Source organism: Carboxylicivirga sp. (genome assembly GCF_982718395.1).
This window is the reverse complement of record NZ_CEXQWX010000029.1, coordinates 1-46,992: the sequence shown is the minus strand read 5'-3', so window position 1 is coordinate 46,992 and position 46,992 is coordinate 1. Positions and strand designations below refer to the sequence as shown.

The window sequence follows — 46,992 nt, the reverse complement described above, 5'->3', positions numbered from 1 at the left end:
GATCGGCTGGGAGCAACCCGTTGTTGAACCAGAAATTCAATATCAGTTGGTTCAATGGTTAGTTTACCAGTCTTTTGTGGAAAAACAAGTTTTTGGTCAAAAGTGGCAACATTATAATTGCGACCATTAACATTTTCCATGGTCCATGAAATACCCTTATTTTTATCTCGTAAGGACTGTACAATAAAGTCAGAAAGTTTTGGCTGTTTGATATCAGAGATATCTTCCAACTGTACTTGCGTGTAAATTTTAGTTGTCAGCACCAAAGGTTCGCCCTGAAATACATTTTTCTTGGATGGTTTTACCGTGATGAACAATTCATCATCGCTGGGTGCTCTGCCAGTTGCAGTATTATTCTGTTGGTTATTCTGTGGTTTACTGCCCGCTTTGAGAACTTTGATTTTAACGGCATTCGATGAAATTTTCTCGTCATCCACTTTAATAGTAGCTGGTGGAATGGTGAAATCACCTTCTTTTAGCGCTTTCAGTATATAGGTAAAGGTATAGGTGGTTTCACGCGTTACCTTACCGTTAATAATAGAAGTACTATTTGAATATGAGGTACTTGGACCCATTAGGATCTGGAAATCCTGAAGGGCAGGCAGGCGTATATCACTACCTTCTTTATTTACGGTATATACCAATTGAAACTTATCACCCGCCACAACAGCTGACTGAGTGCGAGCTGTGAAGCTAACTTCCTGAGCATTTACAGAAGCAATACTTGTGGCTATGAGTAATATGGTTAGTAAGATTAGTCGCATATTTAAAATAAATGTTTTTGCAAAAATAATAATCTACCAGTTTTTTTCTGTCTTTGTTCTTTGAGCAGGCTTCGCTTTTCTTAATTCTTTTTGCAACTCGCTTTCGTCTTGTTGAATAGCATTTAGCAAGCGTTGAGCATCCTCTTTTGACATTTGTCCGGGAGGTGTTTGCTGATTTTGTTGATTCTGACGAGGAGGTTGTTCCTGCTTCTCATCTTTATCAGGCGTACCATCATTATCAGAATCTAAATCACGATAATCTGGAGTGCCGTCATTATCAGTGTCTTTCGGATTGGAAGGATCATCTCCTGCTTCCTGGCTATCAGGGCGACCATCATTGTCTGAATCCTGATCCTGATAGTCGGGTGTACCATCCTGGTCTGTATCCTGGTTTGGATCTTGCTGACCTTGTTCGTTTTCCTTCTCTTTTTCATCAGGTATGCCATCTTTATCAGAGTCTTGCGCCTGGTTATTCTGATCCTGATTTTGCTGTTGGTCCTGATTCTGATCTTGGTTTTGATCCTGATTCTGGTCCTGCTGGTTTTGTTGTTGCTCCAACATCTTCTGAACAGCAATCAGGTTGTATCGTGTACTATGATCCTCAGGGTTATTGCGCAAGGCATTTTTGTAGGCTTCCAGACTTTCTGGCAGTTTTTGCATGGCAAAATAACTGTTACCAATGTTGTGATAAACTTGTCCCAATCGCTCAGGATCAGTTTCTGTTCCTGCGAGTATCTGAAACTGGTCCAAAGCTTCATTAAAACGTTCTTGTTTATACAGAGCATCGGCCAGGTTAAATTTAGCTTCGAAAGAATCGCCTGACTTTTCTATAGCTTTTCGATATTCAATTTCAGATTCAAGGTAGGCCGAGTCAGCAAAATGACTATTACCACTTCTGATAAATTTACGTTCATCTTGTGCCTTTATATACAGCGAACTGAATAATATTGTTGAGAAAAGAAATATGTATTTTAACTTCATCATAATCGTTTAAAACATTATTCTTTGTTATTCTTCACCTCGAAGATGTTAATGTGTTTGAGTCTTCGGTTTTTGCGTTCCAGGATTAAAAATTCAAGAATTATCAGTAACAAAGCAAAGGCTGCAAAATACTGAAATTGATCATCGTAATCCGTATATACTTTAGCTTCGAGTTCAGATTTTTCCAACTGACTTAATTCATCAACCAGATTGTTTATACCATTGCGAATATTGTTGGCAGGAATATAAGCACCATTCCCCGTTATGGCTATTTTCTGCAGCGTAGCTTCATCAAGTTTTGATATCACTACATTGCCATCCCGGTCTTTCATAAAATCATTGCTTCGACCTCCTTTAACAGGGATAGGAGCTCCTTTAGGAAGTCCCATTCCCACTGTATAAACCTTTATCCCTTTTTCAGTTGCTGCTGCAGCTACTGCAACCGGATCGTCCTCGTGGTTTTCGCCATCTGTTATTACTATGACAGCCCGGTTGACATCTTCCTGACTTGTGAAACTGCTGATTCCTTTTTGGATAGCTGAACCGATAGCCGTTCCTTGTGTAGTAACAATATCTGTATCAATCGAATTAAGGAACATTTTCGCAGATGGATAATCTGTAGTAATAGGTAACTGAACAAAAGCTTCACCGGCAAAAACAATCAGTCCAATACGGTCATTTTGTAATTTGTCGATTAATCGGGCAATGGCTTGTTTAGCTCTTTCAAGCCGGTTAGGTTCAATGTCCTGTGCCATCATACTATTTGAGACATCAAGCGCAACTATAATTTCAATACCTTTTCGCTTAATGGTTTCCAGTTTAGTTCCATATTGCGGTCCTGCAATTGTAATGATCAACACAATAAATGCCCAAAGTAGAATGTAAAATTTAATGGTTGGTCGCTTAAATGATACATTGGGCATCAGATCATTTAATAATTCGGTATTGCCAAATTTTTCCAATGCTTTCTTTCTTCTTTTTGCCAGATACAAATGTATAAATGCTAAAAGAGGTATTAATAGCAACAGGTAAAGTGCATTAGGATGTTCAAACCTGAATATATTCATATTGCTTAAATTCTTGTTCTTAAAGTTGTGCGATGATATTAAGGTAAATTCCTGAATACCGTACTTCGCAAAAATATTTCCAATAAAAGGAATAAACCAGCTAAAGCAGCAAACCACCAGTATTCTTCTTTTCGCTTGGTGTATTCGCGAACTTCAATGCGCGTTTTTTCCATTTCATCAATTTCTTTATATATCTCTTCCAGTTTCTGGTTGTCAGTTGCCCTGAAATACTGGCCTCCTGTCATATCGGCGATGCTCTGTAAAAGTTCTTCATCAATCTTCACTTCCATTTGCTGATACTCTTTACCTCTGACAGTCTGAATTGGCATCGGTGCCATGCCATTGGTTCCGACTCCAATGGTATAAACTGTCACGTCAAAGGTTTGGGCTATTTCGGCAGCCGTCAAAGGAGCAATCTCACCAGCGTTATTTTCTCCATCAGTCAGGAGGATAATCACTTTACTTTTCGCATCACTATCTTTTATACGCTGCACGGCTGTTGCCAGACCCATACCAATGGCTGTACCCGTATTATCCAGTTCTATTTGATCCAAATCACGGAATAGGTTTGTCAGAACATTATAATCGGTTGTAAGTGGGCATTGAGTAAATGCATTTGCTCCGTAAATCACTAAACCAATTTTATCGCTTGTACGTCCGTTAATAAAATCAATTGCTACCTGTTTAGCTGCTTCCAAGCGATTTGGTTTAAAGTCTTCAGCCAACATACTACCGGAAATATCCAGCGACATCATAATGTCAATACCCTCTGTTTTTTCATCCCGGAAACTATTGCTGGATTGCGGTCTGGCCAAAACAGTAATTAAAAGCATAATGCTTAAAACCCTGAAAACAAACAAAAGGTGGCGGAGGTAAACTTTTTTTGATACAGGTGCTTTTTCAAATCCTTTCAGTGTTGATATCTGCAAAGAAGCTTGCATCCCTTTTTGTTTCCAGATATACCAAGCAATATAGGCTGGTAAAATAAGTAGTAGCCAGAAAAAATACGGTTGCGTAAATGTTATATCGTTCATCATTATTAACTACCTTTTTTACTCGTTTACAGTCAGGTCTTCTTCTTTTTTAAGCATAGCTTCCTTTTCTTCTTCAAGCGATTTTAGTTCTTCTTCTTTTGTTTGGTTGACAAAGAAGTAAGCATTGATCATGCTTAAGTCGTTTTCGTCAGGAAGTGGTTCATGCTTAGCAAATTTTACCAGGTCGGCTGTAATTAGTATCTGCCTTAAATTATCAATTGATTTGCCATCTCTAATATCAACACCAGTAAACGAATCCATAATTTCGTCAGTGGTTTGCTCCATGGCTCGTATTTTGAAACGCTCTTCTATATAGTGGCGTAGTGTATCTGTAACACCCGAATAGTACTCTTTAATTCGGTTATGCTGCCATAACTTTTCCCCTTTGATTTTGTCGAGCGATTCTAATGCTTTTATATGTGCCGGAATAACAGGTTCTTCCTTCTTGAATATTTTAACCGGAACTTCTCGTCCTAAAAATTTTAAAAGAATAAATGTGATGATACCAGCTGCTAATATGAAGCCTAACACCCAAGGCACATACTTGTACAGTTCTGAAAGGTGAAATGGGGTATTGACAGGCTGTTTGATATCAAAAATACCTTTTTGAGGATCAACTTCTTCAAAAGGATTGGCAACCATTAAGGCCATTGCATCGGTTTGAATTCGTTTACCTAATTTTTCGCTGGCCTCTTCAAAAACAATTGGCGGTATATAATGTAATCCACTATCGAAAGAAGTAATTCGATAACTTTGCTCAATTAGCAAGCGGTTATTTTCACGGCTTAAAGTGTCAGGCTCATTAAAGCGAACAATTTCAATGTTCTTAGTAATGGTGTCTGTAAGCTGTGGTAAAGCCAATTCCATATTATCAGGGTGACTTAATTGAAGTTTTAAGTCAATTTGCCCACCTATAAAAATAACCGTTGAATCCAATGTGGCAGATGCCGTTACATTTTGTGCCTTAACCATCGGATTGATACAAAAGTAAGCCAGCAAAAGAAGCGAAAGGATTTTGTATGGTGATTTTAGTAATTTCATTTAAATACGTTTTTTAAACAAAGAAATCAGCGCTTTAACATAGTCTTCATCTGTACGAACAGAAACATTATCAACTCCACATTTACTAAATAACCTGCGAGTCGCGTCCTCAGTTTCTCGCCACCATCTATTATATGCCTGACGAACTGCTTTGTTAGAAGTGTCAGCCCATTGGTATTGCCCGGTTTCAGCATCTTTCAGCTTAATCATTCCAATGGATGGAATTTCGGTTTCCCGTTTGTCATAAACCTTTAAAGCTACTACATCGTGCTTTTGATTGGCAATTTTAAGGGCGTCTTCAAAATCATTGTCAATAAAGTCAGAGATTACGAAAGTAGTACACCTCTTTTTGATGGCATTGGTCAAATATTTAAGCGCCTCAGAAATATTGGTTTGACGATGTTCAGGCGTAAAAGTGATAAATTCACGGATAATGTGAAGAATATGCTTACGGCCTTTCTTGGGTGGAATGAATTTCTCGATTCGATCACTAAAAAAAATCACACCAATTTTATCGTTATTTTGAATGGCCGAAAAGGCCAATACGGCGGCAATCTCAGTAATAACGTTTTTCTTGTACTTAAACCCTGAACCAAACTCCCTTGAGCCAGATACATCGATCATAAGTAACACGGTTAATTCACGTTCTTCCTCAAATACTTTGATATATGGGTGATTAAATCGCGCTGTTACATTCCAGTCAATGTTTCGTATATCGTCGCCATATTGATATTCGCGTACTTCACTAAAAGTCATACCACGGCCTTTAAATGCCGAATGGTATTCGCCGGCAAAAATATTTGCCGACAAACCACGCGTTTTAATTTCGATCTGGCGTACTTTTTTTAATAAATCAGTTGCTTCCAATTTTTGTGTTTTAGCTACCAGCCCCTGGCAAATTGCCCATAACCGGTTGGATTGTTGAAAGTGCTAATAAACTGCAATAAAGTTTGAAAGCTAGTAGCAGGTGGCTAATAGCTAACAGCTTTATTTAAGGTACTTCAACCTGATTTAATATTTCGCTAATGATCTCTTCCGAAGTTAAATTATTAGCTTCAGCTTCATAAGATAGACCAATACGGTGGCGTAATACATCATGGCAAATAGCTCTGACATCTTCAGGAATCACATAGCCACGTCGCTTGATAAATGCAAATGCCTTGGCTGCCATCGATAAACTGATACTGGCACGAGGTGATGCTCCGTAAGAAATCATGTCTTTGAATCTTTCAAGACCATATTGTTCAGGGAAACGTGTAGCAAAAGTAATGTCTACAATGTATTTCTCAATCTTTTCATCCATATAAACGTCTTTCACCACCTGACGTGCGCGAACGATATCTTCAGGCTTTAGTATAGTTGATGCTTTTGGGAATGTTTTCGCCAGGTTATGACGGATGATTAACTGCTCTTCATCCTTTTTTGGATAGTCCAATACAAGCTTTAGCATAAAACGGTCAACCTGTGCTTCAGGTAGCGGATAGGTTCCTTCTTGTTCAATCGGGTTTTGCGTGGCCATTACCAGGAATGGTTCCTCAAGTGGATAAGTAGTTTCACCAATCGTTACTTGTCTTTCCTGCATAGCTTCCAGTAAGGCACTCTGCACTTTTGCCGGAGCCCGGTTAATCTCATCAGCTAATACAAAATTAGTGAAGATTGGACCTTGCTTGACAATGAATTCCTCTTTTTTCTGGCTATAAATCATTGTGCCTAAAAGGTCGGCAGGTAGCAAGTCTGGTGTAAACTGAATACGTGAAAATTTTGCATCTACAATCGTTGCCAGAGTGTTAATGGCAAGTGTTTTTGCTAATCCGGGAACACCTTCAAGAAGAATGTGGCCATCTGATAAAAGACCGATTAAGAGACCTTCAACCAAATGTTTTTGACCAACAATTACCTTATTCATCTCCATTGTCAACAAATCAACAAAAGAGCTTTCTTCTTTAATGCGTTCGTTTATTGCTTTAATATCTACGGATTGTTCCATGATTTGTATTTTATCTATTTATTATATTTTTTAAAACAATTCTCTCATTCATTCAAATAAACACAAAGTTCGCCTGATCAATTATTTCAGCTTCGTTAATTTTTGTTAAGTCGAAGCAATTTTAACTATCCTTTAACGTATACCATTTTACCCCATCTGCAATGATATAATACTTCATTGAATTAGGCTAATCGCAAAAATAATAGGATTTTTATGACTATCCATATAAAAATTTAGCTCAGATAAAAAGGTTTTGGAAGAGGTTTGAAAATCATTGTTGCTTTAAGGAAATATTAACATTTTTGTCGCGCAACTAATATGGTGTCAATAATGCAATATTTTAGTTTTCATACCCACTCTGATTTTTGTGATGGAAAAGCTGGCATTGATCAGGTATGTCAGAGTGCAATAGAGCAGAATTTAAAAGCTGTTGGTTTTTCGAGTCATGCACCTGTAGCCTTTGAAACAGCATGGGCCATGCATTTCCATAATTTGGAATCGTATGTCGGTGAAATAGATAAATGCAAGGAAAAGTACAAAGGGCAGTTGGCCGTTTACCGTTCACTTGAAACGGATTTTATTTCTCATGAGCACAGTATCCCATTCGATACCTACCGAAAACTTGGGCAACTGGACTATATCATCGGATCAGTTCATTTGGTGCATAATCCTGAGGAGAAATCAAAACTTTGGTTCCTGGATGGTCCGGTTGAGAACTATGAACGTGGTTTAAACGAATGTTTTAAAGGAGATATCAGGAAGGCCGTTAAGCAATATTATCGGCAAATACAGGAAATGGTGCTGACCCAGAAGCCTGATGTAATTGCCCATATGGATAAAGTGGTGATGAACAACAAAGGACGATTCTTTACCGAATCAGAAAGTTGGTATCAGGAGGTTCTTGAAGAGACTTTGCAGGTAATTGCTAAAGCCGGTGTTATTATTGAGGTAAATACGAGAGGTATCTATCGAAGAAAGTATCACACCTGGTTTCCGAATGAACAAGTGGTAAGACGATGTGTCGAACTGGATATTCCTTTAACCGTTTCGGTTGATGCTCATCATCCTGATGAACTAACGGCAGGGTTTGAGGAGGCTGTTTCAATGCTTAAGAATGCTGGATGTGAAGCTGTCAGTTATTTTGAAGGCAATCAATGGAAACAAATTCCAATCGGGGATGTTCTTTATTCAGAACGATAGGTGGTATGTTTTTCTGCAGACTACTGCCTGAAAAACTTAAAAGCTAATAAAATATGTTTGACGATAATGATTTTGTTTGTCGGCACATGCAAATGACAAAAGCCGATATTATAAAAGTAATACGAGAGAAGAATATTACCTCCTTTGAAGATTTACAGGACGAAACGGATGTTGCTACCATCTGCGGTAGTTGTATGGCTGATATCGAAGAGATATTGGAGGATGAAATTGCCAAGAGAGAGGTTTAATTATTAAATAGTGCACTGTGCATAGTGCGCAGTTCATGAAATTTCATCCAATAATTTTATAAGGTTAAAAAAACGTAATTTAATATTATTTCGGTCAATAATTCGACAATACAATTAGTCAGTAGTTTTCAGACAGAATGCAGTTGCAGAAAGTGAAAACGGGCAAGGGCAGGAAGACTGATAACAGAAGTATTTCCGGACACTTTGCACTGAGCACCTTTATCAAATCCACAGATCCACAATTTAACCCTATTCTATCATCAACAGCGAACTGTCGCCATAACTCAAGAACCGAAAATCGTTATCAAGGGCATAACTATAAATATCTTTCCATTTATCTCCTACAATAGCTCCTATAAGTAATAGCAAGGTGCTCTGAGGCTGATGAAAATTTGTAACCAGTCCGTTAATCATTTTAAACCTGTAACCTGGCACAATAATAATAGCTGTTTTTCCAGCCAAGTGACTCTGTTTGTGTTGATCCATAAAGGTCAATAGGGCTTGCAGAGCCTCCCGGGTTGAATAGTAATCTGGTAAATTATATGGATCCCATTGTTCAATGCCTTTATCTATGCTTTCTCCCGATAAGAGTCGAACACCATACCAATAAAGACTCTCAAGTGTACGCACCGAGGTTGTTCCAACGGCGATTAGTGCATTGTTATTACGAATGAGTGATTCCAGAGAAGTTCGTTCAATTACAAAATGCTCCGTGTGCATCTCATGACCTGCTACCTCTTCTGATTTAACTGGCTTGAACGTACCAGCGCCTACATGCAAGGTCACATTTAAGAGCTGATGACCGCTGCTTAGTAATTTTCCCAGTATATTATCGGTAAAGTGGAGTCCGGCTGTTGGTGCCGCCACTGATCCCTGATGTTGAGAGTAGACAGTCTGATAACGATCCTTGTCGATATTTTCTGTTTCACGATTCAAATAGGGAGGAATAGGAGTCAGACCAATCACTTCAATAATCTCTGCAAAGGAGAAATTATTATTATTCCAGTTGAATTCAATTGAATATGCATCACCAAGGCGTTCACCTTTCTTAATAGTCAACTCAAAGCTGCTTCCCTCTATTTCGAGAGTTTTAACTAATGGCGTATCTTTCCACTTACGGGCATTGCCAACAATACATTTCCAAGTCGTTGTAGTACGACTGTCAAAGGCCATCTGAACTTCTGCCGGAGCAAGTGGCTCAAGACAAAAAATCTCAATCTCAGCACCAGTTGGCTTCTGTAATTTTAATCGCGCCCTTATTACTTTGGTATTATTGAAAGCCAGCATTGCATTGGGCGGTAGCTCATTTATAATATCAGGAAAAATACCTTCCTTGATGGTGTTATTTTTATAGATAAGCAGTTTCGAAGCATCCCTCTCGTTTAGCGGATACTTGGCGATGCGCTCATCCGGTAATTGATAAGTATAATTGCTAATTGATATCTGTGGCTTAATCATGATTCGCATTTTTGGCGCGACAAATTTAATTAACTTTGCTCATCTGCACCAATTGGTGTGTTAAAGTTAGTTTTATCGAATAATAAAAATTCAGAATAATGAGTGTTAAGGCAGGAGATACAGTTAGATTTTTAGATAGCAACGGAGGTGGTGTTGTAGTGCGTGTGGATGGTAAACTGGCCTACGTAGAGGATGAAGATGGCTTTGAAGTGCCTGTGATGATCAATGAGTGTGTGGTGATTAAAAATGAACAACCTCAAAAAAATGCAGGTTCTGGTAATGTGGTGGAAGAAGAAGTGGAAGAGGATGATTATGAATTTGCCGAAGAAATAGGTGATGATTCGTCGCCGCAGTTTTATATTGCCTTCTTATCTGGCGATAATCCCGGTCAGGCTTCTGGCAATCTACGCGTACAGGCAATTAATGATAGTAATTACTTTGTGTTTTATACCATAAGTAACCTTCGGAAGGATGGTGACCTTGATCTTTTCTACCATGGCACGGTTGAACCTAATACCAAGGTTGCCTTGGATAAACTGGCGGTTAATCAACTTGACGACCGTCAATGGCAAGTGAACCTGACTTTATTCAAGAAGAGTAAAACATACACTAATCTTGCACCGGTATCAGAAGTGATAAAGATCAAGGCATCTCGCTTTTTGAAGGATAATGTTTTTGCTAATAACGATTATTACCACGAGAAAGCTGTTTTGTTACCCGCTATTAAGGGTGAATTTGAACGAAAGCTGGAGGAGTTATCAGATAAGGAAATTAAAAAGGTTATTAAAGATAAGGAAAGCCAGCCAAAACGGAAGAAATATGCCAGGCGTGATGAACCTGCATTGCTGGAGGTGGATTTACACATTGATGAATTAATTGATTCAACGGCTGGCTTAAGTAAGGGGGAGATTATTACAATTCAGTTAGATAAGTTTAAGCAGGTGATGAGCGAAAATACTAAAAACAAAGGACGTAAGGTTGTATTTATTCATGGAGTAGGTAATGGTAAGCTTAAAACTGAAGTCCGAAAGTTATTAGACAGGCAATATCGAAATAATGTCTATCAGGATGCTTCATTTCAGGAATATGGTTATGGTGCTACCATGGTGATAATGTAAGTTATACAGTTGTAGATAATATAGCCGTTTGGGATGTTCTCAAGCGGCTTTTTTGTCATTAAAAGCTACTAAAATTGCAATGGAAGACAAACCTCAGTTGTTGGAATCTCTTGGTTTATACGTTAAAAGTTAGTGAGAAGCTTATTGTAAATTAAGTTTTTCAATCATATAAAGAAGCCTGTGTTCAGAAAAGTGCACAGGCTTTTTTAGTCTAAAAAACATTACCAATTTTACTACACCTGCCAGTTCTGTTTAATTCACTAAAGAAACCCTGAGCGTTTGCCATAAAATAAAACTAGTCATGCGACTAATATTGAATGGATGTCAATTAGGCGGACATAACTCACAACATTTCTACTAATCTGGTAAACCTAAAATTATAGCGTTAAGAATACTATCAATAATATGTGATGAAAGGATCGAATCTTTATTGGCATTTTGGTTATAAAGATTCGATCCATACAAATTAACGTATTCGTAATGTCTTCCTGGATGCCTTCTGATTCAATGGATTTTCTCAATTCTTGAATGAGGTAATTCTTATTTCAACTTTATCTCTTTTTAATAAATACTACTTCATTAAATAATTTATTAGCATTCTTTATTAGAAATGTATATACCTATAAATTATTAGTTATATTCTTTCGTATGGATATAAATATCGTTAATAAATTTATATATACCTTAATTATAATTGTATATTTCTTGCGTAAATTTATTTATCTACATATTTAAAATAGAAAAGATCAAATATTAAAAAGATTTAAAATTATTTGCAAAATAAAAAAATAATTTAAAACCTTTATAAGACTAATTGTATTCTTATAATTAGAAATTTAAAAATTACTAATACTGAATAAATTAAGAATGCACTATACAAAGAATAGCATAGTTTCATATCAATCAGGTGTAGAGTTATTGCTCAGGAATAGCTTGCATGAAGACTCAATTAAGCGTACGGTGAACCAGTACGGTTATAATGAGAAGGAATTGAACTATATCTATGGTCTGAATAAGGAATTGACCGAGTTGGTTGATGCCAGTGAGGCTGCGAAGAATCGAAAGCGTTTGGTGTATCGCGATAAGAGTAATTTGCTGACCCGGATCAAGAAGGAGTATATGCGCTATTTGAAGTTAGCGCGTATTGTGCTGGCCGAAGACCTTAAGGCAGGGGAGGCGTTGATGCTGAACGGAGCCAGAGCTCGTACCATTAATGAATTTATATTTCAGATGAACGCATTTGTTTCGAACCTTCTTAAAAATGAAGATTGGTTAAATGCTCTAAAGGTGTATAATATCCAGACGGAGAATATACAAGCACTTGAAGAACAGCTGAAAGAATTAGGCCATCTTTCAGATAAGTGTCTGGAGGCGCAGGGTGAGGTTCGTCGAATAACGAATTTGAAGAAGAAGATGTTGGTGAATATACAAGGCTATGTAAGTGACTACGTTAAGGTGGTTCGCATTGCTTTTGAAGAAAAACCGGGGCTTTTGGTGAGTCTTGGAATTAAAGCCAAGGATTAACTGTTGAATATAATTTGAAACTTTAAAAAAATATGAAGGATTTAAGAAAGCCTGAGATGGTGTAACATCTATACAGTATTAACGTACAAAATCTAATTAGTCAGGAAAGAGCGTTTTCTGTTAACTACAATACGGTGTAACTATATGTCCATTATAGAGTTGTTTGTCAGTAAATATGGGCTGTTGATAAAAATCTGAAAAGAATTGGGGGTACCCGTTCCGTAGTTAAGTAATGAAATTATATTTTTAGTGCTGTGTAGTGGGTTTGTGAAGTTGGGGACAGAAATAAACTCAAAGTTTATGAAGAGAGAACAATTTGTTAAGGTTTTATTTATTGCAGTCATCATGATTAGTTTTGGTGGTGCAATAAATGCGTTTGGTCAAAGTAATGAGCAGCATTTACCTTGCCTAAAAAAAGTTTATTTAGCCAGTGATGGTCAGGTAGAATTGAATTGTAAGCCGGAAGAGAGCAAATATATTGCTTATAATCGTTTTGAATGGACTGTAAACGAGATTAAGGGCAAAGGACGGATTGGTAATGAAATTAAGGAGGGTGTTACCAAAAAAGGTGGCAAATACTATCTGTTGCCAAGTGAAATTTATGAGGTAGTTGGGGATAAAGAAGTCGTTGTAGTGTACTCACAAAAATCTGATAATATTGAGACACTTATACTTACTTATCGCATTAAAGTGAGTGGAGGACAATAAAGCCTAAACCTTAAAAGATACACGATGAAAAGACATTTACTAATTTCAGTATTGCTAACAACACTATTCACCTGGAGTGCGCAGTATGCCTCCGGGCAATCGTGTGTTGAAGGTAATCATTGTGATAGCGAAGTAGACATATTATTGGATTGCCCGGATGTACCAACTTGGACTGAATATTTTTGGGATGTTCGAGAAATTGGTCACGTGGATGATCCGTCAAGGTCAGTGTCAAGCTTGATTCGACAGGATGGAAGTGATTATTATTTTACTCCAAGTGCAGTGGATGCGTCATGGTTAGGACGCGAAGTAAATGTGGTACTAATTCAAGGTTCACCAGGTGATGAAAGAGGTTGGGTGCCAGCACGAGCTCGTGTAATGCCATCACCTGCATCTTATAATCTTGTTGGTCCGAACGAGGTTTGCGTTGGTGAACCATTCACGTTATCATTGGAGAATTCAGAAGGTTTAACAACAAGTTATCGATTATATATACACGGTTCAGGTAGTAATGTTGGCGTTTCGCCTGGTCTAAACGGACAAATTGATTTTGATGTTACTAATGGTGTTGTTGGTGATTATATCTATTACGTAATTGCTGATAATGGTATCTGCCAAACAACAATGCCTGACTCAGATCCTAGCAATGGTTGGGCTGTTAAAGTAAACGCGGCACCTTCTGTTACTTTGGAAACAGATGATCCGGCCAATGAATTTTGCGACGGTGACTTAATTACGTTCACTGCCTTGGGTGCAGATGAATATGCTTTTTATTTAGGATCAATTAATCCTGGCAATGAATTACAAGCCAGGAGTACTGATAATACATATGATACGAATACTCTTTCAGATGGAGATGTTGTTGTTGTTGAGGGATTTGATACAAGTACATCAGGAGTAACCGAATGTTCGGCCAGCACCAGTGTTACTGTAGTAATTCAGGAAGTACCAACAGGTGTAATAAGTGGAGATAATACCATTTGTGAGGGGGAGTCAACTAATCTGACATTTACATTAACAGGTACAGGACCTTGGGATATTGTTTATACAGATGGTACCACTGATTTTAATGTTACGGCAAATGCATCTCCTCATGTAGTTGCTATAACACCGGCAGTTGGAACCATTACTTATACACTTAAATCATTATCGGATAGCGGCGGTTGTCCTGCGGGTGCACCAGACCTGACTGGTAGTGCAACTGTCATTGTTAATGAATTACCAACAGGTGATATTTCTGGAACAGCAACCATCTGTAATGGAGAAAGTACAGATCTCACCTTTACTTTTACAGGTACTGCGCCATGGAATCTTGTTTATACAGATGGAACAACTGATTTTCCTGTAAATAATATTGCAACCAGTCCGCATGTTATTTCTGTGTCGCCAATTGTTAATACGTCATATACTATAAAGTCATTAACAGATGCGAATATACCTGCATGTTCTGCTGCAACCTTAACGGGAGTAGCTGATATTACAGTAAATAGCAGACCTACATCATTAATGAGTGGTGATGCTTCGATCTGTGAAGGAGAAACAACAAATATTACAATTGATTTAACTGGTACCGCTGATTGGGATATAGAGTATACTGATGGATTTTCTACGTTCAATGCAACGGCAAGCGCAAGTCCGTTTGTTATTCCAGTAACGCCAGTTACGAATCCTGCTGGTAGTCAAACGGTGTACAATTATCAGGTAACGGCATTGAGTGATGCAAATTGTACTGCTCAACCTACCGATATAACAGGTACGCCTGCAGTAACCGTTAATCCAATTCCATCAGTAACATTAAATAGTGATCAGCCAGGAGACGAATTTTGTGCGGGTACGGATGTTGAGTTTACTGCAGGTAATGCAGATGAATATGAGTTTTATAGAAATGCCATTAATCCCGGTAATATAGTTCAGGCACGTAGTACGGATAATACTTTTAATACAACTGGTTTAGCAGATGGTGACGTTATTTATGTAGTCGGTTATGATACAAATTATGCTACAGATTGTAATGCAAACGCAAGTGTTACTGTAGTTGTAAACGAGGTGGTTGCCAGCATTAGTATAAGCGCTCCGGTGCCTGGAGGTACAGAGATATGTGCAGGTACACCAGTTACATTTAATGCCAGTGCAATAAAGACACCGGTTGATCCAACTGCTAGTTTCATTTATGATTTCAGAAGGATAAGGGGAGTAAGTGATCAGTCAGTTCAAAATGGTGCTTCATCTACCTATACAGATAATGCACTAATTGACGGAGATGTCATTTATGTCGTTATATCAGAAGCTAATTCAGGTTGTAGTGATAACTCCTTGATGATTACCATAACTGTCAATCCTAATCCTGCAGTAACATTATTAGCAAGTCCAAATCCTGTTTGTGAAGATGAAGATGTAACGTTTACTGCTACACCTGGTTTCGCTAATTATGAGTTCTTTGTTAATTCAGGTAGTGAACAAAGTAGTGCGTTAAATACGTATACGACAAACACTTTAGTCAATGGAGATGAAGTTTATGTGTCTGCAACATCAGATAAAGGATGTTCTGCCAGCTCTGCTCCACCAGTTAGTATAGTCGTTAATCCTTTACCTGTACCTTCCATAAGTGGTAATTTATCACCTTGTAATGGTGATGTTGAACGTTATACAACAGATGCTGGTAACTCAAATTATGTGTGGACCTTTACTGGTGGCGCGTTTGTTGGCGGAGGTAATGGTTTTGATTATATTGATATCCAGTGGAATAGTACGGGCAGTCAGACTGTAACAGTTTCTTATCGTAATTCTGATGGATGTGATCCTGCAGCACCAAGTTCTCAAAACGTAACAGTTAATTCTTTACCTGTTATATCAATAGCTGGAAATGAAGATGTCTGTTTAAATAGTACAGAAACCTATAGCACACAAACCGGCATGACAAATTACAGCTGGAATGTGGTGGGAGGTAGCATACAGTCAGACGATGGTAACGGAACCATTACTGTACTTTGGAATACCATAGGAAACGGAACTGTTAGTGTTAACTATGAAAATGCTGCTGGCTGTGATGCGGCTACCGACGAACAATTAGCAATTAATGTACATCCATTACCAACTCCTACCATTTCAGGTAATGATCCGGTATGTTTAAATGCTATTGAAACATATACTACTCAAAATGGATATAGTAATTACGATTGGGTTGTTGTTGGAGGTACAATTATTCCAACGGCTAATCCGCATATAGTTGATGTACAGTGGACCTCACTTGGTTCTCAAAGTATTAGTGTTAACTATGAGGCGACTGCTGGTAACTGTAAAGCGGCAACTCCTTTTGTTTTACCGGTCGAAGTTAATGCACTTCCGGTACCAACGATAGGCGGACCAACCGATGTATGTCTGAATTCCACGGGGAATACATATACAACAGAAACAGGTATGTCCGGTTATTCCTGGACAATAAGTGGAGGTATTATTGACTCGGGTAATGGATCAAATACTGTTTCGGTTACATGGAATACAGCTGGAACAGGTACCATTAGTGTTTCATATACAGATGCTAATGGTTGTGAACCTACTAACCCAACCGATTACGTTGTAAACGTTAATAGTTTACCAGTACCATCAATCACAGGCGCTAGCACTGTGTGTCTTATGACAACAGAAGCATATACAACTGATCCGGGTATGAGTAATTATTTCTGGACAGTAAGTGCAGGTGGTACAATTGTCGGAGGACAAAATACACAATCGATAGATGTAGAATGGACAACCAATGGTACAAAAAGCATTACAGTTACATATACAGATACAAATAACTGTGATCCGGATTCTCCAAGTTCGACAAATGTAACAGTGGTCGACTTGCCTAATCCAACAATATCAGGAAGTGATAATGTTTGTGAAGGACATACAGTTACATATACAACCCAGGCAGGTGGAACAAATTACGATTGGCAGATTGTGGGTGGAGTTATTACTCCGTCTGCTGATGAGCATATTGTTGATGTAGTCTGGACACTTGGAGCAGGTAGACAAATCAGTGTTAATTATGAATTGGCATCATGTCCGGCAAGTACACCTTTTGTGTTGCCAGTTACTGTTAATCCAATACCAACTGTTGCCTTAACTGGTGCGAATGAAGCCTGTTTAAATTCAACTGGACATGTATATACCACTGATGCTGGGCAAAATAACTATACTTGGACTGTTACCGGAGGTACATTTGGTCCTGGTGCTAGTCCTGAAGAAATAATAGTTACGTGGGATACTCAAGGAGCCGGTTCTGTAGAGGTTAATTATGATAACTCTAGTGGGTGTTCTGCTGTTAACCCATCACGTATTGATGTAACAGTTCATGCCTTGCCAGTTGTTACAATTACCGGTAACGATGTGGTTTGTAATACTTACCGTGAAGTATACACAACTGAACCAGGTATGAGTTCATATAATTGGTTAGTTACAGGTGGAGTGATAGATGTTGACGATAATAACGGACGTATTGAAGTAATCTGGAATACCGTTGGTTCTCAAACAATTAGTGTAAGTTATGAAGATGCTAACAATTGTAGTCCGGCGGCACCTCAGGTGTTAAATGTAACAGTAAACGATACACCTGTACCAAACATCATTGGTGATACCGACGCTTGTGTAGATAATGTTAAAACTTATAGCACTCAAACAGGATTCAATAACTATAACTGGATTGTTCCGGCTGAAGGAACAATAATATCAGGTACAGGTACAGAGAGTATTGATGTGCTGTGGACTGCCATCGGTACACATACGATCTCTGTCAATTACGAAAACACAAGTAATTGCTCTGGATTAACACCTGCTACTCTTGATGTTACTGTTAATCCACTGGCAGGTGTAGCTCTGAATGTTGTTCCTGGTACGAGTGTAATTATAGGCACTGAAGTAACATTTACTGCAAGCGGAACAGATGTTGTTAATTATGATTATAAAGTAAATGGTAATTTGCAAACCGGACATGATGGTTCAGAGACCTTCAGATGGACACCAGCCGATATAGGTGATGACAATACTGTTGTACGAGTTATTGCTGAAACCAGCAATGGTTGTAAGGATAGTACCGAAATAACAATCAGTGTATTCGAGGGCTTATTCCCATCAAATGTTGAACCAAGTACTCAGACATATTGTGAGGGAAGTCCTGAGACAATATCGATTTACTTGGTTCCACCAATATTGGCAAATGTTACCTATGAACTGATACGTACTGATGATGCACAGTCCATTGGGACGGTATTGGTAACAGATGCTGCAGATGAAGTGCGCTGGACTCATGGTGTTAACGGTGTTGATCTCGAATACAACGGAACGGCAACTTATAAGATTGAAGCATACTGGCCAGCTGTTCCTGGTGATAAGATTGATATGAGTAATACTGTTCAGGTTACTGAGATACCGCTTCCAAACAATACATTCTCAATACAGCCTACGGGAGACGTAACCGGATGTAATGGTGGCATAGGGTATGAAGTAACACTTGATGGTTCTGAGCCTGATGTTGATTATTATCTACTTGTAGGCAGTACACCTGTTGCTGGCCCAGTAAGCGGTACCGGTGGTACCATATCGTTTGGCAATCAACTAACAACTGGTATCTATACTGTTTCTGGTGAAAGAAATGGTTGTCCGGAAGTTATGGCAGGTACCTTTGAGATTAAGTCGGACTGGAGTGGTACTAGCCAGGATGTTGTGGGTGACCCAACTCATGGAAGATTCTGTACAGGTGGTTTAGGCATCGAAGTGATACTGCAAAGTTCTGAAGTTGGTGTTAATTATATTGTTAGTCACAATGGATCTGAAATAACAGGATCTGACTGGACTGGTGATGGTAACTCTCATACATTCGGACCGTACGATCAGGTAGGTGATTATACTGTAAGTGTTAAAACCGTTAGCGGTTGTTATTATCCAATGAATGGTTTAGTTACAGTTATTGAAGAAAGCTTACCAACTGCATTTAACCTGCTTGCATTGAATAATATACCAAGCTACTGTCCTGGTGAAGCAGGCGTTCAGTTACTGCTTGACAATAAGGAAGTAGGTGTAAGGTATACTTTATACCAGGATAACAATCCTGTTGAAGATATTTTAGCAACGAGTGATGGTGGACAATTAGTGTTCACCGGAATATATCCAGAAGGTAATTATACCGTTAGGGCTAATGTAGAGGGCATCACTTGTGAAGAAGATATGGCCAATGATCTTGACGTTGTGATAGATCCTGAACCAATAGTACTTGATTTAATGGGTGAGACCAGTTTCTGCGAAGGAGGAGGATCAGTGGGTCTGTATATTAATAATCCTGAAAATGATGTCACTTACGAGTTGTATCTGGATGGTAATCCGACTGGCAATAATGGAACTGTCAGTGGAGGTCAGATAGTCTGGGATGTTGCAATTGAAGCGGAGTATACTGTTCAGGCAGTTAAGAATAATGCTCAGACCGATTGTGGTCCGGTTGCAATGAACAATGCAATTAATGTTGTAATGACATTATTACCTGAAGATCGTGTGCTAAATGTGGTTGATGGAACTGATTGTTCTAATGGAACAATTATTACCATTCCAAATACTCAAAATAATATTAGGTACGTAGTTGTCAGTATGTCAACAGATTTGCCTGTACCTGGTTACGAGATTATTGGTAATGGTAGCGACGCTTCATTTGCTCCAATATTTGACTCAGACGGATATTATAGGGTTGAAGCATATAATAACACTTGTTTAACCACAATTGATGATACATATAATAATCCAATTCATGTTCAGATAGCTGGAGTGGTTGGTAAGAGGGACATTACCTATATACCTTCAGGACCTATTTGTGTTGGTTCTGGTAATATTACCATCCAGGTAAATATTCCTGAAACAAATATTGATTACGTCTTGTATCGTATTGATGCGATGAACAATGATATACCAGTAGATACTATATTGTCATCACATGCAACAGATCCAATTGAGTTTGATGCATTGTTTGCAGAAGGAACCTATAAGGTAATTGGTTATGCAGATATTATTAACGATCCTTCTGGTTGTAGTAATGAAATGCTGAATCAGGTAACACTTACTTACAATCCATTACCTAAGTCATTTAGATTATATGGCGCGGATAAGTATTGTTCTACTGATCCTGCAATACTGACTCTTGATGGTTCAGAAGGTAACTATGAATATACCTTATTACGCGATGATGGAAGTGGTAATGTATTGGTTGATACGAAAATTGGAGATGGCGGAGAACTGCAGTTTATTCCAGTTAATCAAGATGGTGCTTATACCGTGTACAGTATTTCGCCTGATGGTTGTACTTCCAGCATGAGAGATACAGTTACTGTGAGCGCTGGAACAGATATTGATATGCAGATTGCCAGTTCTAATACCTTGGAATATTGTTCAGCTGATGGCAGTGTTGAAATTAGTTTGCAGAATCAACAGGATGGTGTTCTGTATCAAGTGCTTGATGCATCTTCTGTAGTTGTTGCCGAAGCAACAGGTGATAATAGCGCTACACATCTTGTATTAGGTAGTGTATCAGATGGTTCGTATACAATCTGGGGTTCATATAACGGTATGGGCTGTATTACACAAATGAATAATGGTGACCCGGTTGATGTTACCGAGTTATCCAGCCCACTTACGTTTGGCGTAAGTTCAAATGTGAATAGCGTTTGTGGTAATGTTGGCGCACAGGTAATTCTGAGTGGCAGTGAAGATGGACGCGTTTATAGCATTTTAGCGGATGGATTTGACCTTGGTGATTCACAGACAGGTGATGTAGCAGGAAATTCGATCATATGGAATGTTACCGAGAGTGTTGGCGGTACTGTGATATATGAAGTTATAGCACTTAGTAGTGGTACCTGTGATTTATCCATGGGAACAGTTAGCATCGATTATAAAGAAGCTCCAGAGAAACCAGTTGCTGTATCAACTGATATTCAATATTGTTTTGGAGAAGAAGGGGCAACTGTTAGTTTACTTAATACGCAAGTAGGGTTTGATTACTATATTGTGAACAGCGTAACGAGTGAACGCATTGGATGGTTAACAGGTACTGGTAATCCTGAAGCATTTAATGAATATATTGGAGCTGGAACTTACTATATTATTGCCAAGTCATTTGATAATGGTTGTGAGAATCGGACTGACACGGATATTATTATTATCGAATATTCTGAAATTCCTGAATTCAATATTACAGTTGGTAAGCCTAGCAAGGGAATGACTACTATTGAAGAAGATGAAATAGGAGTTGGTTCTGTAAATGTTGATTCAATTGGATTAAACAACTCAACTTTAGATATTACTTATACTCTTTTGAAAGATGGTAATCCATATGCAATTGAGTATGTAGTGAGTGGCAATGGTAGTCCATTTGTATACGATAACTCACCATCTGACGGAGGTATTTATACTATCCGAGCTGAGGAAAACGGATGTTTACGAGACATGTTAGGTTCTGTCAGGTTGGAGGTGAAACCTTTAATTGCTAATGATACACTTGTTTCTGTCAAAAAAGGTGAAAACGAAAAATTAGTAGTTGTTCACGAAAACGATGATCTTGAAACAACAGTTCTTGATATTATAGGAGCTAATATTAAATTTAGTTTAATTGATCCGAATGTGAATCCAACTCCAGATCCTAATGAGGATGGATTTACTCCACTATTGGCTTATGAGTCGATTCCAAGGAATAAGTTTACGATTGATGCTAATACGGGACAATTACAGTTAATTAAGACTCCAAGCTTCTATGGTCGTGATTCTGTAAGTTATTTAATCTACAATACGGAACATACGCATCGATTTGATCACGCTACAGTTCATTTCTTTATTGGAAATGCTGATGTTGATGAGGAGAATAACCTGTTGATTCCAAATGCATTTTCTCCAAATGGTGATAAATACAATGAGAAGTTTGTAATTAGTGGAAGCTATGGTGAGGGACCAGAATCAGTATCTGAGTCAAAACTCGAGGTATTTAATAGATGGGGTACGGTTATTTATCGTTCTAAAGGCAACAGGTATGGCGAAGACGATTCTTGGTGGGATGGAACGTCTAACGCAGGAGCGATGGTTTCTCTTGGTGAGAAATTGCCGAGTGGTACATACTTCTATGTTTATACTATAACAATTAATGATTCAGAATCTGGTACGAAAACTAAAGAGTTTTCTGGATACATTGAATTAAGGAGATAAAAGATTTTACTATGAGGAATCTGTTAACCATACTGTGTCTGATGATGTTGGTTCTGAGTCTTAAAGCACAAGACCAGGCCCAATACAATCATTATATATCTAACCAAGGGGTATTAAATCCAGCTTATAATGGAACACGCGACGTAATTAGTGGTTTAATTATTCATCGCAGTCAGTGGGTTGGTATGGATGATTCCCCCATGAATCAGGCCATAAATGTTCACGGACCAATTGAGGATACAAATTTAGGAGTAGGAGTGGTACTTGAAAATGATAGAATTGGATTTTCAAATAACTTCAATTTTATGGCTGCCGGTTCCTATAAATTGGAGATGGGGCGAACAAACTTTCTCTCTTTAGGATTGCAAGTCGGGGTAACTTCCAATGTTTATGATGGAACGAAGGCTATAACGGATGACTTCGGAGATCCTTTATTCGAAAGAAAGGAGTCTATTTTAGGATTCAATTTTGGTGTTGGAGCATATTATTATGGAGAAAATTATTTTGGAGGATTTTCTATTCCGCGGTTTTTTAATCCTTCATACGATGAAGCTCAGGAAAATAATGGTCAGTACAAAAATACAGTCAGTTTTGAAAATTTGCACTCTTATTGGTATGGTGGGTACATTTTCGATTGGGATCAAGTAAAAGTTAAACCAACGGCCTTGATCAGAACCGTAGTTGGCGCACCATTAACCTTTGATGTATCTTGTAATGTATTACTAAATGAGCGAATTTGGTTAGGTGCTTCTTATCGAAGTATCTCTGAAGTTGTTTTCCTGAGTGAATATATAATTAACAGACAATGGACGGTCCGTTATTCCTTTGATTATTCATTATCGAAGCTAGGACGTTTTGGACAATATGGATCACATGAGATAGGATTACAATTTGATTTCTCTTTTAATAAGAGAGCAGGTATGCGTTCTATCAGGTATTTCTAAAAATAACTGATGGGCGATTATGAAAAGAAATTTGGACAAAAAATATAACCGATGAAACCTAATTCTCGATTAACACTTCTTCTACTGATGCTTCTGGCTATATCTTCTGTATATGGACAGCGTTCAGAATTGAAGAAAGCACAGGAATATCTAGCCAACGAGGAATACTACAGGGCATTGGAGTATTATGATGCTGCTGAAGAGAAAGGTGCTCAGTTTAATACACAAACGAAAATTGAAATTGCCCGTTGTTACTTTTATCAAAAGAATCAAAACGAAGCATTAACTCGTTATGATGAATTGCAGGACCATTTAACAGGTGAGGACATCGTAAACTTTGCCATATGTTGGCATAGGGGAAATGGTTATGATTTAGCAATAGAATGGTATAATAAAGCCAAAAAGCAAGGTGCTAACCCAATTGATATGGATAACCTGATTAAATCCTGTGAATGGGCTAAGGAAAATGGTGATTATAATCCGGATGTAGTTGTTAATCCGGCTAGTCTGTTAGTTGGGGGGCAGTCTTTTGGTATTCAATATTTTAAGAATGGCGTAGTTTATTCTGCAGAAAAGGAAGGTAGAAGTAAAGAAGTGGACCGCTCTGGTAAAGGCATGTTAAACTTGTTTTTCTCAGAAATGGTTGATGGAGAAATTCAGGAAGAGAGTCGTTCTTTTTCCAAAAATCTGGAATCTGACTATCATGTTGGGGCAACTGCGTTTACCAGTGATTATAAGCGTATTTACTATACTAAGCCTGTTCGGGTCAAGGGTGGAGATAGTCGATTAAAAATATTTACATCAGTATTTGATGGAGAAGAATGGGTAAATGAAAGGGAATTAGGGATTAACTCTGATGATTATAATACGGCATACCCTGCTGTATCAGCCGATAATAAATACTTGTACTACTCATCAACACAACGAGGTGGATTTGGTGGCAAAGACCTTTACAGGGCAGAGATAAAATCTTCTGGTGATGTTGTAAATGGCGTTAATCTTGGAAAGGTAATTAATACATTTGGAGACGAAGAATGGCCATTCCTTGATCAGGAAGGGAACTTATACTTTGCCTCTGACGGTCACCGTGGATTTGGAGGATTGGATATTTTTATGGCAGAGAAAACAGCCAGTGGGTATAGTGAGCCGGTAAACCTTCGTCAGCCAATTAACGGTGGTATGGATGATTTTGGATATGTGTTAAATCCAGCCGATCAAACAAGAGGTTTTCTATCTTCGAATAGAATCGGAGATGGTACTAGCGATGGTGTATTTACCGTTGCTCCACCAGCAGCAGAGGAAGAAGAAGATACGGATGCACCTCCTATTTTTGGTTTGGAAGAAGTCCCAATCGTGGATATGCAGAGTGAAGAACAAGTGGAAACACCTGAAGTAGACCTCAGCATGTACCCATCAAGTTTATCTACTAAGTTTACATCCACTTTTAATGGTGATGTTGTTCCTGGTGTCACAGTGGTTATCAGAGACGCTAATAGCGGTACTTTAGTTGCATCTGGTGAATCAGGAGATGACGGGCACGTAGCAATTGTTATACCTGATGAGTATAAAAATGAAGAGCAGGAGTTTGAAATTAAATTTTCTAAAGGCGATGAGTTTAATGCTAAGCGAATGATTGTAAATATCATGGAGATTGAAGATATTAACAGCAATGGTCTATCATTAACGCCTATCTTCAAGGATGATGTATTGGATGATATTGGTACAATGATTATCCCTTATGAAGGGAATGAAATTACCAAGGAGGGATTAGCTGTATTGGATGAACTAGCTGCTTACTTGTTACAAAATCCTAATATTGTTGTTAAACTAAATGGTCATACTGAAGCCAAGGGAAATAGATACAACAACTTAAATGTTTCCCAGAACATTGCAGATAAAGCAGAGCAAATAATGATCACTAAAGGCATCAATGATGATCAAATGATACCAAGAGGATATGGTGAACGCTATCTTAAAAATAAATGTCAACGTGGTATTTATTGCACAGACAGTGAGCATCTGATCAATCGACGGATTGAAGTTGTAGTGTGGCGAATTCTTGAATAGTAATTGGAAAAGGTAATACCTATCAATAATGAGACATTTATCGCTTATAATAGTTGTTTTAATACTTAGCATGGGTTTTCATGCTAAGGCTGATAAATTGGATAAATTACGCACCAATAAGAAGATTATTCGAATGGGGGAAGCCAAGGCTCCTTACTTCGCTATTCAGATCATTGCATTGAAATTGCCTCCTCAGGCACCTGAATTCTTTAGAAATGTAGATGTGGCACGCGAATATCCATGTAATGACGGCTATTTACGCTTCTGTGTTGGTGAATTTAATTCGTATGAAGAAGCGAAATCAGCTTTAGAGTCAGTGAAAGGCATAGGATATGATCAGGCTTTTGTTGTCAATACACGAGAATATGCTCTGGATGGTAATGCAGCACAGTATTCTTCATCTTCCAAAAACAAAAAAATAGATCCAAATAAGACGTATACAGTACAACTTGGAGCAATGCGATTTCCTGTTTATCTAAGTCATTTTGAAAATATTGATGATGTGATGGAATTCAGGATGAAGGATAAGATATTTCGCTACACAACTGGTCAGTTTAGTGGAGATATTGCTGAGGAGGAGTTAGCTAAGATCAAAGCATTGGGTTACAAAGACGCCTATTTGGTTGAGTTGGATAAATACCTTCCCTTTAAGATTGAATAAAAAATTGTAGTTTTGCATTAATAGCAAGCCGGTCTATCGCTGTAACCGAAGGGTTGGAGAGGAAAGTCTGGGCAACACAGAGCACCGTGCTTCTGAATAGGAAGATGTCCGTGAGGGCATAGTAATGTAGCAGAAAATAACCGCCTTAGGGTAAGGGTGAAAAGGTGAGGTAAGAGCTCACCAATGCGGTAGGTGACTATTGCAGTTGTACATCTGGCGGGTTGCAAGACCATGTATATCATAATTCCGTAAGGAGCAGAGCTGCTCGCTTTGTTTCATTGAAGTTGTGAGGGGTAGGTCGCTCGAGATAACAGGTGACTGTTATCTAAGATAAATGATAGACGCTTCCATTGGAAGATACAGGACCCGGCTTACAGGCTTGCTATTTCTTTCCTTTTAAAGCCTTTTTGAGTAACGAACATGCATTGGACCGAAGTGGAAATTGTAAAGTCAGTTTTAGCATTCTAAAATACACGCAAGAGAATGATTAAAATTCACCGGGAGTTCAATGTGACGGATGAAAATAAATTATAAATACATAAAACGAACATGTAAATTTGATTATCCTAATTGACGCACAGGAGGATGATCAAATTTATTTAAGAGTTCCATATGACCTTTGAAAATAAATTTAATCATATGAAAGATCGAATAGCTAAAATCATAGACTTTCTTACTGAAGAAATTTGGCGTATCAGAGCCGAGTCAACTACCAAACGCCAGTTTTTCCTGATTCGCATCATTCGTATTTTAAGTATTTCGATAAAAGGCTTTATTAACGATAAATGTCAATTAAAAGCTTCTGCACTTACTTTCTATTCTTTGTTATCTGTGGTACCTGTAGCCGCTCTTGCTTTTGGAATTGCTAAAGGTTTTGGACTCGATAATAAATTGCAGGATATTTTAAAGGATAGGCTAGAGGGCCAGGAGGAAGTATTGGATTTTATATCAGACTTTGCTCTCAACTATCTGGAAAAAACGCCTGGAGGTGAGATTGCAGGAATTGGTCTGGTTGTTTTGTTTTGGTCGGTGATGAAAGTGTTTGGAAACATTGAACATTCATTCAATGATATTTGGGAAGTTAAACATGCACGGTCATTCATTCGGAAGTTCAGTGATTATATTTCTCTGATGCTGGTTGGTATTGTTTTCCTGATTTCAAGTGGAGGAATGGTAGCTGTTGTAAGAAGCCAACTTGAGAAGGTTGGAATCGAAGGAGATGGCGTTTCCTCGCTGCTTTATGTTTCCTCAATAGTATTGGTATGGATCGTATTTACACTGCTTTTGTATATCATGCCTAATACCAGAGTAAAGTTCCGATCGGCTTTATTTGGTGGCATTATTTCAGGTACATTATTTCAATTGCTGCAATATGGTTACATCCATTTTCAGTCATCAGTAACAAGCTATAATGCTATTTACGGTAGTTTTGCTGCCTTACCATTCTTCCTGATCTGGCTTCAGGCAAGTTGGTTAATCGTCCTTTTAGGTGCCGAATTATCTTTTGCTTTTCAAAATGCCCATAGTTATGAATTTGATGCTGATACGCGCCGAATAAGTTATGAATATAAAAGACACGTGTTATTAATGGTTGCAGCATTCGTTATAAAGCGATTTGCGCGCGGAAAATCGGCTCCAAGTAACATGGATTTATCAAATGAGTTAAAGCTCCCTATAAGGCTGATTAATGAGGTTCTTTATGATTTGGTTATAAGCCATGTTTTCTCAGAAACAACCAGTGAGGATGAGAAAGAAACATTATATCAGCCTGCCACGGATATTAATCAACTGACGGTAATGAAGGTCATTAAAATGGTTGAAGCAAAAGGAAGTCGTGATCTTCATTTTGAGGAAACCATTCATCTGCATAATCTACAGGGGATTTTGGCAGAGTTTGATGACTTATTGAAAGGAAGTAATCGAAATATCCTGTTAAAAGATTTATAGGAAATAAGATAATAGAAGCAAGAATAATAACAGAAAAGGCGATAACCGATCAAGTTATCGCCTTTTTATAAGAACCGCATCAATCGGGATTATTTAAACTCCTGAAAACAGGATTTGAGTGCATGTAATTATCGATAATCCTCCGTACTATAAATAGTAACCACAAGGGCGAGGCCCGCTCTTTAAAAACATAGCGTCACTCGGTGTTTCTTTAGTGTTGAGTTTAACAATCTAAATACGACTGATGCGGAATGTCTTTGTCAATGATCGTAATACAAATATAGGTTTTAATATAGCTGTATCCAAGAAAATATAAGGGTTTTCGAGTGATTGAGACAGAATGCGTTGATTTGTAAAAAATTAAAATGTGTACTTTTACCCTTACTTTAATTCGATTTTATAAAATTCAAGAGATTAAAAGTATTGCATGTACGTAATTGTTGATATTGAAACAACCGGCGGAAATTTAAAGAACGGAAAAATAACGGAGATTGCAATCTACCGGCATGATGGAGAAAAGGTTGTTGATGAGTTTGTTAGTTTAGTTAATCCTGAAAGTTATATCCCTCCGTTTATCACTTCTTTGACTGGTATTACAAATGATATGGTTGAAACGGCGCCACCTTTTTATCAAATAGCCAAGGATGTGGTGGATATCTGCAAAGATGCTGTCTTTGTTGCGCATAATGCAGGTTTCGACTATAATTTTATAAAAGAGGAGTTTAAAAACCTGGGATACAGTTTTGAAATGCCAACAATATGTACGGTTAAGCTTTCAAGGAAGTTATTACCTGGTCATGATTCCTATAGCCTTGGTAAGATTTGTCCTGCTTTGGGTATTGGTAATGATGCCCGTCACCGTGCTGCAGGTGATGCACTGGCGACTGTTCAGCTATTTGAAATCCTGCTCCAAAAGAACAATGGGATATTAAATCCCGAAGACCCATATAAAGAATTTTCGGCCAATGGATTGCATCCTGATTTGACCATTGATCACATAAAGTCTTTACCTACTCAGGTTGGAGTATACTACATGCACAACGAGAATGGAGAATTGATTTATATTGGCAAAAGCAAAAACATCCGAAACAGGATTATTACGCATCTCGGTAATCCCCGTACCAAGAAAGGGATCGAAATGAAGCAGAATGCGGCCGATATAAGCTATTTTCTGACCGGAAGTGAGTTGATCGCCTTACTCAAAGAATCGCAGGAAATAAAGGCGGAAAAACCCCGATATAACCGGGCGCAGCGTCGATCAAGAAGTAAGGTGGGATTGTATCATTATACCGACAGACGCGGGTATGTACGTTTAATGCTCAAACCGAATACAGGAGTTGAAATCCCTGATGCCACTTTTGAAACCATGCAAGAAGGACGGGAGCGACTTTTTCAATGGATTGAAGAGTACGAGCTATGTCAGCAATTATGTGGATTGTATGAAGGAAAACATGGCTGTTTTCAATACCAGCTTAAAACCTGCAAAGGGGCATGTGTTGGAGCGGAAACTGATACCAACTATAATAGCCGCGCGTTGCAACTATTAAATAAGCTTTCATATGGACATGATAACCTGGTTATTTTAGACAAAGGAAGAAATGATGCAGAGATGGCTATTGTCGTTATCGAAAATGGAAGCTATTTAGGTTGGGGATATATTGAAGAAGATGTCTGCATTGAGAAGCCGGATCAGTTTAAGGACCACATCAGCTATTATGATGATAATGGTGATACCAGAAGCATTATATCAAATTACCTGCGGAATAAGAAGTATAAAAAGCTGATACCTTATTAATTGTAATGGATTACAGACTTATAGACGCAAGACATAAGACAAAAGATTGATTTACGAGGCGCTTAATATCACTTTGATTGATATTTTGCATGTCTGAATAATCAGTTAAATAGTTAGTCATGTCATAACTCGTCGTTTGACTAACAGCATTAAATCGGTTTAGTCGGGCGATGAGTGTTGTACAACATATTAGGCGACAAACAACTTCCTAAGCATCTCAAAGATGCTAAGGAAGTATGTAAGAATCGATATTATTTCTTAAAAAGATAAGGTTGATCAGGTGTGAGCTTAGTTTCTATTTCCTTACCATCAATAATTAGTGTAACAGTCTTATCATCTTTAGCTGTCAACTTAACTTCGTTTACCAGGTTATTTGACCATTTAATATCCACCTCAATATTACCACGGGCTTTAAGTCCTTTAATCGATCCTTCCTTCCATTGATCCGGTAATGCCGGTAAAATACGTATGATTCCTTCTTCGTGCGACTGAATCAGCATTTCAGCTATCCCTGCAGTATATCCGAAATTACCATCAATCTGGAAGGGAGGATGTGCGTCAAACAGGTTTTTAAACATCGATTTTTTAAACAATAGTCCAATGTGCTTATGCGCCTGGTTACCATCCAATAAACGCGCATAACAGTTGATCAGCCAGGCACGACTCCAGCCTGTTCCAGCTCCACCATTATCAAGACGATGTTGGAGCGTTTGATTCACAGCCTCCAATAATTCAGGAGATTCACTCTTGGTAACCGCTGTACCTGGATGAAAACCATAAAGGTGGGACATGTGCCGGTGACCGGGCTCAACCTCTTCATATTGACGATCCCATTCAAGGATTAATCCACTGTCGCCAAGTACAAAACCCGGACGAAGTTGCTTTCGTTGTTGGGCTATTTTTTTACTTAATTCACTGGTGATATTCAACTCACTGCATGCCTGAAGGTAATTGTCAAATATCTCTGTAATCACTTGTTGATCCATTGCAGAACCAAGACAAGAAGCTACAGGATTGTCATTGTGGTCAATAAACCGGTTTTCAGGAGAGGTTGAAGGTGCTGAAATAAGATATCCGTCTCTTGGATCTTCAATTAACCAATCACTATAAAATTGAGCCACTTGCTCCATGGCTGGAAAAGCCTGTTCCTTTAGAAAGGTTTTGTCGTGTGTAAATAAATAGTGTTGCCAGTAGTGCTGCATTAACCATCCGCCAGCACCAATTGAGCAGCCCCAATAAGCAGTTGGTGCTCTTAGCCATGTTGGCGCCCATAAATCAGTTGCATGTGGAATAAACGCACCTTTGCATCCAAAGTTCTTTTGTGCCGTTGTCTGGCCATTGACTACCAGTTTGTCGACATAATCGAAAAGTGGTTGATTCAATTCATCCAGGTTGGTAACATTGGCCAGCCAGTAATTCATCTGAAGGTTAATATTAAGATGATAATCCGCATTCCACGGTGCTGTGATATGCTTGTTCCAGATTCCCTGTAAGTTGGCAGGATTGGTTCCGGGACGTGATGAACTGATCAGAAGGTAACGTCCATAGTTGAAAAGCATGGCTTCTAGTCCAAGATCAGTTTTTCCGTCGCTGATATTTTTTATTCTTACATCGGTTGGTAAAGTATCATTATTGGCATGAGCTAATTTCAAATTAACCCGGTTATAGAGGCTTTGATAATCTGTTATATGCTGCTGTTTTAAGTCAGCTAATTTGATGCTTGTGGCATTTTCCAAATCTTTTTGGTTTTGTGCCGAAAAATCATCGTGATAATAGGACGAGTTACATACCAGGTATATGATAGCCTCCTTTACCTGATCAAGCTTTAAAGAGTTTTCTGTTGATGTTACTTCTCCTCCCGTGTTCTTAACCTGCACAACTGTTTCGAAACGAACTCCTGAATTGATTGGAGCAGGCTGTGAATCGAATTTTCCATCCATTTGAGTTATTTCACCTGTCATCACCAATTGCTTTTTATCATTGGTTGAAAGGTTGACGGTTGGATGGCCCTTATCATCGGGTCGGCTTAATCTTATTTCGCCGTTTAAACCTTCCGGTACCTCACTTTTAAGGTGTACAACCATTATCTGGTGTGGAGCTGATACAAATACTTCCTGACTGAATTGATAGCCATTGCTTTTATAGTGTGTTGATGAAACAGCTTTATTTAAGTCCAGTTCACGACGGTAATCACTAATATTCTCATGCTTAAAATCCAACCATAAATCACCCATAGTCTGATGCGAGCGAACAATGCTTTTTCGTGAAAACTTTTCTACAAATAGTTGGTCAGCTTCAGTATGTTTTCCTTCAAACAGGAGTTCACGTATGGTCTGTAAGTCATCAGGTGTACCAGCGGGTTCATCCCAACCTAAGTCGGCCGGCCACATGGAATCTTCATTGAGTTGTATACGTTCGTCAGATGTATTTCCGAATACCATGGCACCAAAACGGCCGTTTCCAACAGGTAAAGCCTCGTTCCAGTTTTTAGCCGGCTGTTTATACCATAGTAAATGATCAGATGGTTTTTCTTTAGGTGTGGGTGTGTTACACGACATTAACCCGGTAACCATTATAATCAGGCAGGGGAATAGTAGATTTTTAATAAACATGGATAATGTATTTAAGATTTTGGAAACCTAAATATACTATCTAAATGAGCTATTTAATCCTCTGGGATCGAAATTGGGAAGATTAGAACATATGTGGTATTAATGACTGTAAAAAAGCCAATCAATTATTGATTGGTTTATGCAGACCTGACAGGTTTCTCAAACCTGTCAGGTCTTTATCGTTCGGAAGTAATGCAATTATTACATTACTTATCTATACATTTTATTCACCAGTATATGATCAGCAATGGTCATAGCAGCCATGGCTTCTACGATAGGTACTGCACGTGGCAATACACAAGGATCATGTCGTCCTTTTGTGGTCGATTTTATTTCCTCACCACTTTTGTTCACTGTATTTTGTTCCTTTAAAATGGTGGCAATAGGTTTAAAGGCAACATTGAAATAGATGTCTTCACCATTACTTATTCCACCCTGAATACCGCCTGATCGATTGGTTCTGGTTCTTACCCGTTCTCCATCCATGTAGAATTCATCATTGTGTTCAGAACCCTTTAGGTCGGTTGATCCAAAACCCAAACCATACTCAAATCCTTTAACTGCATTAATCGATAACATGGCCTGGCCAAGTGTGGCATGTAGTTTATTAAAAACCGGATCGCCTAACCCTACCGGTGCATTTTTAATCACACAACTGATAACACCGCCCACCGAATCTTTATTTTTTCTTACGTCATCGATAAATTCAATCATTTTGTTGGCTGTATCGTTATCCGGACATCGAACAATATTACTTTCAGTGTTATCCAGGTTAAGCTCAGTATAAGATTTATCCAACTGTATTGATCCTACTTTAGAAGTAAAAGCCTGGATGCTTATTCCTTGCTGTTGAAGCATCAACTTAGCAATGGCCCCAGCTACTACGCGTGCAATAGTTTCGCGTGCCGAAGAGCGTCCGCCACCACGGTAATCGCGTATGCCGTACTTGCTTTGATAAGTATAATCGGCATGTGAAGGACGGTATACATCTGCTATATTGCCATAATCCTTAGAACGCTGATCTTTATTCCAAATCACAAACCCAATGGGTGTACCCGTTGCTTTACCTTCGAAAATACCTGATAAAAATTCTACCTTATCCTCCTCATTTCGAGGAGTTGTAATGGCAGATTGTCCAGGACGACGGCGATTCAGTTCACTTTGAATAAAATCTTCATCGATGACGGTATTGGGGATAACACCTTCAATAACACCACCAACTGCTTTGCCGTGTGATTCACCAAATGAGGTTAATTTAAAAAAGGTGCCAAACGAATTTGCAGACATATATTGTGATTTGTTTATAGTTTGTAAATAATTGAAGCGTAAAAATAGTTGTTTATAAGCTATTGCCCAAAGGGAAAAGCACGGATTGTACGAAACATGCCCATGATTTCACTTTGTCAGTATGTACAAACGTCATTTTCTTTTTTGGGGGATGTGTCAGGACGTACAAACGCCATTTCCTTTTTGGGGCGGCTTTGTCATTATGAACACGAGCCATTTTCGATTCTGTAATATCAAAAAGGGAGATGAACCTCATCTCCCCATTAAATATGCTAATGTTTTAAAAGTCATTAACCGCAAGAGCAGCCTCCGCCGCAACCGCCTGATCCGGAACCACATCCGGTATCACACGATTCCATAATTTCATCTTCAGTTGCTTCGCGCACTTCTAATACTTCTCCTTTAAAGAATAAATTATCGCCGGCTAATGGGTGGTTAAAGTCCATTTTTACTCTTTCGTCACCAACTTCAAGTACCAATCCGTTAAGGCGGTTACCATGGGCATCCTGCATAGGTACATGATTACCAACAGTTAGAAGATTTTCATCAACTTGTCCTTCCACTTCGAAAATGTTCTTTGGAATTTCAACAATGGCATTTGGATTCACTTCTCCATATGCTTCAGCTGCTTTTAGTTCGAAGTCGAATGCTGAACCTTTAGCCAACCCTTCTAACTTGGTTTCGAACATCTCTAACATTTTGCCAGCACCAAATACAAATCCAAGCGGAGATGCCGACTCTGTTTTCTCAATCACTTCTCCTTCTGTACCGTTGGTTCTTAATTCGTAAGAAAGGGTAACAAATTTGTTTCTTCCGATTTCCATTTTATAAAATTTAGTATTGTTATTTTTTACCTAAAAAATTATTCTTTACTCAAGCATTGTACCACTTTTGTGCACGTGACAATGTTTCATATTTCCTGACAGATAGACGTAAACTGCTGCAAAGTAAACCAGTTTTTTCTTAATCAAGTCATTAATTGTACTAAAAAGACAGTAAAGCTGTAAAAAAGTTCAAAGCGAGTTTAAATTTTAAATCAATACTGTCCGGTTAAACAGATTAAATATGCCATATGGAACTCCGCCATTGTTCCGTATTATTTGCTATCAGCTTATCTATAGCTATGTTAGCCTGATCCAAAAAAGAAAGCAAAAAAGGTCAAGGCCTCCATTACTACCGCGCGAATTGAAAATCGACGAAGTCAATTCCTTCGCGTTGTTATGCTTTTATACCACGCGTGAGGACACGCGCAGTAGCGGTGGAAAGGAAGAGTATTAATTCAGATTGTAAGTCAGTAGCGGATGTAAACTTTAACCAAAACCTCTTCTGCTATATTTCTTCTCAGAAGTTTAGGTATTTTAACCTTGTAGTCTTCTGGTCGAAGGGTGAACTCAGTTTTTAATACAATGCTGTCGCCATAAGATGTGTAGGTGCCTTCCAGCTTAATGCTTTTTGTAACTCCATGTATGGTCATATCACCCTCTGCATAGGCTGCATGAGTCTTTTTAGGTACAATTGAATCGGGATGATATATGTGTCCGGTGAATGTGGCATTAGGATAAATATGCGATTCAAGGTATTTCTCATTAAAGTGTTTTTGCATTAATTTTTTTTTGAACGAAAATTGCTTAATGGGAACAACCACAGCTATTTCGTTATTAGATAAATCAATGATGCTTGTTACAATCTTATTTTCGGCATAGATATTTTCAAGCGGTGCTGATGAGTAAAACGATGCAAAACCATCAGTACTCTGCAGTCTGTCCTGTCCTGATAGAGTTGCAGTATTTATCAGGCAAAATATAACGAGTACTATGGTTTTTAACTGATTCATATTATAAATCGAATGATCGCATTATACTAAAGCCAATGTGAATATCACCATCAAAGAAGTTGTCGTTATCCCAATTATAGGATAAGCCGCTTGTTTGTAATCGGGTTGAGTTAGTTATAAAAATCTGAAATACATGTCCTCCTGTATCAAGGTCGATGCCTAAGGAAAGCGGGTTTCGTCCTGCATCATAGAATGGAGCATCAAAAGTTGGCCAGATATATACATATTCAGTATTAATTGTAGCCGAAGGAGAAATATCAACGCTTATTCCAAACACTGTTGAAAAAATTGAGTGGGGCATTTCTTGCTCATGAACTCTGTTTACATACACAAATGTAGGACTCAGCATGGCGGAAAATGATTTGAACCGTTTTGCCAGAATTACCTGGTTAGCATACTCCAGGCGATCACTAAACGACCTGCTATCATCATAGCTTTTTGTTTTGATATTAACCCCAAATGAATAAGCTATGGATAAAGGCGGATGCTTATCTGTACGCTGCTGTAATAGAGCCAGTTTAATCGTGTTCTGAACGGTTTTATCAAAATCGTTGGAACGAGCTAATGCATAGCTCAATTTATCGCTGACTCCATATTCAAGAGCCAAATCAACATTAAACATCTGATCCAATCCGTACAATTCTTCTAACCCATCTGATATTCGACCAAATAAATGTGAGACTCTGAACTGTAATTCTTTCTTACGCAATTGTTCGGTTGATTGTGTTAGTATCAGGCGGTTACTTTTAAAAATACTTAGCACTTCCTGATCGTCGTTCTGAGCCTGAGACTCCAATTCATTAAGTAAACTATTATTTTGAGCGGTCAGTGAACTCGAAACCAGCAGGCAAATCACAGTAATGCCTACCATGTTTTTATAGCAAGATGTTGGGTGCGACAGCATAGCGGTTTATTTAATATTGTTTACCAATTCCAGAAAGTCCTCAAACTTGTCTATTTCTTCCTGTGGCAGTTTAGGACCACCTTTAGGCATTGTACCATTATTAACCAGACTAAACATGCCTGACGCATTATTAATGGCATTACTTAACTGACCATAATTGCTGGAATTACTTTTGCTGTGGTATCCCTCATGGCAGGAAACACAGTTAGCAGTTATAACCGATTTTAAAGTGTTGTTATAATAACTTTCGGCGGCTTTATATTCTGGTGTTTCTTCAACAGGAGGATCAACATTGTCATCATCGCTTGAAGAGGAACAAGCCGACAGACCAATCATGCAGGCCAAAATAAATATGAACTTTTTCATGATAATGGTATTAATTGGTTAAACAATATATAGTCGAGCTTACTAAGCTCAATTTAAATCAAGCCAGTCATTACAAATCTTTGCCAGATGCCACCTTCGGTTAGTTTTCAATTGGAATTCAAAAGAATACCTACTTAAAAGAACAACACCACTTGTTGGTAATTGTTTAATTATAAGTATGATGAATAAGGTTTATGATTGCATAATTGATTTGAAATAATGATGCCATTATTGATTGATGATAGAGGAGTAAATAAAGGATGAAATTATCTTTTTTTAACTAATAAACTATTCACAAGCGGACAATATGGGTGTAAATTACGCGTCGATGGTATGTCTAACTAAATGATTGGTTATGAACAAGAAAAAGATTTATCAAGAAATTGAGTCAATGTTTGGGCTTGTACCGACATTCTTACAGAAGGTGCCGGTGGATACGCTCGAATTGGAATGGAATCTAATGAAGAAGGTAGGTATTGAGGAGCATGCTATTCCAAACAAGTACAAAGAGTTAATCGGAATTGGTATTTCAGCTGTAACAAAATGTCAGTATTGCATATTTTTCCATACGCAAATGGCAATACTTTTTGGTGCAACTCCTGAAGAAATAGAAGAAGCTGTTCACTATGCTAAGCATACTGCCGGATGGAGTGCTTATACCAATGGCCTTGATCTGGATCTAAATCAATTCAAAGACGAAGTAACAAGAATGTGTGCATTTGTGAAAGAAACTCATGTAGCCCATGCATGAATCTGATTCACTTATTTTATCGATGTTTTCTTAAGATGCCGGACTTTAAACAGTCCGGTGTTTTTGTATAAGTGTTCTTATTAAGCCATCTAAACAAGCAATTTGCAATGCTTTTAACTATTGAAGTAACGTTTTGTCCATGGGCATTGAACAATACATTGCAGGCAAGGTGAGCATTTATATACATTTATTATCTCATCACGATCAAAAGTGATATTCCAATTATTACCGTTAATGGCGTTTGTTGTGCAAATGTTTTGGCAGTTTGAACAGGTTCCACACCTAGGTTCCTGAGGTGAATGGTTAATAGTTTGTAAAGGGGCATTGGTGAGCACTGAACACATACTGATAGCACAGCCATATTCAGGTGTAATCAGCAAGTTGTTTTTACCAATCCAACCTAGCCCAGCTTTTAAAGCAAGTGTTTTGTGGGGGAGAGGAGTTCGATGTTCATCCTTATTATACAAACCTGACTTCTCGATACTAGCTTCGGATTGAGAGTAGGCTTGAAAGCCTAGTTCTGAAATTCTTTCGGTTAGCTGATCAGCCACATGATCGGTGAATAATTCGGTATTATGAAATTCATCTTGCTCAACTTCCTTGTTAAGTATCATTTGCGCCACATAATCAGGTTTATTGGCAACTTTTTTCAGATAAGGTTTTGATAGGGCTTTACCAAATAAAATAGCAGTGGGATAGTTTTGTGTTTGAATCGTCGGCAAATTCGATAGATTGACAAAACGGATGAAGTCCATTTTATTGTAGGAAAGAAATTCTTCTATTAGGGGTTGTACTTGCACTTTGTGTGAATTGAAAAGTAAAACTGCTTCTAAGATAGTGTTTATTGATGAGTGATTGGAAGTATATACGATGAACAAAAACTGCCGGTAAAAACATACCGACAGTTGTGATAATACCTAGATGCTTTAATTTCAAACCCTAAAAGAAGTATTTAGCACCAAAAGTAAATGAGTCAATTCCAAAGTTGAAATTAAAGCCTTGGGATTCATTCTTTGTCTGAGGATAAGAATTGTCTTCGGTCTCATATTTCCTCTTCATATAATTGACCTTTCCTATGGAGGTTCTCATAGCCCATTTACTGCAGTTTATATGCATAAAAGCAATTTCCCTAAAAAAGAAGGCGTGTACAAATATTCATGAGCAGAAAAATGCTTTGGAAGGGCTTGTATGTTTGTACAAGCCCTTCCAAAGCATTTTGGCGACTCTTGTACAAACGTACAAGCGTTCCCAAAACCGTGGGATGCTCCTTGTACAAACGTACAGGCCTTCACCAAAAGCTGCGGCACCAAAAGTACAAACATACAAGCCTTCACCAAACCGTGAGGCAACCTTGTACAAAGGTACAAGCCTTCCTCAAGCAAAAAATCGGACATGCACGCCTAAAAATGTATTTTTTAGCTCATACCTCCAGGAAGAATGTACAGATCGATTTCATTAATATCTACCAATTAATAACCTGTTTTCACTTGTTAGCCTCCTATTGATGTGACCATGCCACTGCCTGAAGAGAATAAACCAGCTCAAAATTCTTATGCTTATTAATTTCAGGTGTGAGATAGGCAATTTCCCAGTCAGAGAATCCATCAAATAGAAATATGTATACTTTCTTTGTTATGCATTGTGTTTTATAAGGTTAGAAATTTTTGTCGGCTGGAAATAAAAAACTAAGGAGTGAGAATAATGAACTCATCATTTTTAATTTGCGTCGCCTCTTCAGGATTAAGCTTTAAGTCACTTATAGCACGTTCCCGAGATGGTTTAAAAGTATAAAAGATCAGGAATAGCAATAGGGTAAACAACAGGAAATAGATTTCTCCACTGATGAAGACAACCACAATCGAAAATAGAGCTGCTCCTTCAACCAATGCCAGCCGAATAATATTAGCGCTATAATACACCTGCATTTTGTCGCTTAGTTTAACTTTTGTGAATGCCGATTTGCATAGCCTTGAATACATCAGTTTACTTACAATAATTGCTATTGCAGCCAAAACAGGCACAACTATTGAAAAAGGGAATGAAAGCCCATGAGTGTTTATTTCACCATTACCTGACTTTATGAATAATACTACGGCTGTAAAACCAACCATGCCAATAAGCATGGCGAAGTAAATGATACTAATAGTCCTGAAAAATTGCTTTGATGTTCGAGATGGATTCATTTTAAATTTTGTGTGTGAGTATTGTTAGCTGTTAAGTTCAGATTGATTTCGCCAACCGATTATAAAAAGCTTTTAACTCTTGCTTTTTATGTTGTTCAAGGCCATGCCAGCGAATACCTTGTATGGCACCTTCAAGGGCATAGAGCATATTCAGGCATACTCCGTTATTTTCAAGCGTGGCAATCTTCACAATAGCATTTTCGCTGCCCATTTCTTTTAACTCCTCTAGAGTATTAATACCTACAGCATTGAGTTTATCGGCTAATGTTTTACCAATATTAGGTAGTTGCGTTAAGGAATTCATTCTTATATTATTTAATTTGGATGTTCAATCCATCGGTATTAAGTCCCTTATGCGGATTATCCGACTTTTTATAGCTTAACTCAATGGCATTAACAATATCATTCGGCAACTTAATCTCAATCGCATTTTTGGGAGTCGTGTTGGTCGTAAATATAAAATCCTCACCGTTGATGTTTAAAGAAAGTTCATCGGTACCTTTATTCTTCGGGTAATTAAGAGTAAGCATGTAGTTCTCTTTTTTATGACTTGTTACATGCCATTTCAATTTAATAACTGTTGGTTTGCTGGAGTAGTAATCATGACCGCTATAGCTATGGTATTTCACACCGTTTTTTTGATGAAGTATCGTTTCAGGATTATCATCTAAAGCAATAAGCTTAGAAGGTGTATAAGAAAGATCTCCAGTGTATTCTACAACAATTACAGTAGCAAAACGATCTTTGGTCATGGATTCAGGCAGGTTTATTTCCAGGTTTCCATTAACAAACTGATTTGGTATTTCTGTGTCAGGGTTAGCAAGAGGATATATTTTCCGGACTTTAGCATTAACACCTTCCAGTACGAGTTTATTATTTTCAGGGAAATCAGTAATACTCAGGTATAGTTGTCCGGGCTTAGCCGTGATATATCCCCAGGAAGGCTTTTCAATAACCGACTCGTGCGTATTATAGATCGCTTCACCGTTAACCTTCAGCCACTCACCAACAGCTTTTAGTACGTCTCTTTCAAAAGGAACAATTGAACCGTCTGCTTTTGGACCAATGTTTAACAGGTAATTACCTCCAGCACTGATAATATTTAGCAGATCATGGATTTTTTCCTCAATCTTACCATTTAAATCGGTTCTTTCTTGCCACGAACGGTAACTCCATGTTTCATGGAACATGGATGCGGGGGTTTGCCATGGAACACCCATTTTGAATTTAGGTTTGTAATTATCACCCATGACAACAAAATCACCCTGATCGTTCCATATTCTGCCACTTACAAGACAGTTAGGTTGTAACTTTTTAACTAAGTCGGCTATTTCTTTGCTTTGTTGATATGTAGGTGCACTCATATCGAACCACATTTCAGATATATCGCCATAATTGGTGAGTAATTCTTCCACCTGATTGAGGTTATACTGATGATGAGCTGGTGGGATTGAGTCGGAATTACGTGTTGAAACAAAAGGTAAAGCACCCTCATAATCCCAATCAATTAATGAGAAATAAACACCAAATTTAAGCCCGTGACGTCGACATGCATCAGACAGTTCTTTAATGACATCTTTTTTGTATGGCGTTGCATCAACCACATCGAATTGAGAGTATTTTGTATCGAACATTGAGAAGCCATCGTGATGTTTTGCAGTGATAACAATCGATTTCATACCAGCCTCTTTGGCTAGCTGCGCCACAGCATCGGCATCCCATTTAGTTGGATTAAACGATTTGGCCAGTTCACGGTATTCCGATGTAGGGATTTTGGCATGTCCTTTTATCTGTTCGCTATATCCGGTTATTTGTTTATCGTTCCAGATACCTGCAGGTATTGAGTAAATTCCCCAATGAATAAACATCGAGTATTTTTGATTTTGCCACTCCTGAAGGTTATCGTTTTGTGACTTTGTTTGTTGCAAGTCAATTTGTGTTTTTGGACTATTGCAAGAATCGAACAGCATTAAAGCTAATGCCATTAATGGAAAAAACTTAAAGAAATATTTCATAGTGTAATGGATTAGGGGAGAGTCAAAAGTTTATTTAATGATTTATACGAACATGTTATAGATGATTCTGAATTGAATATCCTCGAATCATGTGGTATATTTCAATTTGTTAATTACCATACCTATTAATCATGGCATAGATGTCCAGACTGATGTATTTACCATCTTTGAATTCACAGTCAACCATTGTGCCTTCATGATTAAAATCAAGCTTGGCCAATGCGTTCTTACAGTTTGTATTTTTAGAATCTACATATCCTTCGATGCGATGCAGGTTTAGTTTTTCAAATCCATGCTCAACAATTCTCGGTAGCACTTCCCTCATGATATCTTTTCCCCAATAATCGGGTAGCAGCCATAGACCAATTTCAGCTTTTCTGTTGGCAGAAGATAAATCATTTAAACCACCGGCACCACAGAATGAATTATCATCTTTAGATGATATGGCCCACCAAATACCTTTATTTTCTCTTTCAAGACTTACAAACCAGTTAAGCTGCTCTTGCGTGGCTTGAAGAGTCTCGTAGCTAACTCCATAATATTTGATAACTTCAGGATTTGAGAGTCCTTTATAAACGTTTTCCAAATCATCCGCTTTAAACTGTCTTAGGATAAATCGTTTCGTTTCAATAGTTGGAAATTGATCAATCATGTTCAATAGTATTTAGAGTATTAATATCCTGTTGTAAATAGGTTTCTTGCACCTTTAATTCCACATTTTTGGTAATGATTATATACCTGGGCTGCTTGCTCTTCAATATCATGCCCGGTTTCGTTATTAAGCCAACCAGTTATAGCTGCGTTTAACGTATATGCTTCAGGTGCCATTAAGTGAGTAGTCCAAAGAATGGGATTAGCTTTGGTATTTGATAATTCTGGTGAAAAATATTCCTTACTATAACAAGCCAAAATGATTGCATCCTTTTGCATTATAGAGTTTTCAGAATAAGCAACATCAACATTAAAATCCATTAATCCATTATGCCCCACATAAGCCACCAGGTCAGCTCGACCTCCAATATGTATTACTTTATCCTTATAGGTCACACTATCTTTCAGGTTCTCATTGGATGCTAATAGGAAATCTTCGATACAACTTTTAATTTCTTCACCGTCATAAGCATCTGCAAGCATATAAACATTTTTTTTTTCTTTTTTAAACAGTTGTCGATCAAGAATATTTGCATTCTGTGTTTTTATGGAAGATACTAGTTCCCACTCCGATGTTTTATTTTTGAAGAATGACCTGACACCAAATGCCGCTCCCCAATATAAATTTGTATCCGGATTTTTACCATCGCCCAATGAAGAAGAAACAGGTACAATTCCTTGAAATTCATTGTCACACAAGGCAACATAAACATGGATTGTTTTCAGTTGTCCACAAATGGAACTACATAAGAGGTGCAAACATATTATTACAAGGGTTGGTTTCATTAATTTGCTAGTTGCAGTTATCTATTTTGGTTTTAAGAAGGTGACTGATAAAATATGCAACTAAAATAACCATTTATGCAGATAATGCAAGAAAAGGGAGGATTGATTTATAATGAGAAAAGAGCCTGTGAAACAAGGCTGAAAGTCAAAATGAATTGACTCGCTTTCTTTTTTCACAGGCTCTAAGATATATATTAACCCAAATTTATCAGAAATCATCTTCCATACCACCGCCATTACCGTTGTCTCTTTTCTTTTGTATGAAATTATTCAGGCGGTAACTTAAGGTGAACGATACCATTGGAGCTTTACGTATTTGTTCCTGGTATTGGTAAAAATCAGGGCCTTCGGTGATTGATACACGCTGAGAAGTACTAAATACATCACGCACCTGCACCACGGCTGATAGTTTGCGGTCAAACATATCCATACGAACAGCAGCATTCATGTAATAGTTTGCTTCCGTTTCACCCTGAGCTGTAACGGTTGGACTATCATAAGTACCATCGATTTGAAGCTTGATGTTTTTACGTAAAGCAAATGAGTTATTAAGACGGGAACTCCAGTTGAACGAAGAACGATCAGCAACCTCGTCGTAATTACTTTCAATGCGATAATCGAAGATATTACCCATTACATTCATTTCCCACCATTTGGCTACCGGTATATTAATCATGGTCTCAATACCCAACGAGTAATCTGTTCCAATATTATCGTAGGTGCGTAACCATACCTTCGGATCTTCTTCATATGGCTTTCGGATACCTTCTATTTTATCGTGTGTGATCCGGTAGTAGGCTTCGACTGAGAGTTGCATTTTGTCCCATTGTTTTAAATAGCCAACATCAAATGCATCGATGTATTCCGGTGCCAAATTCGGATTACCACGTCGCACATTGAATTGATCAACCCAGGTAACAAATGGTTCAAGATACCAACCACGGGGACGGTCAATACGACGCGAGTAGCTGGCCATTATCTGATTTTCCTTAGGTAGGTTATATGACAAGTGCAGAGTAGGGAAGAAGTCAAAACGATCTATGATATAGGTTTCGTCGGCACCACTCGAACTAACTGTACGGTCTGTATATTCTCCTCTTAAACCGGCCTGGTAACCAAGATCATTAATTTGACCTTTATAAACCGAATATAAGGCGTAGATGTTTCGATCCATAGTGGTGGTATTTCTGCTTTGAATATCTTCTACAAATCCACCTTCGTCTTTGTCCCACCGGAATAGTTCTGTTTCATCATCGCCCACCCCGGTGCGTCCCTGAAAACCGGCTTCAAAAACATTATTTTCACCTAACGGTTTTGTATAATCCAGACGTAGTTCCCATCGTTTATTTGGTCCAACTTCTGTTGTGCGTGTTCCATCTTGAATTTCTCCATCCTGAGAGAGGTAATTCTCTGAGAATTCATCCCCATCATACCCTCGATAGTTTAATTGAGCTGCAAATTCATGACCTTTTTGGGCAAATTTATGTGTATAATTGGCAGTTAAGGAATAATAAGTACCGCTTCGTTTCGATTCGTTGACACTATAATATTCGGCAATGGAGTCTTTGTCTAAATAGCGTTCGAAATAATTTAATTGCGATTCATGTGACATATTAAATTCTCCAACACGGGCGCTGAAACTTAAGTTATCGCGCTTGCTGATATCCCAATCAATTCCACCACGGAAACCGCCACCATAAAATCTGCGTTCATTATCACCATCCGCTTCAATAATCGCTCTGTCGCCGTCTATGTAGTTTTCCCGACTTGTAAAAGTTGTTCCAGGCCCAGGACGGTTGTTATAGTCAGCTCCAATATTGAAGTTAACATTTTTCTTGCGCCAGTTCAATAGAAAATCGCCACCATACATTCCATAGGTACCAGCTTTGGCATTTACAAGACCTTGCACACCAGGTGTTCTGTTTTTCTTGGTGATGATGTTGATAATACCACCAGTACCGTCGGGCTGATACTTGGCTGAAGGATTGGTTATAATCTCAATGTTTTCGATCGTTGATGCAGGTGTCTGACGCAGCACATCGCTTGGCTCCAATACTGTTGGTTTACCGTCCACCAAAACTGTAAAGCCAGTACTTCCTCTAAGGGATACATTACCTTCAATATCTACTCTGATTGAGGGAACATTCTCCAGTACTTCAACAGCTGATAAGGAGGCTGATGTCATTTGTTCTCCTACCGAAACCACTTTTTTATCAATATGAAACTCTACTGACTGACGATCTGCAATTACTTCCACTTCTTCCAATGATTGATTTTCTGATCCCAGAGTAATATTTCCGAGGTCAATCATATCACGGCCACCATCAACTACAATATCGTCGTAGCGTTTGTTTTCATAGCCTAAAAAGGAAACTACAACATAGAAGTTACCTTCCTTAAGTCCTTTAATCTTAAAATTACCATTGGCATCGCTGATGGTTCCTGTAATTACACTGTCGTCATCTGCGTTGTAAATGGCCACAGTTGCATACTCAACGGGTGTTTTTGACTTACCGTCATATATCTTGCCTTTAACAATGCCATCTTTTTCAGGAGAGTTAGCCAGTATAGAGGCCGAAAGAAGCATTACAAATAAGAGGGTTACAATCTTCACGTTCACTTATCTTTTAGGTTGTTTATTTAATAATCTGAATAATCAGACGATACCTTCATTGTTATCCTGCGCAATAAAAGAACAAAATGTCCTTAAAAAAGATTAGTGGATTGGAGCGCCATTGAGATAATACAAACTTGATTTGCCTGCCTTTTACTTTTGTATGAAATCATAAAATGCTGGTAATTATGCAGGTTTTATAAGTTGTTGAAACGAATTGTGCCGACTGATTATTGTATGGGTGAAAGTAGTTATCTTCGCATCCATATAGAGAATATTTAACATGTCATTAACAAAACAAGAGCTTGAACGCTATAAGCGTCATACGATATTACCCGAAATAGGAATTGAAGGGCAGGAAAAACTTAAAGCTGCATCCGTACTACTTGTTGGTACTGGTGGACTTGGATCGCCAATCGCCATGTATCTGGCAGCTTCGGGAGTTGGACATATCGGACTAATTGATTTCGATGTGGTGGATGCAAGTAACCTTCAACGTCAAATAATTCACAAGAATAGCCGGATTGGAGATGCCAAGACAGAATCGGCTGCAGAAACACTTAAGGAGATCAATCCTTTTGTAGAATTGAGCCTTTATAATGAGCCTTTAAGCAAAGAGAATGCATTGGAAATAATAAAGGAATATGATATTGTTTGTGATGGGACTGATAATTTTGCCACTCGCTATCTGGTTAACGATGCTTGTGTTCTGACAGGAACTGTAAATGTTTTTGGTTCAATCAGACAATTCGAAGGTCAGGTAAGTGTGTTTGGTACGTCAGATGGACCATGTTATCGTTGTTTATTTCCGGAACCTCCTGAGCCAGGAACTGTTCCTTCTTGTGCCGAAGCTGGTGTATTAGGTGTTTTGCCAGGTGTAATCGGTACTTTGCAAGCTACCGAAGTGATTAAACAAATAACAGAAATTGGAGAACCACTGGTTGGGCGTTTGCTTAATTATGATGCTCTTCAAATGCAGTTTGGAGAAGTTAAGTTTATGAAAGACTCAGACTGTCCCTGTTGTGGAGAAAATCCTAATATAACTGAGCTGATAGATTATGATACTTTCTGTGGAAGCAAATCTCTAACTCCTAATGAAGACAACATCAGTGCTGAAGAACTGAACAAATGGCTGCAGACTGACAACTTGCCGGTATTAATCGATGTTCGCGAACCAATCGAACTCCTTCAAGGGCTGATACCTGATTCTATTAACATTCCGATGCAGC

At 38.2% G+C, this 46,992-nt stretch carries 34 protein-coding genes and 1 other RNA gene; 14 read left to right on the top strand and 21 right to left on the bottom strand.

The window, feature by feature from the left end; genetic code table 11:
- The 7 genes from AC4MRQ_RS07805 to AC4MRQ_RS07775 all read right to left on the bottom strand — a co-directional run.
- The coding region (locus tag AC4MRQ_RS07805; protein WP_491197102.1) for a BatD family protein at positions 1–764 on the bottom strand (764 nt) is incomplete at its 3' end.
- A 33-nt stretch (positions 765–797) separates the two neighbouring features.
- On the bottom strand, positions 798–1,748 hold the full coding sequence (locus tag AC4MRQ_RS07800) for a tetratricopeptide repeat protein (RefSeq protein WP_491197101.1): 951 nt from the start codon (positions 1,746–1,748) through the stop codon (positions 798–800).
- Between the two features lie 14 nt (positions 1,749–1,762).
- Positions 1,763–2,812, bottom strand: coding sequence for a VWA domain-containing protein (locus AC4MRQ_RS07795; protein ID WP_491197100.1), 1,050 nt, complete (start codon positions 2,810–2,812; stop codon positions 1,763–1,765).
- A 38-nt stretch (positions 2,813–2,850) separates the two neighbouring features.
- Positions 2,851–3,849, bottom strand: a complete 999-nt coding sequence (locus AC4MRQ_RS07790; RefSeq protein WP_491197099.1) for a vWA domain-containing protein — start codon at positions 3,847–3,849, stop codon at positions 2,851–2,853.
- A 15-nt stretch (positions 3,850–3,864) separates the two neighbouring features.
- Positions 3,865–4,887 carry a hypothetical protein gene (locus AC4MRQ_RS07785; RefSeq protein ID WP_491197098.1) on the bottom strand — a complete coding sequence of 341 codons (1,023 nt, stop codon included), beginning with the start codon at positions 4,885–4,887 and terminating at the stop codon, positions 3,865–3,867.
- Entirely contained in the window at positions 4,888–5,754 is an 867-nt protein-coding gene (locus AC4MRQ_RS07780; RefSeq protein WP_491197097.1) for a DUF58 domain-containing protein, read from the bottom strand.
- A 124-nt stretch (positions 5,755–5,878) separates the two neighbouring features.
- Complete coding sequence (locus AC4MRQ_RS07775) at positions 5,879–6,874, bottom strand: AAA family ATPase (RefSeq protein ID WP_491197096.1); 996 nt, start codon at positions 6,872–6,874, stop codon at positions 5,879–5,881.
- Between the two features lie 330 nt (positions 6,875–7,204).
- Here AC4MRQ_RS07775 and AC4MRQ_RS07770 point away from each other — a divergent pair, with 330 nt between their 5' ends.
- On the top strand, positions 7,205–8,074 hold the full coding sequence (locus AC4MRQ_RS07770) for a histidinol-phosphatase (RefSeq protein ID WP_491197095.1): 870 nt from the start codon (positions 7,205–7,207) through the stop codon (positions 8,072–8,074).
- 53 nt (positions 8,075–8,127) lie between these two features.
- Positions 8,128–8,322 (top strand): (2Fe-2S)-binding protein, encoded by a 195-nt coding sequence (locus AC4MRQ_RS07765; protein ID WP_491197094.1) that lies wholly within the window; start codon positions 8,128–8,130, stop codon positions 8,320–8,322.
- Positions 8,323–8,571: 249 nt separating this feature from the next.
- Here AC4MRQ_RS07765 and AC4MRQ_RS07760 read toward each other — a convergent pair whose 3' ends face one another.
- Complete coding sequence (locus AC4MRQ_RS07760) at positions 8,572–9,780, bottom strand: S-adenosylmethionine:tRNA ribosyltransferase-isomerase (protein ID WP_491197093.1); 1,209 nt, start codon at positions 9,778–9,780, stop codon at positions 8,572–8,574.
- 98 nt (positions 9,781–9,878) lie between these two features.
- On the opposite strand from AC4MRQ_RS07760, the gene AC4MRQ_RS07755 reads away from it, so the two are divergent.
- The 10 genes from AC4MRQ_RS07755 to AC4MRQ_RS07710 all read left to right on the top strand — a co-directional run bounded on the left by AC4MRQ_RS07755 (position 9,879) and on the right by AC4MRQ_RS07710 (position 29,760).
- Positions 9,879–10,898: a DUF2027 domain-containing protein gene (locus AC4MRQ_RS07755; protein WP_491197092.1), complete on the top strand. Its 1,020-nt coding sequence runs from the start codon at positions 9,879–9,881 to the stop codon at positions 10,896–10,898.
- Between the two features lie 867 nt (positions 10,899–11,765).
- A complete protein-coding gene (locus tag AC4MRQ_RS07750; RefSeq protein ID WP_491197091.1) occupies positions 11,766–12,422 on the top strand; it encodes a PQLLE family protein in 657 nt (218 codons plus the stop codon).
- A 300-nt stretch (positions 12,423–12,722) separates the two neighbouring features.
- Entirely contained in the window at positions 12,723–13,130 is a 408-nt protein-coding gene (locus AC4MRQ_RS07745) for a hypothetical protein (protein WP_491197090.1), read from the top strand.
- Between the two features lie 24 nt (positions 13,131–13,154).
- The gene (locus AC4MRQ_RS07740; protein WP_491197089.1) at positions 13,155–22,346 is read left to right on the top strand and encodes a T9SS type B sorting domain-containing protein; all 9,192 of its coding nucleotides are present in this window, start codon (positions 13,155–13,157) and stop codon (positions 22,344–22,346) included.
- Positions 22,347–22,357: 11 nt separating this feature from the next.
- A complete protein-coding gene (locus AC4MRQ_RS07735; protein ID WP_491197088.1) occupies positions 22,358–23,290 on the top strand; it encodes a PorP/SprF family type IX secretion system membrane protein in 933 nt (310 codons plus the stop codon).
- A gap of 51 nt (positions 23,291–23,341) precedes the next feature.
- On the top strand, positions 23,342–25,357 hold the full coding sequence (locus tag AC4MRQ_RS07730; protein ID WP_491197087.1) for an OmpA family protein: 2,016 nt from the start codon (positions 23,342–23,344) through the stop codon (positions 25,355–25,357).
- A 28-nt stretch (positions 25,358–25,385) separates the two neighbouring features.
- Positions 25,386–26,018: an SPOR domain-containing protein gene (locus AC4MRQ_RS07725; protein ID WP_491197086.1), complete on the top strand. Its 633-nt coding sequence runs from the start codon at positions 25,386–25,388 to the stop codon at positions 26,016–26,018.
- A gap of 20 nt (positions 26,019–26,038) precedes the next feature.
- Positions 26,039–26,408: RNase P RNA component class A (gene rnpB / locus AC4MRQ_RS07720), an RNA gene on the top strand.
- Positions 26,409–26,657: 249 nt separating this feature from the next.
- Positions 26,658–27,965, top strand: coding sequence for a YihY/virulence factor BrkB family protein (locus AC4MRQ_RS07715; RefSeq protein ID WP_491197085.1), 1,308 nt, complete (start codon positions 26,658–26,660; stop codon positions 27,963–27,965).
- A 427-nt stretch (positions 27,966–28,392) separates the two neighbouring features.
- Positions 28,393–29,760 (top strand): exonuclease domain-containing protein, encoded by a 1,368-nt coding sequence (locus tag AC4MRQ_RS07710; protein WP_491197084.1) that lies wholly within the window; start codon positions 28,393–28,395, stop codon positions 29,758–29,760.
- A gap of 251 nt (positions 29,761–30,011) precedes the next feature.
- On the opposite strand, the gene AC4MRQ_RS07705 is transcribed toward AC4MRQ_RS07710, so the two are convergent.
- From AC4MRQ_RS07705 to AC4MRQ_RS07680, 6 genes are all read right to left on the bottom strand, one after another.
- Positions 30,012–32,372: a glycoside hydrolase family 95 protein gene (locus AC4MRQ_RS07705; protein ID WP_491197083.1), complete on the bottom strand. Its 2,361-nt coding sequence runs from the start codon at positions 32,370–32,372 to the stop codon at positions 30,012–30,014.
- Positions 32,373–32,582: 210 nt separating this feature from the next.
- On the bottom strand, positions 32,583–33,659 hold the full coding sequence (aroC, locus tag AC4MRQ_RS07700) for a chorismate synthase (protein WP_491197082.1): 1,077 nt from the start codon (positions 33,657–33,659) through the stop codon (positions 32,583–32,585).
- Positions 33,660–33,949: 290 nt separating this feature from the next.
- Positions 33,950–34,483 carry an FKBP-type peptidyl-prolyl cis-trans isomerase gene (locus AC4MRQ_RS07695; RefSeq protein WP_491197081.1) on the bottom strand — a complete coding sequence of 178 codons (534 nt, stop codon included), beginning with the start codon at positions 34,481–34,483 and terminating at the stop codon, positions 33,950–33,952.
- Positions 34,484–34,950: 467 nt separating this feature from the next.
- Complete coding sequence (locus AC4MRQ_RS07690) at positions 34,951–35,493, bottom strand: YceI family protein (protein WP_491197080.1); 543 nt, start codon at positions 35,491–35,493, stop codon at positions 34,951–34,953.
- 1 nt (position 35,494) lies between these two features.
- Positions 35,495–36,364, bottom strand: a complete 870-nt coding sequence (locus AC4MRQ_RS07685; protein ID WP_491197079.1) for a DUF5777 family beta-barrel protein — start codon at positions 36,362–36,364, stop codon at positions 35,495–35,497.
- Positions 36,365–36,403: 39 nt separating this feature from the next.
- Positions 36,404–36,763, bottom strand: a complete 360-nt coding sequence (locus AC4MRQ_RS07680; RefSeq protein WP_491197078.1) for a hypothetical protein — start codon at positions 36,761–36,763, stop codon at positions 36,404–36,406.
- A 355-nt stretch (positions 36,764–37,118) separates the two neighbouring features.
- On the opposite strand from AC4MRQ_RS07680, the gene AC4MRQ_RS07675 reads away from it, so the two are divergent.
- Positions 37,119–37,514, top strand: coding sequence for a carboxymuconolactone decarboxylase family protein (locus AC4MRQ_RS07675; protein WP_491197077.1), 396 nt, complete (start codon positions 37,119–37,121; stop codon positions 37,512–37,514).
- 113 nt (positions 37,515–37,627) lie between these two features.
- Here AC4MRQ_RS07675 and AC4MRQ_RS07670 read toward each other — a convergent pair whose 3' ends face one another.
- The 7 genes from AC4MRQ_RS07670 to AC4MRQ_RS07640 form a co-directional block, all read right to left on the bottom strand.
- Positions 37,628–38,314: a hypothetical protein gene (locus AC4MRQ_RS07670; protein ID WP_491197076.1), complete on the bottom strand. Its 687-nt coding sequence runs from the start codon at positions 38,312–38,314 to the stop codon at positions 37,628–37,630.
- 885 nt (positions 38,315–39,199) lie between these two features.
- The gene (locus tag AC4MRQ_RS07665; RefSeq protein ID WP_491197075.1) at positions 39,200–39,697 is read right to left on the bottom strand and encodes a hypothetical protein; all 498 of its coding nucleotides are present in this window, start codon (positions 39,695–39,697) and stop codon (positions 39,200–39,202) included.
- Between the two features lie 37 nt (positions 39,698–39,734).
- Complete coding sequence (locus AC4MRQ_RS07660; protein WP_491197074.1) at positions 39,735–40,001, bottom strand: TfoX/Sxy family protein; 267 nt, start codon at positions 39,999–40,001, stop codon at positions 39,735–39,737.
- Between the two features lie 7 nt (positions 40,002–40,008).
- Positions 40,009–41,712: an alpha-L-fucosidase gene (locus AC4MRQ_RS07655; protein ID WP_491197073.1), complete on the bottom strand. Its 1,704-nt coding sequence runs from the start codon at positions 41,710–41,712 to the stop codon at positions 40,009–40,011.
- Positions 41,713–41,821: 109 nt separating this feature from the next.
- Complete coding sequence (locus AC4MRQ_RS07650) at positions 41,822–42,364, bottom strand: GNAT family N-acetyltransferase (protein ID WP_491197072.1); 543 nt, start codon at positions 42,362–42,364, stop codon at positions 41,822–41,824.
- Positions 42,365–42,384: 20 nt separating this feature from the next.
- The gene (locus tag AC4MRQ_RS07645; protein WP_491197071.1) at positions 42,385–43,149 is read right to left on the bottom strand and encodes a hypothetical protein; all 765 of its coding nucleotides are present in this window, start codon (positions 43,147–43,149) and stop codon (positions 42,385–42,387) included.
- A gap of 208 nt (positions 43,150–43,357) precedes the next feature.
- On the bottom strand, positions 43,358–45,763 hold the full coding sequence (locus tag AC4MRQ_RS07640) for a TonB-dependent receptor (RefSeq protein WP_491197070.1): 2,406 nt from the start codon (positions 45,761–45,763) through the stop codon (positions 43,358–43,360).
- A 283-nt stretch (positions 45,764–46,046) separates the two neighbouring features.
- Here AC4MRQ_RS07640 and moeB point away from each other — a divergent pair.
- Positions 46,047–46,992, top strand: a 946-nt coding sequence (gene moeB, locus AC4MRQ_RS07635; RefSeq protein WP_491197069.1) for a molybdopterin-synthase adenylyltransferase MoeB, incomplete at its 3' end; no start/stop codon positions are given.

Excerpts from the sequence above, each read along its gene's own strand:
- AC4MRQ_RS07755 (WP_491197092.1), top strand. The coding sequence starts at position 9,879 with ATGAGTGTTAAGGCAGGAGATACAGTTAGATTTTTAGATAGCAACGGA.
- AC4MRQ_RS07790 (WP_491197099.1), bottom strand. The coding sequence starts at position 3,849 with ATGATGAACGATATAACATTTACGCAACCGTATTTTTTCTGGCTACTA.
- AC4MRQ_RS07650 (WP_491197072.1), bottom strand. The coding sequence starts at position 42,364 with ATGATTGATCAATTTCCAACTATTGAAACGAAACGATTTATCCTAAGA.
- AC4MRQ_RS07785 (WP_491197098.1), bottom strand. The coding sequence starts at position 4,887 with ATGAAATTACTAAAATCACCATACAAAATCCTTTCGCTTCTTTTGCTG.
- AC4MRQ_RS07730 (WP_491197087.1), top strand. The coding sequence starts at position 23,342 with ATGAAACCTAATTCTCGATTAACACTTCTTCTACTGATGCTTCTGGCT.
- AC4MRQ_RS07740 (WP_491197089.1), top strand. The coding sequence starts at position 13,155 with ATGAAAAGACATTTACTAATTTCAGTATTGCTAACAACACTATTCACC.
- AC4MRQ_RS07725 (WP_491197086.1), top strand. The coding sequence starts at position 25,386 with ATGAGACATTTATCGCTTATAATAGTTGTTTTAATACTTAGCATGGGT.
- AC4MRQ_RS07660 (WP_491197074.1), bottom strand. The coding sequence starts at position 40,001 with ATGAATTCCTTAACGCAACTACCTAATATTGGTAAAACATTAGCCGAT.
- AC4MRQ_RS07680 (WP_491197078.1), bottom strand. The coding sequence starts at position 36,763 with ATGAAAAAGTTCATATTTATTTTGGCCTGCATGATTGGTCTGTCGGCT.
- AC4MRQ_RS07750 (WP_491197091.1), top strand. The coding sequence starts at position 11,766 with ATGCACTATACAAAGAATAGCATAGTTTCATATCAATCAGGTGTAGAG.
- AC4MRQ_RS07770 (WP_491197095.1), top strand. The coding sequence starts at position 7,205 with ATGCAATATTTTAGTTTTCATACCCACTCTGATTTTTGTGATGGAAAA.
- AC4MRQ_RS07710 (WP_491197084.1), top strand. The coding sequence starts at position 28,393 with ATGTACGTAATTGTTGATATTGAAACAACCGGCGGAAATTTAAAGAAC.
- AC4MRQ_RS07655 (WP_491197073.1), bottom strand. The coding sequence starts at position 41,712 with ATGAAATATTTCTTTAAGTTTTTTCCATTAATGGCATTAGCTTTAATG.
- AC4MRQ_RS07665 (WP_491197075.1), bottom strand. The coding sequence starts at position 39,697 with ATGAATCCATCTCGAACATCAAAGCAATTTTTCAGGACTATTAGTATC.
- AC4MRQ_RS07690 (WP_491197080.1), bottom strand. The coding sequence starts at position 35,493 with ATGAATCAGTTAAAAACCATAGTACTCGTTATATTTTGCCTGATAAAT.
- AC4MRQ_RS07735 (WP_491197088.1), top strand. The coding sequence starts at position 22,358 with ATGAGGAATCTGTTAACCATACTGTGTCTGATGATGTTGGTTCTGAGT.
- AC4MRQ_RS07685 (WP_491197079.1), bottom strand. The coding sequence starts at position 36,364 with ATGGTAGGCATTACTGTGATTTGCCTGCTGGTTTCGAGTTCACTGACC.
- AC4MRQ_RS07800 (WP_491197101.1), bottom strand. The coding sequence starts at position 1,748 with ATGATGAAGTTAAAATACATATTTCTTTTCTCAACAATATTATTCAGT.
- AC4MRQ_RS07765 (WP_491197094.1), top strand. The coding sequence starts at position 8,128 with ATGTTTGACGATAATGATTTTGTTTGTCGGCACATGCAAATGACAAAA.
- AC4MRQ_RS07695 (WP_491197081.1), bottom strand. The coding sequence starts at position 34,483 with ATGGAAATCGGAAGAAACAAATTTGTTACCCTTTCTTACGAATTAAGA.
- AC4MRQ_RS07745 (WP_491197090.1), top strand. The coding sequence starts at position 12,723 with ATGAAGAGAGAACAATTTGTTAAGGTTTTATTTATTGCAGTCATCATG.
- AC4MRQ_RS07645 (WP_491197071.1), bottom strand. The coding sequence starts at position 43,149 with ATGAAACCAACCCTTGTAATAATATGTTTGCACCTCTTATGTAGTTCC.
- AC4MRQ_RS07775 (WP_491197096.1), bottom strand. The coding sequence starts at position 6,874 with ATGGAACAATCCGTAGATATTAAAGCAATAAACGAACGCATTAAAGAA.
- aroC (WP_491197082.1), bottom strand. The coding sequence starts at position 33,659 with ATGTCTGCAAATTCGTTTGGCACCTTTTTTAAATTAACCTCATTTGGT.
- AC4MRQ_RS07795 (WP_491197100.1), bottom strand. The coding sequence starts at position 2,812 with ATGAATATATTCAGGTTTGAACATCCTAATGCACTTTACCTGTTGCTA.
- AC4MRQ_RS07675 (WP_491197077.1), top strand. The coding sequence starts at position 37,119 with ATGAACAAGAAAAAGATTTATCAAGAAATTGAGTCAATGTTTGGGCTT.
- AC4MRQ_RS07715 (WP_491197085.1), top strand. The coding sequence starts at position 26,658 with ATGAAAGATCGAATAGCTAAAATCATAGACTTTCTTACTGAAGAAATT.
- AC4MRQ_RS07705 (WP_491197083.1), bottom strand. The coding sequence starts at position 32,372 with ATGTTTATTAAAAATCTACTATTCCCCTGCCTGATTATAATGGTTACC.
- AC4MRQ_RS07760 (WP_491197093.1), bottom strand. The coding sequence starts at position 9,780 with ATGATTAAGCCACAGATATCAATTAGCAATTATACTTATCAATTACCG.